This is a genomic window from Streptomyces sp. GESEQ-4, assembly GCF_017948455.1.
Taxonomy (GTDB): Bacteria; Actinomycetota; Actinomycetes; order Streptomycetales; family Streptomycetaceae; genus Streptomyces.
The window spans coordinates 1-57,671 of the sequence record NZ_JAFFSU010000021.1 but is presented as its reverse complement, the minus strand read 5'-3'; the positions used below and the strand labels follow the sequence as shown (position 1 = coordinate 57,671).

The 57,671-nt window shown below is 69.6% G+C and carries 43 protein-coding genes (1 of these 43 running past the window's edge); 14 read left to right on the top strand and 29 right to left on the bottom strand.

The genetic code is table 11. The features are described 5' to 3' along the window. Both KCH48_RS31580 and KCH48_RS31575 read right to left on the bottom strand, forming a co-directional pair. A protein-coding gene (locus tag KCH48_RS31580) for a sugar ABC transporter permease (RefSeq protein WP_210578893.1) crosses the window boundary here: on the bottom strand, window positions 1-629 show its 5' portion. It extends 415 nt beyond the left edge of the window; the window shows 629 of its 1,044 coding nt (coding positions 1-629); its start codon is at window positions 627-629; the stop codon falls past the left edge of the window. Window positions 630-656: 27 nt separating this feature from the next. Next, complete coding sequence (locus KCH48_RS31575) at window positions 657-2,348, bottom strand: extracellular solute-binding protein (RefSeq protein ID WP_210578891.1); 1,692 nt, start codon at window positions 2,346-2,348, stop codon at window positions 657-659. Window positions 2,349-2,636: 288 nt separating this feature from the next. Between KCH48_RS31575 and KCH48_RS31570 the strand changes: the two genes are divergently transcribed. After that, window positions 2,637-5,456: a glycoside hydrolase family 3 C-terminal domain-containing protein gene (locus KCH48_RS31570; protein ID WP_210578873.1), complete on the top strand. Its 2,820-nt coding sequence runs from the start codon at window positions 2,637-2,639 to the stop codon at window positions 5,454-5,456. 98 nt (window positions 5,457-5,554) lie between these two features. Here KCH48_RS31570 and KCH48_RS31565 read toward each other — a convergent pair whose 3' ends face one another. The 3 genes from KCH48_RS31565 to KCH48_RS31555 form a co-directional block, all read right to left on the bottom strand. Continuing rightward, a complete protein-coding gene (locus KCH48_RS31565) occupies window positions 5,555-7,000 on the bottom strand; it encodes an aldehyde dehydrogenase family protein (protein WP_210578853.1) in 1,446 nt (481 codons plus the stop codon). Window positions 7,001-7,363: 363 nt separating this feature from the next. Then, window positions 7,364-8,941, bottom strand: a complete 1,578-nt coding sequence (locus KCH48_RS31560) for a PucR family transcriptional regulator (RefSeq protein WP_210578850.1) — start codon at window positions 8,939-8,941, stop codon at window positions 7,364-7,366. A 118-nt stretch (window positions 8,942-9,059) separates the two neighbouring features. Next, the gene (locus KCH48_RS31555) at window positions 9,060-11,192 is read right to left on the bottom strand and encodes an ATP-binding protein (RefSeq protein WP_210578849.1); all 2,133 of its coding nucleotides are present in this window, start codon (window positions 11,190-11,192) and stop codon (window positions 9,060-9,062) included. A gap of 170 nt (window positions 11,193-11,362) precedes the next feature. On the opposite strand from KCH48_RS31555, the gene KCH48_RS31550 reads away from it, so the two are divergent. The 4 genes from KCH48_RS31550 (at window position 11,363) to KCH48_RS31535 (ending at window position 14,177) form a co-directional block, all read left to right on the top strand. After that, window positions 11,363-11,521, top strand: coding sequence for a hypothetical protein (locus KCH48_RS31550; protein WP_210578847.1), 159 nt, complete (start codon window positions 11,363-11,365; stop codon window positions 11,519-11,521). After that, window positions 11,491-11,694, top strand: coding sequence for a hypothetical protein (locus tag KCH48_RS31545; RefSeq protein ID WP_210578845.1), 204 nt, complete (start codon window positions 11,491-11,493; stop codon window positions 11,692-11,694). The genes KCH48_RS31550 and KCH48_RS31545 overlap by 31 nt, the downstream gene beginning before the upstream one ends. Window positions 11,695-11,802: 108 nt before the next feature. Continuing rightward, complete coding sequence (gene gabT, locus KCH48_RS31540; RefSeq protein ID WP_210578843.1) at window positions 11,803-13,137, top strand: 4-aminobutyrate--2-oxoglutarate transaminase; 1,335 nt, start codon at window positions 11,803-11,805, stop codon at window positions 13,135-13,137. 197 nt (window positions 13,138-13,334) lie between these two features. Next, complete coding sequence (locus tag KCH48_RS31535; RefSeq protein ID WP_374104733.1) at window positions 13,335-14,177, top strand: phosphatase PAP2 family protein; 843 nt, start codon at window positions 13,335-13,337, stop codon at window positions 14,175-14,177. On the opposite strand, the gene KCH48_RS31530 is transcribed toward KCH48_RS31535, so the two are convergent. From KCH48_RS31530 to KCH48_RS31490, 9 genes are all read right to left on the bottom strand, one after another. Next, a complete protein-coding gene (locus KCH48_RS31530; protein ID WP_210578838.1) occupies window positions 14,116-15,909 on the bottom strand; it encodes a chitinase in 1,794 nt (597 codons plus the stop codon). The genes KCH48_RS31535 and KCH48_RS31530 overlap by 62 nt on opposite strands. Before the next feature lie 187 nt (window positions 15,910-16,096). Then, window positions 16,097-16,540 carry a hypothetical protein gene (locus KCH48_RS31525; protein WP_210578836.1) on the bottom strand — a complete coding sequence of 148 codons (444 nt, stop codon included), beginning with the start codon at window positions 16,538-16,540 and terminating at the stop codon, window positions 16,097-16,099. 130 nt (window positions 16,541-16,670) lie between these two features. Next, on the bottom strand, window positions 16,671-18,074 hold the full coding sequence (locus tag KCH48_RS31520; protein ID WP_210578834.1) for an FAD-binding oxidoreductase: 1,404 nt from the start codon (window positions 18,072-18,074) through the stop codon (window positions 16,671-16,673). Continuing rightward, window positions 18,071-18,871: an ABC transporter permease gene (locus KCH48_RS31515; protein ID WP_210578831.1), complete on the bottom strand. Its 801-nt coding sequence runs from the start codon at window positions 18,869-18,871 to the stop codon at window positions 18,071-18,073. The genes KCH48_RS31520 and KCH48_RS31515 overlap by 4 nt, the downstream gene beginning before the upstream one ends. After that, on the bottom strand, window positions 18,872-19,801 hold the full coding sequence (locus KCH48_RS31510; protein WP_210578829.1) for an ABC transporter permease: 930 nt from the start codon (window positions 19,799-19,801) through the stop codon (window positions 18,872-18,874). Beyond that, the gene (locus tag KCH48_RS31505) at window positions 19,801-20,946 is read right to left on the bottom strand and encodes an ABC transporter ATP-binding protein (RefSeq protein ID WP_246886177.1); all 1,146 of its coding nucleotides are present in this window, start codon (window positions 20,944-20,946) and stop codon (window positions 19,801-19,803) included. Before KCH48_RS31505 ends, KCH48_RS31510 begins: the two co-directional genes overlap by 1 nt. 5 nt (window positions 20,947-20,951) lie before the next feature. Next, window positions 20,952-22,199, bottom strand: a complete 1,248-nt coding sequence (locus KCH48_RS31500) for a spermidine/putrescine ABC transporter substrate-binding protein (RefSeq protein ID WP_210578825.1) — start codon at window positions 22,197-22,199, stop codon at window positions 20,952-20,954. Window positions 22,200-22,251: 52 nt separating this feature from the next. Next, the gene (locus KCH48_RS31495; RefSeq protein ID WP_210578821.1) at window positions 22,252-23,781 is read right to left on the bottom strand and encodes a gamma-aminobutyraldehyde dehydrogenase; all 1,530 of its coding nucleotides are present in this window, start codon (window positions 23,779-23,781) and stop codon (window positions 22,252-22,254) included. Between the two features lie 235 nt (window positions 23,782-24,016). After that, window positions 24,017-25,012: a DUF4190 domain-containing protein gene (locus KCH48_RS31490; RefSeq protein WP_246886176.1), complete on the bottom strand. Its 996-nt coding sequence runs from the start codon at window positions 25,010-25,012 to the stop codon at window positions 24,017-24,019. 23 nt (window positions 25,013-25,035) lie between these two features. On the opposite strand from KCH48_RS31490, the gene KCH48_RS31485 reads away from it, so the two are divergent. Both KCH48_RS31485 and KCH48_RS31480 read left to right on the top strand, forming a co-directional pair. After that, window positions 25,036-26,223: an adenosine deaminase gene (locus tag KCH48_RS31485; RefSeq protein ID WP_374104732.1), complete on the top strand. Its 1,188-nt coding sequence runs from the start codon at window positions 25,036-25,038 to the stop codon at window positions 26,221-26,223. A gap of 20 nt (window positions 26,224-26,243) precedes the next feature. Continuing rightward, the gene (locus KCH48_RS31480) at window positions 26,244-26,987 is read left to right on the top strand and encodes a glycerophosphodiester phosphodiesterase (protein WP_210578818.1); all 744 of its coding nucleotides are present in this window, start codon (window positions 26,244-26,246) and stop codon (window positions 26,985-26,987) included. On the opposite strand, the gene KCH48_RS31475 is transcribed toward KCH48_RS31480, so the two are convergent. Further along, complete coding sequence (locus KCH48_RS31475; protein WP_210578816.1) at window positions 26,932-28,602, bottom strand: sigma-70 family RNA polymerase sigma factor; 1,671 nt, start codon at window positions 28,600-28,602, stop codon at window positions 26,932-26,934. The genes KCH48_RS31480 and KCH48_RS31475 overlap by 56 nt on opposite strands. Before the next feature lie 267 nt (window positions 28,603-28,869). Here KCH48_RS31475 and KCH48_RS31470 point away from each other — a divergent pair, with 267 nt between their 5' ends. The 4 genes from KCH48_RS31470 to KCH48_RS31455 all read left to right on the top strand — a co-directional run bounded on the left by KCH48_RS31470 (window position 28,870) and on the right by KCH48_RS31455 (window position 33,521). Then, window positions 28,870-30,054, top strand: coding sequence for a serine hydrolase (locus KCH48_RS31470; RefSeq protein WP_210578813.1), 1,185 nt, complete (start codon window positions 28,870-28,872; stop codon window positions 30,052-30,054). A gap of 36 nt (window positions 30,055-30,090) precedes the next feature. Next, window positions 30,091-32,106 carry an NADPH-dependent 2,4-dienoyl-CoA reductase gene (locus KCH48_RS31465; RefSeq protein WP_210578810.1) on the top strand — a complete coding sequence of 672 codons (2,016 nt, stop codon included), beginning with the start codon at window positions 30,091-30,093 and terminating at the stop codon, window positions 32,104-32,106. A 106-nt stretch (window positions 32,107-32,212) separates the two neighbouring features. Then, a complete protein-coding gene (locus tag KCH48_RS31460; protein ID WP_210578806.1) occupies window positions 32,213-32,758 on the top strand; it encodes a PadR family transcriptional regulator in 546 nt (181 codons plus the stop codon). A 103-nt stretch (window positions 32,759-32,861) separates the two neighbouring features. Further along, window positions 32,862-33,521 (top strand): response regulator transcription factor, encoded by a 660-nt coding sequence (locus KCH48_RS31455; protein WP_210578802.1) that lies wholly within the window; start codon window positions 32,862-32,864, stop codon window positions 33,519-33,521. A 69-nt stretch (window positions 33,522-33,590) separates the two neighbouring features. On the opposite strand, the gene KCH48_RS31450 is transcribed toward KCH48_RS31455, so the two are convergent. The 7 genes from KCH48_RS31450 to KCH48_RS43010 form a co-directional block, all read right to left on the bottom strand. Continuing rightward, window positions 33,591-34,631: a glycoside hydrolase family 5 protein gene (locus KCH48_RS31450; RefSeq protein ID WP_210578800.1), complete on the bottom strand. Its 1,041-nt coding sequence runs from the start codon at window positions 34,629-34,631 to the stop codon at window positions 33,591-33,593. A 201-nt stretch (window positions 34,632-34,832) separates the two neighbouring features. After that, window positions 34,833-36,143 carry a ricin-type beta-trefoil lectin domain protein gene (locus KCH48_RS31445; RefSeq protein ID WP_246886174.1) on the bottom strand — a complete coding sequence of 437 codons (1,311 nt, stop codon included), beginning with the start codon at window positions 36,141-36,143 and terminating at the stop codon, window positions 34,833-34,835. Continuing rightward, a complete protein-coding gene (locus tag KCH48_RS31440; RefSeq protein ID WP_210578797.1) occupies window positions 36,140-39,061 on the bottom strand; it encodes a glycoside hydrolase N-terminal domain-containing protein in 2,922 nt (973 codons plus the stop codon). The genes KCH48_RS31445 and KCH48_RS31440 overlap by 4 nt, the downstream gene beginning before the upstream one ends. 293 nt (window positions 39,062-39,354) lie before the next feature. Beyond that, window positions 39,355-40,833 carry a ricin-type beta-trefoil lectin domain protein gene (locus KCH48_RS31435; protein ID WP_210578794.1) on the bottom strand — a complete coding sequence of 493 codons (1,479 nt, stop codon included), beginning with the start codon at window positions 40,831-40,833 and terminating at the stop codon, window positions 39,355-39,357. A gap of 471 nt (window positions 40,834-41,304) precedes the next feature. Further along, a complete protein-coding gene (locus KCH48_RS31430) occupies window positions 41,305-42,144 on the bottom strand; it encodes a sigma-70 family RNA polymerase sigma factor (protein WP_307841003.1) in 840 nt (279 codons plus the stop codon). 53 nt (window positions 42,145-42,197) lie between these two features. Beyond that, window positions 42,198-42,428 carry a hypothetical protein gene (locus tag KCH48_RS31425; protein ID WP_210578790.1) on the bottom strand — a complete coding sequence of 77 codons (231 nt, stop codon included), beginning with the start codon at window positions 42,426-42,428 and terminating at the stop codon, window positions 42,198-42,200. 331 nt (window positions 42,429-42,759) lie between these two features. Further along, window positions 42,760-42,882, bottom strand: a complete 123-nt coding sequence (locus KCH48_RS43010; protein WP_282615207.1) for a hypothetical protein — start codon at window positions 42,880-42,882, stop codon at window positions 42,760-42,762. A 135-nt stretch (window positions 42,883-43,017) separates the two neighbouring features. On the opposite strand from KCH48_RS43010, the gene KCH48_RS31420 reads away from it, so the two are divergent. Next, the gene (locus tag KCH48_RS31420; protein WP_210578787.1) at window positions 43,018-43,788 is read left to right on the top strand and encodes a FadR/GntR family transcriptional regulator; all 771 of its coding nucleotides are present in this window, start codon (window positions 43,018-43,020) and stop codon (window positions 43,786-43,788) included. A gap of 9 nt (window positions 43,789-43,797) precedes the next feature. Here KCH48_RS31420 and KCH48_RS31415 read toward each other — a convergent pair whose 3' ends face one another. From KCH48_RS31415 to KCH48_RS31390, 6 genes are all read right to left on the bottom strand, one after another. Further along, entirely contained in the window at window positions 43,798-46,095 is a 2,298-nt protein-coding gene (locus tag KCH48_RS31415; protein WP_210579156.1) for a ricin-type beta-trefoil lectin domain protein, read from the bottom strand. 87 nt (window positions 46,096-46,182) lie between these two features. Continuing rightward, window positions 46,183-47,049: a sugar phosphate isomerase/epimerase gene (locus KCH48_RS31410; protein ID WP_210578781.1), complete on the bottom strand. Its 867-nt coding sequence runs from the start codon at window positions 47,047-47,049 to the stop codon at window positions 46,183-46,185. A 4-nt stretch (window positions 47,050-47,053) separates the two neighbouring features. Continuing rightward, window positions 47,054-48,238 carry a substrate-binding domain-containing protein gene (locus KCH48_RS31405; RefSeq protein WP_210578779.1) on the bottom strand — a complete coding sequence of 395 codons (1,185 nt, stop codon included), beginning with the start codon at window positions 48,236-48,238 and terminating at the stop codon, window positions 47,054-47,056. A gap of 27 nt (window positions 48,239-48,265) precedes the next feature. Then, window positions 48,266-49,237 carry an ABC transporter permease gene (locus KCH48_RS31400; RefSeq protein ID WP_210578774.1) on the bottom strand — a complete coding sequence of 324 codons (972 nt, stop codon included), beginning with the start codon at window positions 49,235-49,237 and terminating at the stop codon, window positions 48,266-48,268. A 1-nt stretch (window position 49,238) separates the two neighbouring features. Next, a complete protein-coding gene (locus tag KCH48_RS31395) occupies window positions 49,239-50,210 on the bottom strand; it encodes an ABC transporter permease (protein ID WP_210578770.1) in 972 nt (323 codons plus the stop codon). Further along, on the bottom strand, window positions 50,207-51,718 hold the full coding sequence (locus KCH48_RS31390; protein ID WP_210578766.1) for a sugar ABC transporter ATP-binding protein: 1,512 nt from the start codon (window positions 51,716-51,718) through the stop codon (window positions 50,207-50,209). The genes KCH48_RS31395 and KCH48_RS31390 overlap by 4 nt, the downstream gene beginning before the upstream one ends. Window positions 51,719-52,241: 523 nt before the next feature. On the opposite strand from KCH48_RS31390, the gene KCH48_RS31385 reads away from it, so the two are divergent. Then, window positions 52,242-55,796, top strand: a complete 3,555-nt coding sequence (locus KCH48_RS31385; RefSeq protein WP_210578764.1) for a ThuA domain-containing protein — start codon at window positions 52,242-52,244, stop codon at window positions 55,794-55,796. Window positions 55,797-55,866: 70 nt separating this feature from the next. Beyond that, window positions 55,867-57,348: an arabinofuranosidase catalytic domain-containing protein gene (locus tag KCH48_RS31380; protein WP_210578761.1), complete on the top strand. Its 1,482-nt coding sequence runs from the start codon at window positions 55,867-55,869 to the stop codon at window positions 57,346-57,348. 112 nt (window positions 57,349-57,460) lie between these two features. On the opposite strand, the gene KCH48_RS31375 is transcribed toward KCH48_RS31380, so the two are convergent. Further along, the coding region (locus KCH48_RS31375; RefSeq protein WP_210578758.1) for a ricin-type beta-trefoil lectin domain protein at window positions 57,461-57,671 on the bottom strand (211 nt) is incomplete at its 5' end.

Genomic DNA, 57,671 nt, shown 5'->3' with positions numbered 1-57,671 from the left:
GTGACCAGGAACTTGAAGGTCTCCGGGTCGGTCATGACGCTCAGGCCGTCGTAGCCGTGGTCGCGCAGCAGTGTCGACAGCAGCCCGGCGCCACCGAGCAGCTGCTGGAAGACGGCGATGACCAGCACCCAGGAGAAGAAGTGCGGCAGATAGAGAACGGCCTGCGCGATCGCCCGCACCCGGGGCCTGACCACGCTGTTGATGAGCAGCGCGAGCAGGACCGGGATCGGGAAGAACAGCACGAGCTGGAGGAAGAACAGCACCAGGGTGTTCTCGAGCGCCTGCCAGAAGGCGGAGTCCTCGAAGATCCGCTGGAAGTTCTCCACTCCCACCCAGGGGCTGTTCAGGATGGAGACGATGCCGTTCTCGCTGATGTAGGGGTCGTAGTCCTGGAAGGCGACCACGTTGCCGAGGATCGGCACGTAGTTGAAGAGCAGGACCAGGACGACCGCCGGCAGCGTCATCAGCAGCAGGACGCGATCGCGCCGGAACCTCAGTCGCAGGCTCAGCTTGTCCGGAGGGCGTTTCCCCGGTGAGCCGGTGGATCCGGTGGTGCCGCCGGACTCCACCGGGGTCTTCGCCGTCGTGTCGGCCTCGGCCCTGCTCCGAGGCACCGTGCTGTGGGACACGGCCGTTCTCCTTGCCTCGGTGCCCGGTCAGTTGGCCGCGGTGCCGTTCTCGTCGAGGATCTGCTGGTACCAGTCGCGCAGCCGGTCGCCGCCCTTGCTCTTCCAGTCGGAGACCCACTGCTGCAGGTCGCTGATCTTCTTGCGGCCGCGGACGACGTCGTCCTCCATCTGCTCCATGTCGTTGGTGAGGTTGGTGAAGCGGCCCGGCTCGGTGATCTGCATGCCCCAGAAGGAGGACTTCTTGGTGAAGGCGCCCATCCGCTGCTGCCACTCGACCTGGCCCTTGGCGACCTCGGGGAAGTCGGGGTGCGCGGTGGTCGCGGCGGGGCTCGCCACCATGACGTAGGCGTTCATCACGTCGATGTTGCCCTGGTCGGTCTTGGTGGGGACGCCGTCCTTGACGGTGTAGTGGGTGCCCTCCACGCCGTAGTTGGTCATCATGTACTCCTTGGTGCCGTACGGCGCCGCGGTGACGTTCGCGACGGCGAGCACGTCGCGGATGACCGACTCGGAGGCCTTCTTGTTGACGAAGGCGAAGATGCCGGCGGGCTGTTCGGCCCAGATGGTGGGGTTGCCGCCGTCGTGGCCCCAGACATCCATGGCCCAGACCTTGAACTCCGGGTTCTGGACGGCCTGTTCGGCGGTGCGGCTGTACCACTGCGAGATGTTGTTGGGGTAGATGAGGAACTCGCCCGCCGCGAACTTGGGCCCCGGGTCGGGAGCGTTCTTGCCCAACTTGGAGTCGGGGTGGACGACGCCCGCCTCGAAGAGTTTGCGGGACCACTCCAGCGCTTCCAGGTACTCCTCGGTCTCGATGCGGTAGACCAGCTTGCCGTCGACCAGGTTCCAGCCGAGCGGCTTCTCGCTGCCGGAGAGCACGCCGAAGGCCTGGAAGGCGGTCCACTTCATGTCCAGGCACGCCCAGCGCTTGGCCTTCGCGTTGGTGATGTCCTTGGCCAGGGCCATGAACTCGTCGCAGGAGCGCGGGATTTCGTAGCCCTCCTTGTCGAAGATGTCCTGGCGGTACAAGGGCGCGATGCCGGGGGCCCACGGTGCCGGCTGGGGCAGACCGAGCAGCTTGCCGCCGAAGATGGAACGCCGCCAGGCGTCCGTGGGGATCGCCGCGAGGTTCGGGTAGTCCTTGACCGCGTCACCGGAGAGGTAGGGGCCCAAGTCGGCGAACTTGCTGATGATGGCGCTGGGTATCTTGCCGCCCATGTTCCAGCCGGGAACCACCACGACGTCCGGGATGTCGCTGGAGGCGAGCACCGCGCCGAGCTTCTGGTCGTAGGTGTTGCCGTCCTGGTTCTGCCACTGGACGTCGACACCGATCAGGTCGTTCATCCCCCGGTAGTAGGGGTTGTTGCCCTTCGGCGGCGAGCCCCAGAACGGCGACATGATGGTGACCTTGGAGCCCTTGCCGAGCTTCTTGGACACCGAGGTCTTCAGGTCGGCGAGGTCCAGCTTGCTCGTGAAGCCGACCGCGGAGCCGTTCTTGGCGGGGATGTCGGGTGTCACCACGTTGTTGGTGACATACGCCGGCAGGATCTTCTTCGCGTCCTTGCCCGACGTGGTCCCCTCCCGCGACCCGCTCTCCGACCCGCCGCACGCGGCAAGCAGCGGCATCCCTCCACCCACCGCCACAGCGGCGACCGCCGTGTTGGCGAGGAAGGTTCTCCGGCTGGGGGCAGCGGAGGAGGAAGCGGCGTTCGGCGTCATTGCGTCAACCCTTCATGGCGCACCAGGACACCCGGCGGGGGCCGTCGGCTGCGGTGTCTTGAGTGGAACTGGCTGTAGTCGAAGCGCTTCGATGTTGCTGTGAGGTTAAGTGAACCCCCAGGGGTGCACAAGGGTCGCTTCCAAGATTCCTCCGACGCTTTATGACCGACCTTTTGTTATGCACCGCTTGAACTGACAGTGTCGATGTCTTGACACCCGGCCTAGCGTCGAACCAGCATCGAAGCGCTTCGAAAGAGCCGAGCCGATCCATCGCAAGGGGTTCCCCACGTGACCGCACACACGCCGCACACGCCGCCTTTTCGCGATCCGGGGCTGCCCGTCGCGAAGCGCATCGACGATCTGCTGTCGCGGCTGACCCGGGACGAGAAGACCGGATTCCTGCACCAGTTCGCCCCCGCCGTGGAACGGCTCGGCGTCGCGGCCTTCCGCACCGGTCAGGAGGCGCTGCACGGCGTGGCGTGGATGGGCCCCGCGACGGTGTTCCCGCAGGCTGTGGGCCTGGGCGCGACCTGGAACCCGGATCTCGTACGACGGGTCGGCGACGCCGTCTCCAAGGAGATCCGGGCGCTGCGCGTCCGCGACGACCGCGTGGGCCTGAACGTCTGGTCCCCGACCGTCAACCTCCTCCGCCACCCCCTGTGGGGCCGCAACGAGGAGGGCTACTCCGAGGACCCGAAGCTCACCTCCGCCATCGCCACCGCGTACACGCACGGCCTGCGCGGCGACCACCACACGTACTGGCGCACGGCCCCCGTCCTCAAGCACTGGCTCGCCCACAACAACGAGACGGACCGCGCCGTCGCCTCGTCCTCCGTCCGCCCGCGCGTCCTGCACGAGTACGACCTGCGCGCCTTCCGCGAAACGGTGGAGGCGGGCGCGGTCGCCGGGGTGATGCCGGCGTACAACCTGGTCAACGGCCGTCCGAACCACGTCTCGCCGTACCTGCGCGAGCAGCTGCGCACCTGGAGCGAGGACGAGCTGCTGGTCTGCTCGGACGCGGGCGCGCCCTCCAACCTGGTCGACCACGAGCACTACTTCGACACCCACGAGGAGGCGACCGCCGCCGCGCTCCTCGCCGGCGTCGACAGCTTCACCGACCACGGCACGGACAGCTCGCAGATCGTCGCGCGCGTCCAGGGCGCCCTGGAGCGGGGCCTGTTGACGGAGGCCGACCTCGACGCGGCGGTCCGCCGCCAGCTCTCGGTCCGGTTCCGGCTCGGCGAGTTCGACGCGTACGACGAGACCGGCGCCTTCGACACCCCGGAGCACCGCGCGCTCGCGCAGGAGGCGGCCGAGCAGGCGATCGTCCTGCTCAAGAACGACGGCCTGCTCCCCCTCGCCCCCGACACCCGCCTCGCCGTCGTCGGCCTGCTCGCCGACGAGTGCAAGCTCGACTGGTACAGCGGCACGCTGCTGCACCGCTCGACACCGCTGGAGGGCCTGTACGAGCGGTTCGGCGCCGAGCGGGTGGAGTTCGCGGAGGGGGTGGACCGCGTACGGCTGCGCACATCCGACGGCTCCTACCTGTACGTTCCCCCCGCGGACGGCGTCGACGAAGTCCGCGGCGCCGAGGGCGCGCTGGACCCCGCGCTGCTCGCCGGCCGTACGGACCTCCCGCCGCTCACCACCGACGCCACCGGCACCGAACTCGCCCTCGTCGACTGGGGCGAGGACGTCCTGACCCTGCGCGCCCCCGACGGCCGCTACCTCTCGGTCGCCGACGACGGCCGCGTACGCGCCTCCGCCGACCAGCCCGGAGGCTGGGTCGTCCAGGAGACGTTCCGGCTGGAACCGCATGAGAACGGACACCTCCTCAGGCACATCGGTACCGGTCGCCACGTCTCTGTCGCCGCCGACGGCGTGAAGGTTGCCGAGGAGAACCCTGAGATCTTCCGGCTGGAGATCGTGGAGCGTGGCGAGGACGCGGTGGCGCGGGTCGCCGCGCAGGCGGACGTGGTCCTGGTCGTCGCGGGCAACGACACGCACATCAACGGCCGCGAGACCGAGGACCGTACGACCCTGCGCCTGCCCGGCCACCAGGAGCGCCTGCTGCGCGCCGCCCGCACCGCGAACCCCGCCACGGTGCTGACGCTGGTCTCCGCCTACCCGTACGCGGTCGAGACGGCCGCCCTCCCCGCCGTCCTGTGGACCGCACACGGCGGCCAGGCGGCCGGCACCGCCCTGGCCCGGGTCCTCGCCGGCGACGTCTCCCCCGCGGGCCGCCTCCCGCAGACCTGGTACGCCGACGACGCCGACCTCCCCGACCTGCTCGACTACGACGTCATCGGCTCCCGCCAGACCTACCTCTACTTCGAGGGCACGCCCCTGTTCCCCTTCGGCCACGGCCTGTCGTACGCGTCCTTCACGTACGCCGATCTGTCGGTCCGGGTGGAGGGCGAGACGGCGCATGTCTCCTTCAGCGTCACCAACACCGGTGATGTGACCGCCGACGAGGTCGCCCAGCTCTACACCCGCGTCGTGGACCCGTCGGTCCCGCGCCCGCGCCGCGAGCTGGTGGCCCACCGCCGCATCACGCTCACCCCGGGTTCGACCGAGCAGCTGACCTTCGAACTCCCGCTGTCCGCCTTCGAGTTCTGGGACGTCGCGCACGGGAAGTGGCGGCGCGAGCCGGGCCCGTACGACGTATTCGTCGGCGCGTCCAGCGAGGACATCCGCCTGCGGACGACCCTTGTCCTCGACGGCGAGCCGGCCAGCCCCCGCCCGGTCGCCCGACGCGGCCTGGACGCGGCCGACTTCGACGAGCAGAGCGGATCGATGATCGTCGACCTGACGAAGGTGGCGGGCGACGCGGTGACGCCAGCGGGCAGCTCAGCGGCCGAACTCGTCTACCGTGCCTGCGACTTCGGGACGGGTGTCACGCAGGTGAGTGCGACGGTGGCGGGCGTGGGCGCGGTGGAGGTGTCGCTGGACGGCGGCCCCGCACTGGCGGTCCTGGAGGCTGTCGCTGGATCGGGCCCGTACGACTACACCACCCTCGGCGCCGATTTCCATGGCGCAGGCGTGCACGACGTGTACCTCAGACTGCGCGGCCCGGTGCGGCTCGCGCATGTCGGCTTCTCCGGTTGAGGGTCCGGAGCAGGCCGGCCACAGAGAAGGGGCCCGGCACCGGAAGGCATCGGTGCCGGACCCCTTCGGGAAGTCTATATGAAAATGGTTCCCATGAGCTAGAGGGCGAGGCCCGTGAGCACCAGCACCCGCTCGTAGGTGTAGTCGTCCATCGCGAACTTCACACCCTCACGGCCCACACCGGACTGCTTGGCTCCGCCGTACGGCATCTGGTCGGCGCGGTAGGACGGCACGTCGCCGATGACGACACCGCCGACCTCCAGGGCGCGGTGGGCCCGGAAGGCGGCCTGCAGGTCATGGGTGAAGACGCCCGCCTGGAGGCCGTACTTGGAGTCGTTGGCGGCGGCGAAGGCCTCGGCCTGCCCCTCGACCTTCTGCACGGTGAGGACCGGCCCGAAGACCTCCTCGCAGGAGATCGTCGTGTCGGCCGGTACGTCGGTGAGGACGGTCGGCGCGTACGAGGCGCCGTCGCGCTTGCCACCGGTGAGGAGCGTGGCACCGGCGTCGACGGCCTCCCGCACCCAGGCCTCCACGCGCTGGGCGGCGTCCTCGCTGACCAGCGGGCCGACGTCGGTCGCGTCGTCGCTCGGGTCGCCGGTGACCTGGGCCTCGACGGCGGCGACGATGCGCGGCAGCAGGCGGTCGTAGACGGACGCGTCGGCGATGACCCGCTGCACGGAGATGCAGGACTGGCCGCCCTGGTAGTTCGAGAAGGTGGCGATGCGGGTGGCCGCCCAGTCGAGGTCGGCGTCGGAGGCGTAGTCACCGAGCACCACGGCCGCACCGTTTCCGCCCAGTTCCAGCGTGCAGTGCTTGCGCGGCACCGAGTCCATGATCGCGTAACCGACCTTCTCTGAACCCGTGAAGGAGATCACCGGCAGCCGCTCGTCCTGGACGAGGGCGGGCATACGGTCGTTGGAGACCGGGAGGATCGACCAGGACCCCGCGGGCAGCTCCGTCTCGGCGAGCAGCTCGCCGATGACCAGGCCCGAGAGCGGGGTCGCCGGGGCCGGCTTCAGGATGATCGGCACGCCCGCCGCGATCGCCGGGGCGATCTTGTGGGCGCAGAGGTTCAGCGGGAAGTTGAAGGGCGCGATACCGAGGACGACCCCCTTGGGGAAGCGGCGGGTGAGGGCGAGCCGCCCCTGCCCGCCGAGGTCGGTGTCGAGACGCTGCGCCTCGCCGCCGTTGAACCGCCGGGCCTCCTCAGCGGCGAACCGGAACACCGACACCGCCCGGCCCACCTCGCCGCGGGCCCACTTGATCGGCTTGCCGTTCTCCGCGGAGATGAGCTGCGCGATCTCCTCGGTCCGCTCGACGAGACGCCGGCTGACGTGGTCGAGGGCTGCGGCGCGGACGTGCGCCGGCGTCGCGGCGAACTCGTCCCGCACGGCGTACGCGGCGGCGACGGCCTCCTCGACCTGCGCGTCACTCGGCACGGCGACCTTGCCTACGGTCCGGCCGTCCCACGGCGAGGTGACATCGAAGCCGGCCTCGCCGGTGACCTGGCGGCCGGCGAGCCAGAAGGCGTGGGTGGAAGTCATGTCCCGGCCCTTCCGCGTTGGGGGTGTGCGATGGCTTTCGGGTCCACGGTAGGGGTGGGAGGGGGAGGGAACGTTTGTCCGGGGCGGAGTGGTGGGGGGTGGGGGTGCGCCGATTTGGCGGGGTGGTGGGTTTTCGCCCCCGCCGCCCCTACCCGTCCCATCCTCCAGGGGCTCCGCCCCTTCGACCCCGTTTCGGGGGCCAGCCCCCGAACCCCCGCTCCTCAAACGCCGGAGGGGCTGATTTTTCAGCCCGTCCGGCGTTTGAGGACAAGGCCCGTTCAGGGCCGAAGCGGGGGTCTGGGGGCGGCAGCCCCCAGGGATGGGACGGGTAGGGGCGGCGGGGGCGAACAAACCCGGCGGTCACTACTCCGCCGACGTCGCCTTCAGCGCCAGCCAAAGCTCCATCCGCGCATCCGGATCATCCAGCGACCGCCCGATGATCTCCTCCACCCGCCGCATCCGATACCGCAGCGTATGCCGATGAACCCCCAGGTCAGCAGCGGCCGCATCCCATTGCCCATGCCGAGACAGCCACGCCCGCAACGAGGCGACCAGATCCCCGCGCCCCTTCGCGTCATGCTCGTACAACGGCCGCAGCAACCCGTCCGCAAACGCCTTCACCGCGTCGTCCGCCAGCAACGGCACCACAGACCCCGCCGCCAACTGCTCATGCTCGACGGCCACCCGCCCCCGCCGCCGAGCCACGGACAACGCCTGCTCGGCCTGCTTGTAGCCGGCCGCGGCGGCGATCGGCCCGACGGGAGCCGACAGACCCACGACCAGTTCGTCCTCGTCGGACAACGACTGCTCCGCCCCAGCGCCCCGCGCCGCCTCCAACGCCGCCGCGAACTCCCCGCACGCGGCCACCGCGGCCCCGCTGTCCGCGGCGAGCGCCACCAGCCGCTCCCCCTCCGGCACCACCAGGACGGCCTCACCCGCCCGCGCGCCCGCCGACTCCATGACCTCGGCGAGCCCGGCCAGCGCCTCCCCGTCCGCGGCGGCGGGCTCGGCGACGATCACGCGGAAGGGCGCGTCGAGGAGCCCGCCGTACAGATCCCCGGCCACCGCACGAGCATGGTCCGGCTCCCCGGCGAGCAGCATCCGCAGCACCGCCGCCCCGAGCCGCTGCTCGGCGGCGTGCAGGGGCCGGGACCGTTCCGTCGTCAGCGTCAGCAGGGCGATGGCCGAATGGACGGCGTACCGCTCGGCCGTCCCGAGCGCCGCCGCCGTACCCACCGCGAGCGCCGCCCGTGGCCGCCGGCCCGTGCCCAGGGAGTGCAGCTCGACCCGGTCCTCGTTCTCCGGCCCGCCCACGACCGAGGAGGCCGGCGCGGGCCGCTCCCGCAGGCGTTCCACGTCCGCCGTCAGCCGGGCGGCCCGGCGGCTCGCCCACTCCGGCGCGGTGGCGACGACGGCGCCCGAGGCGTCGTAGAGCGCGGCCCACCCGTCGACCTGCGAGGCGAGCGAGCCGAGCAGCCCCTGGGGCCCGTCCGTCAACGCCTGCTTGGTCAGCTCGCGTTGTGCCGCGAACCCCGCCGTCACCGCCCGGTACTGGTCGGCCGCGATCGCCGCCGAGACAGCCTTGCTGATGGCGAGAAACGGTGTGCGGCGCGGCACCTCCAGCAGCGGCAGGCCCTCTTGCTCCGCCGCGTCGACGAGGGCCTTGGGGGTCTCCTCGTAGTTGACCCCGACAGCGAAGCCGAGCCCGACGACGCCCGCCCCCACCAGTCGCTTCACATACCGCCGCATCGCCTCCGGATCCTCCGCGTCCAGCTTCAACGCGGTGACCAGCAGCAGCTCCCCGCCCTCCATGTACGGCACGGGATCGGCCAGCTCACTGACATGCGCCCAGCGGACGGGCACGTCCAGCCGGTCCTCGCCGGCGCGCACGGTGAGCTTGAGCGCGGAGTGGTGGACGAGGGAGGCGAGCGTGGGGGGCATGGAGCCTTCAGGTCGGTGAGGGTTACGTGATCATTGTGATCCTTTGGCCGCCACGTATGAACGGCCTATGCCGATTCTGCCTCACCGTACGGTCCGCGCACTCCCCGTTATCCGGCTGTCAGTCCCGCAGATCCACCAGCAGCGGCGGCGCGTGCTCCCCCTGCACGGTCGTCAACGACAACACCGCATGCCCCGGCGGCACACCGTGCGCCAACTCGGACGCGGACCAACGCTCCCGCTCGACCTGCCGTACGGTCACCGCCCGCGCGGTCGGCGCCTTGCCGGTGATCACACGCCGCAGCATGTGCACGGCCTTCCCGGCCGGGGTCTCCGCGATGATCTGCCGGTCGGTGACGTCCCGCGCCTCGGTCCACTCCTTGCCCCACACCTCGGCGAAGTCCTGCCCGTCCCACGGCGTCAGCCCGGACAGCGCCATCCGGCATCCGGCGGCCCCGAGCAGCGGACCGCGCAGCGGCCTCGGTACGTCGTCGAGGGTGCGCAGGGTCAGGACGACGCCGGCATGCGCCGACCGCAGCCGCTGAATCCCCCGTACGGCTTCGGGCGTGACGACACCCGAGGCGTCGTCCAGGATCAGACAGGCGAACAGCGAACGGTCCTCCCGCACCGCCACACTCGCCGTGAACTGCGCGAGCACCAGCCGCGCCAGCATCCGCGAGGCCTCCGCGTGACCGCGCTCGGGCAGATCGATCCGCACCCGTACCGGATGGTCGAGGGCCTTCAGCGAGAACGGCCGCGACTGGCCCGACGTGTCGAAGAACCCCGCGAACGCCGGCCGGTCCAGCAACGCCACCCGGTCCGCGAGGACCCCGGCCACATCACCCGGCTGCCCCATCTGCCGCGCCCGCGCGTCCAGTTCACGCAGCAGCGACTCCCGGCCGGAGTCCTGGAGGCCCGTACGCAGCGCATCGAGCGGACCGGGTGCCCCGTCGAGCAGCTGCCGCAGCTCCGGCACGGAGGGGAAGCGCCCATGGACCGCCCGGAACGGTCCGAGCAACTGCGCGAGCACCGTCGTGGACCGGCGGCTGTCACTGCCCGGATGCGGATCGGCCATATCCCCCACGAGCGCCTCGGCCAGCACGGCCGCGGCCTCATCGGGGTCCGTGGTCCCGCCGTACAGGTCCAGGTCGTACACGGATTCCGGATTCCCGATCCGTACGACGACGTCATACGCGTCGGCCGGGCCGAGCCCCGCGCCCGCCCCGCCGACCACGACGACGGCGGCCCGCCCGGCGAGTGCGTGCAGGCACAGCGACTCGGCGATCGGCCGGACGACACTCCCGGTCTTGCCGGAACCCGCCGGCCCCACGGCCAGCAGCGACGTGCCGAGCAGCTCGGGACCGAGGCCGAGGCCGGCCCCTCGGTAGGCATACGGGTTACGGGCGTCGTCGGCCGTCGTACCGAGCCGAACCTGCCCGGTGAGCAGGTCGTGCCGGGCCACCCGGGTCGGCAGATCACGCGCCCCGGAGGGATGCAGACAGGCCGCGGCGCCGTCCTTCAGCACGGCACCGGTGAAGGTGGCGAGACTGTGCCGACCGCTGCGCACGCCCTGCCAGGCACGGGCGATCCGGGCGTGGTCGACGTCCCGCATGAGCCCGTCCCGCGCGTCACTCGCGAGCCGCTCGGCGGCCTCCACGGCACCGGCGCCCCGGAGCTGATTCCACTGGGCGGGGTCGTCCGCGAGGGCGGGGGCCGCCTCCTGGGGCTGTCGACGCCGCAGGTGGGGAGCGACGAAGCGGCGCCACACCTCACCCCAGCGGCCGAGCCTGCCGACTCCGACCATGATGATCAAGGCGACGATCAGCTCGTAGCCCCGGTAGACGAAGGCACTGCCGACCTCGCCGAGTTCACTCTCCGTTCCGCGCCAGGAGTCGGGGGTGAGCAGGAACAACGGAACCCACCACCAGGTGCCGAGGTAGCCGTTCTGCAGCAACGACCAGATCAACCAGCCGACCAGGAACGCGATCAGCGCCCCGCTGATCAACTGCCGCGCCGGAATGACCTCCGGCTCCTCCGCCGGCCGCGGCCGATGTCCGAACCGCCACACTCCGGGCGCCGCCTCCGGGCGGGGTGCCCGCAGCCACGCCAGGAACGCCGAGCCGTCCGGCCGTGGCGGCACGCCCGGTGCCTCCGCGGGCCGCGGCGGCACCGCGGGCACGGCCGGCGGTCCCGCCGGACGCGGCACAGGATTCGCATGCGTACCCCGCGCGTCCTGCGTCCCGTCGCTGTCCATCGCGCTTGCCCCCTGAGCAGCCGTTCCGTCCACCGTCCGCGAGTCAATCTAACGCCCCGGCAAGGGGAGTTCACCGCTGGCGCCGTGCGGCACGCGGAGCGGACCAAGATTGGACGAAACGGGGATGTGCGGGTGACCGATCAAGCGGCCGTCGGCGAGGGGCACTTCGCGTGGGACGACCGCGCGACGCGACGGGGCTGAACGTCGTGTTCCTCCTCCTCACCGGCTTCCGCGTCCCGGTGCGCCCCGCCGTGGTGTCGGCGGCCTCGGCCGTGTACCGATGTGGTGGCACGGCCGTATGCGCCCCACCGCCGGCAGGCAGCAGCTGATCCGGGTCGACGGACGTGTCCTGACGCCGAGCCCGTTCCGGGTGTACGTCGACTCGACCGCCACCGGACTGTGGATGGCGGGCGATCCGCAGCCGCGCCGCGTCGTCTCCGTCCCCGGCGGTGCCCGTCCGCTCGGCGTCGCCATGTCCACCGCGGACAACCGGAACCCCTGACAACGCCCACATGGAGCATGCCCGCCCCCCGCTCCCGGTCCTAGCCTGCGAGAAAGGACCAGAAAAGAAGAGAACGCCAAAGCGTCCGCACCACCCCAGGAGCCCCTCATGACCGCAATCCCGCAGGAGCGCCGCGTCGTCACCGCCATCCCCGGTCCGAAGTCGAGGGAGCTGCAGGCCCGCCGTGTCGCCGCGGTCGCGCAGGGCGTGGGCTCCGTGCTGCCGGTGTTCACCGCGCGGGCAGGCGGCGGAATCATCGAGGACGTCGACGGGAACCGGCTGATCGACTTCGGGTCGGGCATCGCCGTGACGTCCGTCGGCGCGTCCGCCGAGGCCGTCGTACGCCGGGCGTCCGCGCAGCTCGCCGACTTCACCCACACCTGTTTCATGGTCACGCCGTACGAGGGGTACGTCGAGGTCGCGGAGGCGCTGGCGGAGCTGACGCCGGGCGACCACGACAAAAAGTCTGCGCTGTTCAACAGCGGCGCCGAGGCCGTCGAGAACGCCGTCAAGATCGCCCGTGCGTACACCAAGCGGCAGGCCGTCGTCGTCTTCGACCACGGCTACCACGGGCGTACGAACCTCACGATGGCGCTGACCGCCAAGAACATGCCGTACAAGCACGGCTTCGGGCCGTTCGCGCCCGAGGTGTACCGCGTGCCGGTGGCCTACGGCTACCGCTGGCCGACCGGGCCTGAGAACGCGGGCCCCGAGGCCGCCGCGCAGGCCATCGACCAGATGTCCAAGCAGGTCGGCGCGGAGAACATCGCCGCGATCATCATCGAGCCGGTGCTCGGCGAGGGCGGCTTCATCGAGCCGGCGAAGGGCTTCCTGCCGGCCGTGCGGAAGTTCGCCGCCGACCACGGGATCGTCTTCGTCGCCGACGAGATCCAGTCCGGCTTCTGCCGCACCGGCCAGTGGTTCGCCTGCGAGGACGAGGGCATCGTTCCGGACCTGATCACGACGGCGAAGGGCATCGCCGGCGGCCTCCCGCTCGCCGCGGTGACCGGTCGAGCCGAGATCATGGACGCCGCGCACGCCGGTGGCCTGGGCGGCACCTACGGCGGCAACCCGGTCGCCTGCGCCGGTGCGCTCGGCTCGATCGAGACCATGAAGGAGCTCGACCTCAACGCGAAGGCGAAGGCGATCGAGGCGACGATGAAGGCCCGGCTGTCCGCGATGGCCGAGAAGTTCGACATCGTCGGCGACGTCCGCGGCCGTGGCGCGATGATCGCCATCGAGCTGGTGAAGGACCGCACCACCAAGGAGCCGAACCCGGAGGCCACCGCCGCGCTCGCCAAGGCCTGCCACCAGGACGGGCTGCTGGTCCTGACCTGTGGCACTTACGGCAACGTGCTCCGCTTCCTGCCCCCGCTCGTCATCGGCGAGGACCTCCTGAACGAGGGCCTCGACATCATCGAGCAGGCCTTCGCCTCCATCTGAGCCGCCGCACACACCTCATGAACCCCACCCGCCCCAGCCTTGTCGTCCAGCGGGATTCCAGGGCCGGGACGGCGGCCGTCAGAGCGTGTGAAGAACGTGTGCGAGGTGGATGACGGGACGCGATTCCGCCTGTCGTACGCCCACCCCCTGCCGTAGGTTCTACCCAGATGAGAGATACACCCCGCTCACAGGGGACTGTGGGCGGCTACAGGCCGGGGCCTCCCCAGCTTCGACCTGGTCGTGCCCTCGCGCACACAACCGGAGCCTCCGGCTCTGGATCTCCTCACCGATCGGACAGTCGCCCGCCCCAAACCCCCCGGGGCGGCCGACCATCCGATCTGATCGGCCGCCCCGGAACCACCCCCCCTGTTCCGGGGCGGCCGGCCTCCTTCCTCCTTCTCGGCCTTCCGGCCCTTCTCTTCGCGCTGATCACCTGGCAGGTCGTCGTCGACGGCCCGCTGCTGCGCCTCGACGCGCGCGTCAGCCGGGCCCTCGTGCACCCGGACCGGATCTCCGAACTCCTCGCCGACCTGGGCGGCGTCCCGGTCGCGGTGCCGGTTCTCGCGGTCGCCCTCGGGTACGCAGCCTGGCGTTCCCGCCGCAGTGGTACAGACCGCTGGTGGCTGCCGGTCACCGCGGCGGCCGTCCTGATGGCGCTCGTCCCGGCCGTGGTCGTCCCGCTGAAGGTACTGACCGACCGCCCCGGCACCCCGGCTGTGCCGCCCGCCACCGGCTACTACCCCTCCGGCCACACGGCCACGGCCGCCATCGCCTACGGCTGTGCCACCTTGCTCCTCCTCCCCTGGCTCCGCACGGCCCTGGCCCGCCGCGCCCTCGTCCTCCTCTGCGTCGCGCTCAACGCAGGCGTCGGCTTCGGCCTGGTCCGCCGCGGCTACCACTGGCCACTGGACGTGGTGGCCAGCTGGTGCCTCGGTGCGGTGCTGCTGACGGCGTTCGTGCTGTGCGTGCGCCTGGGCGTCAGCCGAAGTAGCCGTCGAACGTCCGCTGGAACTCCCAGTTCGCATAGCGGTCCCAGTTGATGGACCACGTCATCAGGCCGCGCAGGGCGGGCCAGGTGCCGTGGGTGGCGTACGAGCCGCAGTTGCTCTTCTTCGTCAGGCAGTCGAGGGTTTTCACGACCTCGGCGGGGGCCACGTAGCCGTTGCCCGCGTTGACGGAGGCCGGCATGCCGATGGCGACCTGGTCGGGGCGCAGGGGCGGGAAGACGTTGCTCGCGTTGCCCGCGACCGGAAAGCCGGTGAGCAGCATGTCGGTCATCGCGATGTGGAAGTCGGCGCCGCCCATGGAGTGGTACTGGTTGTCGAGGCCCATGATCGGGCCCGAGTTGTAGTCCTGGACGTGGAGCAGGGTGAGGTCGTCGCGCAGGGCGTGGATCACCGGGAGGTAGGCGCCCGCCCTCGGGTCCTGTCCGCCCCACTGGCCCGTGCCGTAGTACTGGTAGCCGAGCTGGACGAAGAAGGTCTCCGGGGCCATCGTCAGCACGAAGTCGTCGCCGTACTTGGCCTTGAGGGTCTTCACGGCCGAGATCAGGTTCACGATCACCGGCGTCCTGGGGTTCTTGAAGTCCGTGTCGTCGGCGTTGAGGGAGAGCGAGTGGCCCTCGAAGTCGATGTCGAGGCCGTCGAGGCCGTACTCGTCGATGATCTTCGAGACGGAGGACACGAAGGTGTCGCGGGCCGCGGTGGTCGTCAGCTGCACCTGGCCGTTCTGGCCGCCGATCGAGATCAGCACCTTCTTGCCGGCCGCCTGCTTGGCCTTGATCGCGGCCTTGAAGTCGGCGTCGCTCTCCACGTTCGGGCACTCGGCGGCCGGACAGCGGTCGAAGCGGATGTCGCCGGAGGTGACCGAGGTCGGCTCGCCGAAGGCCAGGTCGATGATGTCCCAGCTGTCGGGGACGTCTGCCAGGCGCGTGTAGCCGGAGCCGTTGGCGAAGCTGGCGTGGAGGTAGCCGACGAGGGCGTGCGGTGGGAGTTCCACGGGATCGCCGGTGCCCGCGGTCGTCGTCGCGGTCACCGTGGACGTCTTCGCGGACTCGCCGGCGTCGTTCACCGCGGCGACCTGGAAGCCGTACGCCGTGGACGGAGACAGCCCGGTCACGTTGGCCGAAGTGCCGGTCACCGTACGGACCTTCACCCCGTCGCGGTAGAGGGCGTAGCCGGAGGCGCCGGCGACCGGGGACCAGGACAGCGCCACGCTGGTGGAGGTGACGGTGCCGAGCGTCAGTCCCGTGGGCGCGGCGGGCGGCTGGCCCGCGTCCACGCCCGGCCCGGTGAGCGATATGTCGTCGGCGTGGTAGGCACCGGTGCCGTACCAGCCGTGCGTGTAGATCGTGACCTTGGTCGTGGCGGCGCCGGTGCGGAAGGTCGTGGTGAGCTTCTGCCAGTCGGGGGCGGACTGGGTCCAGGTGGAGACGTCGGTGGTGCCGGTGCCGGTCGCGCCCAGGTAGACGTAGGAGCCGCGGACGTAACCGGAGAGCGTGTACTGCGAGTCGGGCTTCACGGTCACCGTCTGCGCACACCGGGCGTTGTCGCTGCCGGCCGGGGTTGCCTGGAGCGCGGAACCACCGGTGCGTACGGGCGAGTTGACCGTCGTACCCGAGGCGCAGGTCCAGCCGTCGAGGTCGGATTCGAATCCTCCGTTGCGGGCCAGGTCCGCGTCGGCCGCACGGGCGGCCGACGAGAGCGCGGTGATCCCGGGCACGGCCAGGACGGTGGCCGTCAGGGCGGCGACGAAGGGTCTGGTGCGATCCACAAGGGCCTCCGGACATGGGGGAATTGGAGGGTGGAGCGCCCACAATTTGGTCCAGACCAATCACCTTGTCAAGACTTCCAGCAACGATCTGACAGCCGACCCCGACAACGCCCTGAAGGGGCGCGGGGAACTGCGCGACCAGCCACGACGACGCTGCAGCCGACACACAACCCATCCCGCCACCCCCTTAGTCGCCCGCCAAGCCAGCCGCAGCCTCATGCATAGCCAGTTCCAGCAGCCCCGCATCCGTGAGCGTGCCGGACCCGTCCGGTGGGACCAGCCACCGAACTCCCCCGCTCGCACGTCCCGGATACGGCACGACGATCCACGTCCCCGCCCCCGCCGTGCGGATCCCCGTGCCGAGCCAGCGCGCGGCCGTGCCCGGCGGCACGAAGAACCCCATCCGCGCGTCACCGAAGTCGGCCAGCACGGGCCCCAGTTGGTCGATGATGCGGGTCAGCACGTCGAGGGTGGGGTAGCCGAGCGCACCCGGCAGGATCAGGACATCCCAGGCTTTGCCGGCCGGGAGCAGCGCGACCCCAAGGGGGTTGCGCTCCCACTCCCAGCGGCAGGCCTCGGGGTCCGGTGCGACGGACGCTAGCCACTCGACCGCCGTCTTCGCGCCTGTCATGAGAAGACCTCCTCGTCTCTCGTCGACGCAGAGCGCGTCACGAAGGAGAGGGAGGTCTCCCGGCGGCATTACGCGAGTTCGCACAACTCGTCGGAGTGAACTGAAGCAGAGGCTCGCGTCAGCGTCACCGTCAGCTGTCGAAGCCGAGCCCCAACCGGTCCATCGTCCTCAGCCACAGGTTGCGCCGCCCGCCGTGCGCGTCCGCGCGGGCCAGCGACCACTTCGTCAGCGCGATCCCGGTCCAGGCGAAGGGCTCCGGCGGAAAAGGCAGCGGCTTCTTGCGCACCATCTCGAGCTCCGTGCGTTCCGTGCGCTCCCCCGCCAGCAGGTCCAGCATCACGTCGGCGCCGAAGCGGGTCGCGCCGACGCCCAGGCCCGTGAACCCGGCCGCGTACGCCACCTTCCCCTGGTGCGCGGTGCCGAAGAACGCCGAGAAGCGCGAGCAGGTGTCGATCGCGCCGCCCCACGCGTGCGTGAAGCGCAGCCCCTCCAGCTGCGGGAAGCAGGTGAAGAAGTGCCCGGCGAGCTTGGCGTACGTCTCCGGGCGGTCGTCGTACTCGGCGCGCACCCGGCCGCCGTACGGGTAGACCGCGTCGTAACCGCCCCACAGGACGCGGTTGTCGGCGGACAGCCGGAAGTAGTGGAACTGGTTCGCCGAGTCCCCGAGACCCTGGCGGTTCTTCCAGCCGATGGAGGCGAGTTGATCGGCCGTCAGCGGCTCGGTCATCAGCGCGTAGTCGTAGACCGGGACGGTGTACGCCCGGACCCGCTTGACCAGGCTGGGGAAGATGTTGGTGCCGAGCGCGACGCGGCGGGCGCGGAGGGAGCCGTAGGGGGTGCGTACGGCCATACCGGCGCCGTACGGCTTCAAGGTGAGCGCGGGCGTGTGCTCGTAGACGCGGACGCCGAGTTCGAGGCACGCGCGCTTGAGGCCCCAGACGAGCTTGGCGGGGTGGAGCATGGCGATGCCGCGGCGGTCGAAGAGGCCCGCCTGGAATGTCGGTGAGTCGACTTGTTCCCGTACCGCTTCGGCGTCCAGGAACTCCACGCCGTCGGCCAGACCCCGGCGCTCCATCTCCTCGTACCAGTCGCGGAGTTCCCACGCCTGGTACGTCTCGGTGGCGACGTCGATCTCGCCGGTGCGCTCGAAGTCGCAGTCGATGGAGTAGCGGGCGACCGCCGCCTCGATCTCGTCGAGGTTGCGGGCGCCCAGCCGCTCCAGCTTGTGGATCTCGTCCGGCCAGCGGGCGATCCCGTTGGCCAGGCCGTGCGTGATCGAGGCGGCGCAGAAGCCGCCGTTGCGGCCCGAGGCGGCCCAGCCCACCTCGCGGCCCTCCACCAGCACCACGTCCCGCGCCGGGTCGCGCTCCTTGGCGATCAGCGCGGTCCACAGTCCGCTGTAGCCACCGCCGACGACCAGCAGATCGCAGGTCTCTGCGCCGGTGAGGGCGGGCTCGGGGTGCGGCTTTCCCGGGTCGTCCAGCCAGTACGAGACCGGCTGGACTTCAGAGAGTGACTTTGTCCAACGGGTCATGCCTTTTGCCTGTTCCGGCGATTGCTGATGACCATAGAGGCCAGCACCAGCAGTACGGCGACCAGGAACATGGCCGTACCGATGACATTGATCTGGACGGGTGTGCCGCGCTGTGCCGAGCCCCAGACGAACATGGGGAAGGTGACGGTCGAGCCCGCGTTGAAATTGGTGATGATGAAATCGTCGAAGGAGAGCGCGAAGGCGAGCAGCGCGCCCGCGGCGATTCCCGGAGCAGCGATCGGCAGGGTGACCCGGAGGAATGTCTGGAGCGGTCCGGCGTACAGGTCCTGCGCCGCCTGCTCCAGCTTCGGGTCCATCGACATGACGCGCGCCTTGACGGCCGTGACGACGAAGCTGAGGCAGAACATGATGTGGGCGATGAGGATCGTCCAGAATCCCAACTGTGCACCCATGTTGAGGAACAGGGTGAGCAGCGAGGCCGCCATGACGACCTCGGGCATCGCCATCGGCAGGAAGATCAGCGAGTTGACGGCACCCCGCGCGCGGAACCGGTAGCGGACCAGCGCGAAGGCGATCATCGTGCCGAGGATCGTGGCGCCGAGCGTCGCCCAGAACGCGATCTGGAGGCTGACCGACAGCGAGCCGCACATGTCGGCGACACCGCACGGGTCCTTCCAGGCGTCCGTCGAGAATTCCTGCCACTCGTAGTTGAAGCGCCCCTTCGGGTTGTTGAAGGAGAACACCGTGACGACGACGTTCGGCAGCAGGAGATAGCCGAGGGTCAGCAGTCCCGCGATGACGACGAAATGGCGCTTGAGCCAGTTGACGAAGGCCATTTAAACCAGATCCTCCGTTCCGGACCTGCGGATGTAGAGGGTGACCATGATGAGGATCGCGGCCATCAGGATGAAGGAGAGGGCCGCGGCCGTCGGATAGTCGAGAATCCGCAGGAACTGGGTCTGGATGACATTGCCGACCATGCGGGTGTCGGTCGAGCCGAGCAGATCGGCGTTGACGTAGTCACCGGCCGCCGGGATGAACGTCAGCAGTGTGCCGGAGACGACACCCGGCATCGACAGCGGAAAGGTGACCTTCCGGAAGGTCGTGACCGGCTTGGCGTACAGATCGCCCGCCGCCTCGTGCAGCCGTCCGTCGATGCGCTCCAGCGAGGAGTACAGCGGCAGGATCATGAACGGCAGGAAGTTGTACGTCAGACCGCACACGACCGCCAGCGGAGTCGCCAGCACCCGGTCGCCGGAGGTCCAGCCGAGCCAGCTGGTGACGTCCAGGACGTGCAGCGTGTTGAGGGCGCCGACGACCGGGCCGCCGTCCGCGAGGATCGTCTTCCAGGCGAGCGTACGGATCAGGAAGCTGGTGAAGAACGGCGCGATCACCAGGATCATGATCAGGTTCCGCCAGCGGCCCGCGCGGAACGCGATCAGGTACGCCAGCGGATAGCCGAGGACCAGACACAGGATGGTCGCCGCGCCCGCGTACAGCACCGAGCGCAGGAACTGCGGCCAGTACTCGGACAGCGCGTCCCAGTACGTCGCGAAGTGCCAGGTGACCTTGTAGCCCTCCTCCAGGGAGCCCGTCTGCACGGACGTGGAGGCCTGGTAGATCATCGGCATCGCGAAGAAGACCAGCAGCCAGAGGATGCCGGGCAGCAGCAGCCAGTACGGCGTCCAGCGGCCCCGCTTGCGCGGCGGCTTCTTCTCCGGCGCGCCCGGCGCGAGAGGCGGTGGCGCCTCGGTGAGGGTCGCCATCAGACCGCCGCCTCTTCTTCGATCCCCGCGTCGATGTCCTGAGCCGCGTCGAGGCCGAAGGTGTGCGCCGGGCTCCAGTGCAGAACGACGTCGGCGCCGGGGACGAGCCGGGCGTCACGGTCGATGTTCTGGGCGTAGACCTCGAACTCGGGGCAGACCGGGCTGTCGATGACGTACTGCGTGGAGACCCCGATGAACGACGTGGCCGCGATCTTGCCGCTGATGCGGTTGCGGGCCTCGGGGATCTCGCCCGCGTCGTCGACGTGGGTGAGGGTGATCTTCTCCGGGCGTACGCCGACCAGCACCTTGCCGCCGGTCGTCGTGGGCGCGGAGCAGCGCACCTCGGGCAGGACGAGCTTGCCGCCGCCGGCCCGGACGACGATCTCGCCGCCGGTCTTGTTGTCGACCTCGGCCTCGATCAGGTTGGACGTGCCGAGGAAGTTGGCGACGAACGTCGTCTTGGGGTTCTCGTAGAGGTCGGCGGGCGATCCCAGCTGCTCCACTCGGCCCGCGTTCATCACGGCGACCCGGTCGGCCATCGTCATGGCCTCCTCCTGGTCGTGCGTGACGTGCACGAAGGTGATGCCGACCTCGGTCTGGATGCGCTTGAGCTCCAGCTGCATCTGACGGCGCAGTTTGAGGTCGAGGGCGCCGAGGGGCTCGTCGAGGAGGAGCACCTTGGGGGTGTTGATCAGCGCCCGGGCCACGGCGACACGCTGCTGCTGGCCGCCGGAGAGCTGATGCGGCTTCTTGCGTGCCTGCTCGCTGAGCTGCACCAGGTCGAGCATGTCCCCGACCTGCTTCTTCACCGACTTGATGCCGCGTCGGCGCAGGCCGAAGGCGACGTTCTCGAAGATGTCGAGGTGCGGGAAGAGGGCGTACGACTGGAAGACCGTGTTCACCGGCCGCTTGTACGGCGGCAGGTGCGTGACCTCCTGGTCGCCGAGGTGGACGCTGCCGCTCGTCGGCTCCTCAAGTCCCGCGATCATGCGCAGAGTTGTGGTCTTGCCGCAGCCGGAGGCGCCGAGCAGGGCGAAGAAGGAGCCCTGCGGCACGGTCAGGTCGAGCGGGTGTACGGCGGTGAAGGAGCCGTAGGTCTTGCTGATCCCGGAGAGGCGGACGTCACCGCTGCTGTCGTTCGTCATGGTCGTCACGCCCCTGTCAGCTTCGCGAACTTCTCTTCATAGGCCGTCTCTTCCTTCGAACTCAGCGAGCGGAAGGCATGGGACTTCGCGGCCATTTCCTTGTCCGGGATGATCAGCGGGTTCTCCGCCGCGCCCTCGTCGATCTTCGCGAGGTAGGGCTTCACTCCGTCCACGGGACAGACGTAGTTGATGTAGGCGGCCAGTCGGGCGGCCGGCTCCGGCTCGTAGTAGTAGTCCATGAGCCGCTCGGCGTTCGTCTTGTGGCGTGCCTTGTTGGGGATCAGCATGTTGTCGGTCGACGTCATGTAGCCGCTGTCCGGGATGACGAAGTCGACGTCCGGGCTGTCCGCCTTGAGCTGTACGACGTCACCGGCCCACGCGATACAGGCCGCGAAGTCGCCGCTGGTGATGTCGGACGTGTAGTCGTTGCCGGTGAAGCGGCGGATCTGGCCCTTGTCGACGGCCTTCTGGAGCCGGGCGATCGCCGCGTCGTAGTCGTCGTCCGTGAACTTCGCCGGGTCCTTGCCCATGTCCAACAGCGTCATGCCGATGCTGTCGCGCATCTCGGTGAGGAAGCCGATGCGGCCCTTGAGCTTGGGGTTGTCGAGCATGTCGGAGACCGACTTCACCTCGATGCCGTCGAGCGCCTTCTTGTTGTACGCGATGACGGTCGAGATGCCCTGCCAGGGGTACGAGTAGGCGCGTCCGGGATCCCAGTCGGGGCTGCGGAACTGGGACGACAGATTGGCGTACGCGTGGGGCAGGTTGGACGGGTCCAGTTTCTGGACCCACCCCAGGCGGATGAGGCGCCCGGCCAGCCAGTCGGTGAGGACGATGATGTCGCGGCCGGTGGCCTGGCCCGCGGCGAGCTGCGGCTTGATCTTGCCGAAGAACTCGTTGTTGTCGTTGATGTCCTCGGTGTATTTGACCTTGATACCGGTCCGCTTGGTGAACGCCTCGAGGGTGGGGTGGTGCTTCTCGCTCTCGTCGATGTCGATGTACTCGGTCCAGTTGGAGAAGCTGATCTCCTTCTCCTTGGCCGAGTAGTCCTCCGCGGAGGTGCCGCCCTCCGACTTGCCGGCCGCGGGGATCCCGCAGGCGCTCAGCGCCCCGAGGCCGCCGACCGCGAGCGCGCCGCCCGCGGAGGCGCGCAGCAGCGAACGACGGGTGAGGGCGGCCCTGCCGCTCCGGAGGCTGCGCCGCATGGCGGCCAGCTGGACCGGAGTCAGCGGTTCGGGCTCGTACTGCTCCATGCGCTTGGTGCCCTTTCGGAGGATGGGCGGCCGCGGTCGGGCGGCCTGTCTGCTATCGGTCCCCGAAGATCGTGCGGTGCCAGTCCTTTCTGGGCACCGCCGTGTTGTCGAACATGACGTGCTTGATCTGGGTGTACTCCTCGAAGGAGTAGGTTGACATGTCCTTACCGAAGCCGGACGCCTTGTAGCCGCCGTGCGGCATCTCGCTGATGATCGGAATGTGGTCGTTGACCCACACGCACCCGGCCTTGATCTCGCGGGTCGCGCGGTTCGCCCGGTAGACGTCCCTGCTCCACGCGGAGGCGGCCAGGCCGTACGGGGTGTCGTTGGCCAGCCGGATGCCGTCGTCGTCGCTGTCGAAGGGGAGGACGACGAGGACCGGGCCGAAGATCTCGGACTGGACGATCTCACTGTCCTGGGCCGCGTCGGCGATGAGGGTGGGCCGGTAGTACGCGCCGTTCTTGAGCTCGTCCTGCGGTGCCTCACCGCCGGTGACCACGCGCGCGTAGGCACGCGCCCGGTCGACGAAACCGGCGACGCGGTCACGCTGGACGTGCGAGATGAGAGGCCCGAGGTCGGTGGTGCTCCGGAAGGGGTCGCCGAGGCGGACGGTGTCCATGAGGGCGGCGGTCCGCTCCACGAATTCGTCATAGAGGGGCCGTTGCACGTACGCGCGCGTGGCGGCCGTGCAGTCCTGGCCGGAGTTGATGAGGGCGCCCGCGACGGCGCCGTTGACGGCCGCCTCCAGATCGGCGTCGTCGAAGACGACGAAGGGGGCCTTGCCGCCCAGCTCCAGGTGGATGCGCTTGACGGTGGCGGTGGCGATCTCGGCAACGCGCTTGCCGACGGCGGTGGAGCCGGTGAAGGAGGTCATGGCGACGTCGGGATGCCCGACGAGATGCTCGCCGGCTTCCTTTCCGGTCCCCGTGATGATGTTGATGACACCGTCCGGGATACCGGCCTCGGTGGCGGCCTCGGCGAAGAGGAGAGAGGTCAGCGGGGTGATCTCGGCGGGCTTCAGGACGATGGTGTTGCCCGCGGCGATCGCCGGGAGGACCTTCCAGGCGGCCATCTGGAGGGGGTAGTTCCAGGGCGCGATGGAGCCGACCACGCCGATGGGTTCACGGCGGATGTACGAAGTGTGGTCGCCGGAGTACTCCCCCGCCGACTGCCCCTGGAGATGCCGGGCCGCCCCCGCGAAGAACGCGATGTTGTCGATGGTCCCCGGCACGTCGAACTCGCGCGTCAGCTTCAGCGGCTTGCCGCACTGCAGGGACTCGGCGCGGGCGAATTCCTCGGCGCGGTCGGCGAGCACGGCGGCGAAGCGGTGCATCGCGTCCGAACGCTCGCCCGGCGTGGTCCCGGCCCAGCCCGGGAAGGCGGCGCGTGCGGCAGCGACAGCCGCGTCGACGTCGTCCGTCCCGGCCAGCTCGTACGTGTAGACGTCCTCGCCGGTCGCAGGGTCGACGACCGTGTGCGTACGACCTGAGGTGCCCTTTGTCAGACGGCCCGCGATGAACTGCGCACCGGCCGCGAGGCGTTCCTGCGCGGGGAATCGGTCTGAGGTTCCCGGGTAGTGCATGTCGTCGCTCTCCTCCGCCGTCGCCCCTGGTGATAAGGGTGGGTGGCGTAGCTCCAGCTCGATTTGAGTGCCGATCCTGACAGAGCCATAGGCGTCCAACAAGTGATTCCGTTGTTGCCTTTTGGTTACGCGACGGAATCTGTCGACCAGGTGTCGAGTCGGCATGAGGAAGGGGCGACGGATTGTCAGTGGATTCTGGGAGGAGCTCAGGGAGCGGACGTCGGAGCGAGTGGTGTCAGAGGGAGAACACCAGGACGATCATGCCGATGCCCAGGGCGATGCCGACCGCGCCGCAGATGATGCCGGCCAGGGCGTGGCCGGCGTTCGTGGCCTCGCCCTTGCGGGCCTTGCCGCGGCCGAGTACGCCGAAGATCACGGCGAGGATGCCGAGGACGATGGCCAGCGGCCACAGGCAGAAGACGACGGCCGCGCAGATGCCGAGCACGAGGCTTGCCGTGCCCATCCCGTTGGCCGGCGCGGGATGCATACCGGGCCAGCCGTAGTGGCCCGCGCCGGGCGGGGCCGGGTATCCGGGACCGGTGGGGTAGCCGGGACCAGCCTGGTAGCCGGGACCGGGCTGGTAGACCGCGTCGGCCGGGGTCGGGTAGCCCTGACCGGACGGGTAGCCGTAGCCCGCCGGGTAGCTGGGGCCTGCCGGGTAGCTGGGGCCTGCCGGGTAGCCGTATGCGACCTGGCCGGGGCCGTCGGGGGCTACGGGTGGCGGGGGGACGGACTCGCCGTGGGCGGGCCGTGCAGGTGGGGCGAAGGGGTTGGGTGAGCCGTCGGCTGGGGGTGCGAAAGGGTTTGCCCAGGGCTGGGGTGTCTGGGTCTGCACGGGGTCCGGCGCCACCGGGTTCGCCCACGCCCGGTTGGCGTCCGCCGGGGCAGGGGGTGTGCCCATCGCGGGGACCGACGTCACTGTCGGCTGATCGTGGACGGAGGGGGCGGGGCCGGTGTCGTCCGCGGGCGGAGACCAGGGGTTCGGCTCGGGACGGGCGTCGGCAGGGCCGCTCGCCGAGTCCGCGCGTCCCTCCGTCGACTCCCCACGTCCACGCCCACTCGCCGGGGCCGCCTTCTCCAGGTCGACCTCGGACTCCGCACCCTCGGCCAGCGGCACCTCCGCCGCGTCGGCCACTGCCGCGTCCGGTGCTGCCGCCGCGTCGCCTGGCGGCGTCGGCCAGACTGCTGCGGCGTTCTCACGCGCTTCCGGCGTCTGCGCGTCGTCGGACATGCGCGGGGTCCCCTCTGTCGTGCGTGCCGTCATGCTACGGCCCGTGCCACGACGGCAGGGGCCCGGCCTACGATGATCCCCGAGTCATCGATCAGCCGATCACCCGCGTCCCGCCGGACACCGGCCGGGGACGCCGTTCCCGGGGAGGAACCTTGACCCAGTACGTCGCCGCAGGCGCCCCGCGCGACCTGCACGCCTTCATCGCCGGACTGCCCAAGGCCGAACTGCATGTGCATCACGTCGGCTCCGCCTCCCCCCGGATCGTCTCCGAACTGGCCGCCCGCCACCCCGACTCCAAGGTGCCCACCGACCCCGAGGCCCTGGTCGACTACTTCACCTTCACGGACTTCGCCCACTTCATCGAGGTGTATCTGTCCGTCGTCGACCTGATCCGCACGCCGGAGGACGTACGTCTGCTGACGTACGAGGTGGCCCGTGACATGGCCCGACAGCAGGTGCGCTACGCGGAGCTGACCATCACGCCGTACTCCTCGACCCGGCGCAACATCGACGAGGGCGCCTTCATGGACGCCATCGAGGACGCCCGCAAGGCCGCGGAGGCCGACTTCGGGACCGTACTGCGCTGGTGCTTCGACATCCCCGGCGAGGCGGGACTCGAAGCGGCCGAGGAGACGACGCGGCTGGCCATCGACGACCGGCTGCGCCCCGAGGGGCTGGTGTCGTTCGGGCTCGGCGGGCCCGAGATCGGCGTGCCGAGGCCGCAGTTCAAGCCGTTCTTCGACCGCGCGCTGGCCGCCGGGCTGCGGTCGGTGCCGCACGCCGGTGAGACGACCGGTCCGGAGACGGTGTGGGACGCCCTCACCGAGCTGCGTGCCGAGCGCATCGGGCACGGCACCAGTTCCGCCAAGGACCCGAAGCTGCTCGCGCACCTCGCCGAGCATCGCATCGCGCTGGAGGTGTGCCCGACCTCCAACATCGCCACCCGCGCGGTCCGCACCCTCGACGAGCACCCCATCAAGGAGTTCATGCGGTCCGGCGTCCTGGTCACCATCAACTCCGACGACCCGCCGATGTTCGGCACCGACCTCAACAACGAGTACGCGGTCGCCGCCAGGCTCCTCGAACTCGACGAGCGCGGTCTCGCCGACCTCGCGAAGAACGCGGTCGAGGTGTCCTTCCTCGACGAGCCCGGCAAGGCGCGCATCAAGGACGAGATCGACACCTACACCTCGGCCTGGTTCGCGCCGTGACCGCCGCCACCATGAGGCCCATGCAGAACGTGACCGCCGTGGCCCACCGCGGCGACCCCTACCGGCTCCGCGAGAACACGCTCGGCTCGCTGCGTTCCGCGCTCAGACAGGGCGCGGACGCGGTCGAGATCGACGTACGGCTCACCCGGGACGGCGTGCCCGTGCTGCTGCACGACGGCACGCTCAAGCGGCTGTGGGAGCACGACCGGCCGCTGAGTTCGCTGTCGGCGGCCGAGGTGCACGGGCTCACGGACGGCGGGGTGCCGACGCTGGCTCAGGCCCTCGCCGCCACCGACGGCCACCGGGTCATGCTCGATCTGCCCGGCGGGCCGAGTGCGAAGGCGGTGCGCCGGATCGTGGGGGTTGTACGGGAGTCGGGGGCGGCCGACCGCGTGTACTACTGCGCCGACGCCGGCGCCATGCTCAACGTGCGCGCCGCCGACCCGGCCGCCGAGATCGCGCTGACCTGGACGACGCTGGCGCCGACGCGGCCCGCCCTGCTGGACGCGGTGCGGCCGCGGTGGCTCAACTACCGCTTCGCGCTGGTCGACCGCGACCTCGCCGCCCGCCTCCACGCGGACGGCTATCTGGTCTCCGTCTGGACGCCCGACACCCGCCGCTCCATGCGCCGACTCGTCGACATCGGCGTGGACTCGATCACGACGAACCGCATCGACGCGCTGTGCACCCTGCGCGGACCCCGGGGCACTACAGGCGCGAACGCTGCGCCACCGTCGCCGGATCGGCGGGGGTCGCTCGCGTGACGTACTGGGGTACGGGAGCGGTGTCCTTGCCGTTGTCGCGGACCAGGCCGTAGCGGATGGCGCCCTGGTCGGGGCCCTTTCGGATGTCCTCGGTCACGCTGTCCCAGCTGGAGAGAAAGACGGTCAGGCCGTACGAGGCGCCGCGCTCGTTGACGTTGAGGGTGACGGTTCCGTCGACGTAGAAGAACTCGTTCTGCCACATCTGCTGGGTGCCGTCCGGAAGGTCCGTGTAGCCGATGTCCGGGCCGCCCATGCCGGTGACGTAGCCGCGGTCGGAGCCGTTCCCGATGACGTCGTCCATACGACGGCCGCCACCGGAGGCGACGTGGAAGAGCTTGCCCTTCAGACCGGTCCAGGTCGGCATGGTCAGCCCGCCGGGCCGGTCGTGCGGGGCGATCTGCCAGCGCACCAGGACGTAGCCCTGGCCGCTGAGCGTCACGCTCTCCCCGCGGTGCTGCATGACGGCCCTCGCGCCGCCGGTGCTGGTGATGCCGGACTCGGGGCGGCGCGGGAGGGCGGCGGGCCGGGTGTTCGGGTCCGGTGCCTGGTCGACGGCGTCCACGACGGTGCCGTACAGGTCGGGCTGCCGCGTCGGGGACGGTGAGGGGGACGCCGTGGGCGAGGCGGGCGCGGAGGGGGCCGGTGGGCGGGCGGTGCTCGCCGCGGTCGGGGCCGCCGCGCGCGGGGGCGGGTCGGCCGGGGGCTGGGTGACGACGTACGCACCACCCGCCACGATGCTCGCGCCGGCCGTCATCGCGACGGCGGGCTTGGTCAGCGCGCCCAGCACCTTCGCGGACCAGCCGACGGAGGTGGCGGCCACGGCCGTCTTGCCGCCGAAGGCCAGCGACAGGGTGAAGCCGACCGGGAGCGGCACCAGCGCGATCCCGACGAGGAGCCGCTCGGCCGGTACGACGGCCTGGCGGGCGTCGCCGCAGTAGCCGCAGCCGCGGATGTGCCGGGCCAGCCGCTTGCGCCAGACGGAGTCGGGGCGGCCGTTCCAGCGGGCCGTCACCTCGCGCAGTTCGGGGCAGGCGCCGTCGAGGGCGCGCACGATGCCGCGCGCGTTCTCCACGCGTTCCTTCAGCCGCTGGACGCGGACGGCGGCATGCTGGCGGCTGATGCCGGCGGCGGAGGCCAGCTCACGCCGGGTGAGTTCACCGGCGACCTCCAGCCACCACAGCGACAGCAGCTGCCGGTCCTCGTCGTCGAGCCAGCGCACCGCCTCCGCGACCTCGCGCCGCTGGCCCTCCAACTGGAGCCGCAGGACGGTGAGTTCGGCGAAGTCGGTGGCCTCGTGCGCGGCGGACTCGTCCAGCCGGTCGGGCTGCTTGCGGCGTGCCCGGTCCCGGATCTGCCGCATGGCGATCGCGACCAGCCAGGACCGGAAGCTGTCGGGGTCGCGCAGCGAGCCGAGGTTGTCGACGGCCCGCAGCATCGTCTCCTGGACGACGTCGTCGACATCGGCATGACCGTTCAGGGCGCGGCCGACGATGTTGTAGACCAGCGGCAGCCAGCCCGCGACCAGCTCGTCCAGCGCCTGCCGGTCGCCGGCCTGCGCCGCCGCGATGGTGGATCGCCACTGCCGCCCTTCCACAATCGTCCTCTCCTGTGTCATTCCGTGTCCGTACGCACCTTCTCAGCCGTGACTGTGCGGCTCGCCATGAGGAAGATCACAGATACGGAGACGGGGTGAAGGCGGCCTCGATAACAGTTTTTCGGCGCCGGTGCCGGTCCCGTAGGGGCGATCCCTGGGAACTCCGGTGCCGAGGGCGGGAGTTGCTCGGGGTTCCACCAGGGTGGGTGCCCTTCTCGATGACGATCCGGAGATCGTCGTACGCGCAGAGGATCATCACAAACATCCCGCCTCCCCCAGGAGCAGCCCATGCGCACCTCTGTCCTCGCCGCCTGTGTCGCCGTCGCCCTGACCGCGGGCCCGCTGGCGGCCCCCGCGTTAGCCGCGCCCCCGTCGGCCTCCGCCCGCGCCACGGCGGGCCCGGACGCGAAGGCCCTGTGCGCCGCGATCGCCGGGCTTCCGGACGAGGACGCGACGGCCGCCCTGGTCCGGGTCGGCGGCACAGGCGGCAGCTGGCACGGCAGCTCGGGCGTGCGGGACCTGGTCAGCGGACGGGCGGCGGATCCGGATGCCCGCTTCCGGGCCGGTTCGACGACGAAGGTGGTGACGGCGGCCGTCGTCCTGCAGCTCGCGGCGGAACGCGCGGTCGACCTCAACCGGCCGGTGCAGCACTACCTCCCCGGCCTGTTGAGCAAGCGCTTCGAGCCGATCACGGTACGGCAGCTGCTGAACCACACCAGCGGCATCCAATTCGGCGACGCCCTCGGCGAGACCCTGGAGGAGGTGTACGAGCACCGCTTCGACACGCTGCCGCCGCGGCAGGTGGTGGCCTCGGCGGTGGCGAAGGGACCGGAGTTCCGCCCCGGGACGCAGCAGCACTACCTCAACATCAACTACACGGTGCTCGGGATGCTGATCGAGAAGGTGACCGGACACTCGTACGCCACCGAGGCCACCCGCCGCGTGCTGCGCCCCGCGGGAATGTGGGACACGTACTTCCCCGGCACCGATCCGCGCATCCTCGGCCCGCACAACCGCGGCTACCAGAGGATGAAGCAGCCGGACGGGACGACCCGGCTGGTCGACGTCACCGAGTGGAACCAGGCGGACCGCTGGGCGGCCGGCGACATGATCTCCACGACCGCCGACCTGGAGCGGTTGATCGACAAGCTCTTCCGGGGGCGGATCGTGCCCCAGCCGCAGCTGCGGGAGATGTTCACGGTGCCGCGCGTCAAGGACGCGACCATGAAGGACGCGACGATGAGCGCGGGGCTCCAGCGGTTCGTGTACGAGGGGACGGTCTACTGGATCAAGTCGGGCGCCCGGTACGGCTACAGCACGGCGATCGGCGCGACCCGTGACCTGAGCCGGACGGTCGTCTACTCGCTCAACGACACGAACGCCAAGGACGAGGCGTTCAACCCGGTCGCGGAGCGGATCGTAGGGGCGGCCCTCAAGCGGGGCGTGAGTGGGCGAGACCACTTGTGCAACTAGTTGCATAATCGCGGGGATGTCCTCTACAACAGTCGAATGAGCCGTTACCCGCATCTGCTGACCCCCCTCGACCTGGGCTTCACCACCCTCCCCAACCGCGTGCTCATGGGCTCCATGCACGTCGGCCTGGAGGAGGCGGAGCGCGGGTTCGAGCGGATGGCCGCCTTCTACGCCGCCCGCGCCCGGGGCGGCGTAGGACTGATCGTCACCGGGGGCATCGCACCCAACGACGAGGGCCGGCCGTACGAGGGCGGCGCGAAGCTGACCACCGACGCCGAGGCGGAGCAGCACACGGTCATCTCCGAGGCCGTGCACCGCGAGGGCGGGCGGATCGCGATGCAGATCCTGCACTTCGGCCGGTACGCCTACCACCAGGACCTCGTCGCCCCGAGCCCGCTCCAGGCGCCCATCAGCCCCTTCCCGCCGCGCGAGCTGAGCGACGAGGACGTGGAGCGGACGATCGACGACTACGCGCGCGCCGCTCGTCTCGCCCGGCAGGCCGGGTACGACGGGGTCGAGATCATGGGCTCCGAGGGCTATCTGATCAACGAGTTCATCGCGGCGCAGACCAACCACCGCACCGACCGGTGGGGCGGCTCGTACGAGAACCGGATGCGCTTCCCCGTCGAGATCGTGCGGCGGGTGCGGGAGGCGGTCGGCGAGGACTTCATCGTCATCTACCGGCTGTCGATGCTGGACCTGGTGCCGGGCGGCTCGACGCATGACGAGGTGGTCACGCTCGCGAAGGCGGTCGAGGCGGCCGGCGCGACGATCATCAACACCGGCATCGGCTGGCACGAGGCCCGTATCCCCACGATCGCCACGTCCGTGCCGCGGGGCGCGTACACCTGGGTCACCAAGCGGCTCATGGGCGAGGTCTCGGTACCTCTCGTCACCACCAACCGCATCAACACCCCGGAGCTTGCGGAGGAGTTGCTCGCGGACGGCTGCGCCGACATGGTGTCGATGGCCCGGCCGATGCTCGCCGACCCGGAGTTCGTGAACAAGGCGGCCGAGGGCCGACCCGAGGCGATCAACACCTGCATCGGCTGCAACCAGGCCTGCCTCGACCACACCTTCAGCGGGCAGATCACCTCCTGCCTGGTCAACCCGCGCGCCTGCCACGAGACCGAGCTGGTGCTCTCCCCGACCCGGCTGCGCAAACGGGTCGCGGTCGTCGGCGCGGGGCCGGCGGGGCTGGCATGTGCGGTTTCGGCGGCCGAGCGCGGCCACGAGGTGACGCTGTACGACGCCGCGAGCGAGGTCGGCGGCCAGCTCAACGTGGCCCGCAAGGTCCCCGGCAAGCAGGAGTTCGACGAGACGCTGCGCTACTTCCGCCACCAACTCGGCGCCCACGGTGTCGACGTACGCCTGAACACCCGGGTCTGTGCGGACGCTCTGTCCGGCTACGACGAGGTCGTCGTCGCCACCGGCGTCACCCCCCGCACCCCGGACATCCCCGGCGTCGACCACCCGAGCGTCGTGGGCTATCTCGACGTCCTGCGCGACGGCGCCCCCGTCGGCGACCGCGTCGCGGTCCTCGGCGCGGGCGGCATCGGCTTCGACGTCGCGGAGTACCTCACGGACGGCGGCGACAAGGCGAGCGAGGACCCGGCGACGTACTTCCGTCACTGGGGAGTCGACATGACGTATGAGCAGCCCGGCGGACTCACCGCCCCCGAGCGCCCCGCCCCGCCCCGCACGGTCCATCTGCTCCAGCGCAAGACGTCCAAGGTCGGCGCGGGGCTCGGCAAGACCACGGGCTGGATCCACCGCGCCGAGCTCAAGCACCGGGGCGTCCGCATGGTCCCGGGCGTGCGGTACGACCGGATCGACGACGCCGGGCTGCATGTGACGGTCGGGGACACCAGCACGGTGCTGGAGGTCGACACGATTGTGCTGTGCGCGGGGCAGGAGCCGAGGAGGGAGCTGTACGAGGAGTTGGTGGCCGCGGGCCGGAACGTGCACCTCATCGGGGGCGCCGATGTCGCCGCCGAGTTGGATGCCAAGCGGGCGATCAAGCAGGGTACTGAGGTCGCGGCGTCGCTTTAGCTCCGCTGGGGCGCCCGGTTTTTTGTCTGCGGGTGCGTTGTGGCTGGTCGCGCAGTTCCCCGCGCCCCTTCAGGGGCGCTGCAGTGCCGTCTCTAGGATGTGCGGCATGTCCCTGCCGCACGCGATCCTCACCGCTCTGTTGGAGAAGCCGTCCTCTGGGCTGGAGTTGACGCGGCGGTTTGATCGGTCGATCGGGTACTTCTGGTCGGCGACGCATCAGCAGATCTATCGCGAGCTGGGGAAACTCGAGGCCGAGGGGTCCATCCGGGCCCTGCCCGCCGCGCAGCCGACCCGGGGGCAGAAGAAGAGCTACGAGGTGCTGCCCGCCGGCCGCGCCGAACTGGCCCGCTGGACGGCCGCCGGCCAGGACCCCAAGCCGCACCGGGACGCCCTGCTGCTGCGGCTGCGCGCGGCGGCCGTGGTCGGCACGGAGGGCCTTGAAGCTGATCTGCGCCGCCATCTGGAGCTGCACCGGCGGCAGTTGGCCGAGTACGTGGAGATCGAGCGGCGCGATTTCCCGCCCGGCAAGGACAGCCCCGAGGACCGGCTGCGGCATCTGGTGCTGCGGGCGGGCATCGATCTGGAGAGCTTCTGGACGGGGTGGCTGACGCACGCGCTGGAGGAAGTCGCCGGGCTGCCGGATCACGGCTGAGCGCTGTGGGCGAAGTCATAGACATGTACCTACTCCACCCTTACACGAGCTGGAGTAGCTTGATGAACGAAACAGTTTCGTTCCGTCAGGGAGAAGGCCAGCCATGGTCTCCGTACTCGTGGTCACCGACCAGTCTCTGCAGCGTCTCGCCCTGCGTATGCTCCTCGCCGCCGAGCCCGATCTGAGCGTCGTCGGGGAAGCGGCGAGTGGAGCCGAGGCGGTCCGCCTGAGCGCCGAACTCCGTCCCGATGTCGTCCTGGTGGACGGCAGACTCGCCCCGGCGGACGGCATCGCGACCGTCCGGCGCCTCGCGGAGGCACCGCACACGCCGCGCACCCTGGTGCTCACCCCCGCCGGTGACGAGGGGTACGCCTACACCGCCCTGCACGCCGGTGCGGACGGCTTCGTCCTCGAGGACGCCGCCCTCGACGAACTCGTCTCCGCCATCCGCGTCGTGGCCACCGGAGACGCCGTCATCACTCCCGGCCTGACCCGCGCCCTGATCGACGCCGTCCGGCAACAGGGCACCGTCCACCCGCTGCACCGCGTCTCCACGGTCGACGCCCTCACCGCACGCGAACGCGACATCCTCCTCGCCGTCGCCTCCGGCCGGTCCAACGCCGAGATCGCGAAGTGGCTCTCCATCGCCCCGACCACCGTCAAGAGCCACGTCAGCCACATCCTCGCCAAGATCGGCGCCCGGGCCAGGGTCCAAGCGGTGGCCTTCGCGTATGAGTCGGGACTGGTACGGCCGGCCGCCTGACACGTGGCTCTCTCCGCCCACCGACGGTGACCGGAGAGAGCCCGGCGAAGCCCACCTATCGCAGCGTTGTCACTTCTTCCAGGCCCAGTGCAGCCGGTCGAGACCGCTCTGGTTGTTCAGCTTCAGGCTGAGCTTGGTGCCCGTGCCCTGGAGGGTGGTGAGGGAGTAGGTGTCACCGTTGCGCAGGCCGGGCCAGTAGACCGAGCCCAGGCCCATCTCCCGGATGATGTCGGTCGCGGCCTGGATGTACGCGACCTCGTTGGAGCCGTTGACCGGGCCGTTGTAGTCCAGGCCGGTCGTCATGGAAGCGCCGAACTCGTCGAGGATCGTGCGCGAGGCGCAGTCGCCGATGCGCTCCTTGAAGTCCGCTTTCCACTGGTCGACGCTGGTCCAGTCGGTGTGCCAGAAGCCGTAGTTGTGCAGGGCGATCCGGGTGCCCTTGAGGCGCGGGTCGGCGCAGACCGGCTTGACGTCCTCGCTGTACTTGTACCCGCCGATCAGCATCCGGTCGCGGGGTACCGTGCGGTAGGTGGTCACCCACTTCGCCGCGATGTCGGTCCACTCCTGGGCGGTGTAGCCGAACGGCTCGTTCATAGGCTCGAAGTACACCTTGGAGTTGCGGGCGTAGGCGGAGGTGATCCGCGCCCACATCCGGTCCCAGGAGGCCTGGTCGTCGATCTTGCCGTCCTTGGTGTTGTCGGCCTCCCAGTAGCCCAGGATGACCTTGAATCCCTTGGCGGTGGCGGCGTCGATCGCGCCCCGGTACGACTTCCAGAAGGGGCCGTTCACGGAGGTCGGATTGACCGGCAGGCGGACCGTGTTGGCGCCGAGCTTGGAGAACCCGCCGATGATCGCCCGGGACTTGGCGTAGGTCGTGGCGTAGCTGTCGGAGGTGGACAGGCCCGAGGGTACGACCGCGTCGTCGGCGTAATTGTCGCGCGGGTCGGCCCAGTTGACCCCTTGGAACGCGCTGACAGGCGGCGGCGAGGCGTGGGTGGAGGCGGCTGCGGGAGCGGCGGACGCGGGGGAGGCAAGGGCCCCGCCGAATGCCGTGACGCCGGCCAGCAACGCCCCCAGGCAAGCTGTCCCGCGACGGTTCTTTCGTGACACGACGTCCCTTTCTGGGCAGTTACGTCCGCGACACCCTGCAAGCAGGTCGGCGGCTCTGTGGCTCCCGCAAAGTAGAAGAGACTTCGAACAAGGGTCAACACTTCTGCACATCAAATTTCATCAAGAACGCAGGATGACGCCCCACAACCGGACTGGAGACGAAGGCGGCCGCGACTACTGCGGCCGCCTTCACACTTCTGCTTACGCTCGGGCCCAGCGTTGGTTGACGCCGGTGTGGCAGCTCCACACGATCACCGCAGCGCCGTTGGCGGTGCTGCCGCCGTTGACGTCCAGGCAGAGTCCGGTCTGGACGTTGCTGACGGTTCCGTCGGTGTTCACATTCCATTGCTGGTTCGCGCCGCCGGTGCAGTCCCAGATCCGTGCTCGGGCGCCGGAGGCGGCGTTGCTCGGCACGTCCAGGCATCTGCCCATCACCCGCAGGGTCTGTCCGGTCTGAGTGAACTGCTGGTTGGTGCCGGTGTGGCAGTCCCAGATGATCATCGGGGCGTCGTTGGACGAGCTGGCACCGCTGACGTCCAGGCATCGGTCGGCGGACTGGCTGCGCAGCCGGAATGTGGTCGGGGTCGGGTTCGGGTCAGCACCCGTGAAGAAGCTCCAGACCTCTTCCTTGACCCAACTCCTGGCGCCGCTCTCACAGCCGGCGCACCCGTCCACGGGGCCTTGCTGGTGGCCTCCGTCGAACGCGGCCCAGACGACCGGATACCCCTCTCGGCAGCCCGAGTAGGCGGTGGTGATGTGGGTGCGGCTGCCCGGCGCGGGCTCCGGCGGGTTCTGGGGAGTACAGCCGTTGTTCCTGACGAACCTGTCCCGCATCCCGCGACCGGCGCCGATGTTGTCGTTGATGCCGTGGATTCCCATGTACGCGAAGGGCTGGGTGCCCCCGCTGCACCCGCTGATCCCCCCGGGCGCGGCTATCGCGGCGACCGCACGGAAAACGTCCGGCCTGGCACAGGCGAGTGCGTAGCTCATGGCTCCGCCGTAGCTGAACCCGAGGGCGAAGCGCTGCGTGGTGTCGACACAGAGGTCGTTGTCGATACGCCTGATCATGTCGTCGACGAAGGTCACGTCCTCGCCACCGGAGTTGCCCCAGCCGTTGTTGAGGCCCTGCGGAGCAACGAAGATCGCGCTGTTGTTCGCCAGTCGCCGGAGTCCGTAGTGGGCATAGACATCGCCGTCGCTTCCGCCGCCGGCGACTTGCCCGGCGGTGCCGCCCAACCAGTGGAATCCGAAGACCAATCGATGTTGGCGGGTGTTGTCGTAGTTTTCAGGGATGCTCAGGATGAAGGAGCGATTCTTACCGCCGCTTTGAATCGTGTGCGTACCGTTCGTCAGTGTGGGGGTACGTCCGCATCCGGCAGTCCCCGCACGTGTGCCCCCGGCGGTGGGCGACGTGCTGGCCGCAGCGCTGACTTCTGCCACGCCGGCCATGGCGAGAGCGAGCAATGCCGCTACCACGGCTCGCCAGGAAAACAATCTATGGATCGACATCATGCGGCTCCCTCGCTGCTCGGTGACTTGGCTCTGTCTGGTTGGTCGGGTCGCGGTTCGCTCTGGGGCTGGATGCGGTGGAGTTGGAATCGCTGGTTGGTGCTACCGGTGGCCGCCCACTGGGAGATGCGGGCTCCGTCGGCGGTGGAGGCCTCCCACACGTCCAGGGCGAGGCCGCTCTGCCGGTTGACCAGACTGATCACGCCACCGCCGTGGTCGACTGTCCGCCACTGCTGGCCGACGGCGTTGGTGTCCGGCTGCTGGGTGATGTCGGCGCCGCTGCTGCTACTGGCGGCGTGCAGGACCAGACCACTGTGCCCAAGCCGGATCTTGTAGTGCCCGCCGTCGGAGGGCAGGAACTCGAAGTGCTGGTTGGGACCGGAGGTGATCTGCCACTGGATCAGCCGTGCACCGGCGGCCGTGGACGCACCGTTGATGTCGGCGGCCTTGCCGCTGTGCTGGGCCACCAGCCGGTAGGCCACGCCGGCCTCCACCGGACCCGACCTGAGTGCGGACGCGCGGTAGGTGGTGCCGGCCTGGCCGGCGAACTCGATGAGATCGGCCTCGAGCCGCTTCGGCTGGACCGGCTCGCCGCTCGAATCGTCCTGCAGCGTGAAGTCGCCGGTGAAGATCCGACTGCGCACCCGGACGGCACCGGTTCGGTCGGGTGTGACGACGAACTCGATCCGGCCGCTGCTCCACTCAGCGCCGACGGTGTATCCGCCGCGGCCGCGCAGTCCGCTCACGCGCCCGGTGGGCCAGGCAGCCGGCAGCGCCGGCAGGACGTGCAGTTCGCCGTTGTGGCTCTGCAGCAGCATCTCCGCGATGCCCGAGGTGGCGCCGAAGTTGCCGTCGATCTGGAAGGGTGGGTGCAGGTCGAACATGTTGGGCGCGAGCCGGTCCGTCCGCACCAGGTCCCGGACCAGCTTGTGGGCCCGGGCGCCGTCCTCCATCCGCGCCCAGAAGTTGATCTTCCAGGCGAGCGACCATCCCGTCCCGTCGTCACCGCGCAGCTCCAGCGTCCGCCGTGCGGCCTCGTGCAACTGGGGTGTCCCGCGCCTGGTGATCTGGTTGCTCGGATGCAGACCGTACAGGTGGGAGACGTGCCGGTGAGTCCGCTCGGTCTCCACCCAGTCGGCCAGCCACTCCTGGACATTGCCCCTGGAGCCGACCCGCGTCGGTGCCAGCCGGTCCCGGGCCGCCAGCGCCTGAGCGCGGAAGGTGGCGTCCACGCCGAGGACTTCGCCGGCGCGGGCGACGCTGTTGAAGAGGTCGCGCAGGATCTGGTTGTCCATGGTGGGCCCGGCGCAGACGGTGGCGTTCGCGTGGTGAGGGAGCTCCGGAGAGTTCGACGGGTTGGTGACCAGGTGTCCGAGCGTCGGGTGGGCGACCAGGGTGTCGAGGAAGAACTGGGCGGCACCCTTCAGTGCCGGATAGTTCGAGCGGAGGAAGTCGTTGTCACCGGTGAACAGGTAGTGGTCCCAGATCAGGGTGGCCAGCCACGCGCCACCGGTCTGCCACATCCCCCACTGCGCTCCGTCGACGACCGAGGCGCCCCGCCACGCGTCGGTGTTGTGATGCGTCACCCAGCCGTCGGCGCCGTACTGCGCCTGGGCCACCCGGGCGCCGGTCACGGTCAGGTCGTTGATCATGTCGAAGACCGGGAGGAAGCATTCGGACAGGTTCGTCGTGTCGGCGGGCCAGTAGTTCATCGGCAGGTTGGCGTTGATGGTGAACTTCGAGTCCCAGGACGGAGCCATCTGGTCGTTCCAGATGCCCTGCAGGTTCGCCGGCTGGGTGCCCGGCCGCGAGGACGATATGAGCAGATACCGGCCGAACTGGAATAACAGGGCGGAGAACTGCGGGTCGTTCACTTGCGCGTGCTGTGCGATCCGTACGTCGGTCGGCTGGTCGGCCGCCGCCGTACGTCCCAGATCGACCGACACCCGGTTGAACAGCGCCTGATAGTCGGCGAGATGCCGGCTGCGTAGTTCGTCGATGCCGATGTTGCGGGCGGCGTTGAGGCGGCTTCGCGCGATCCCCTGGTAGTCGCCGTCGACGTTCCGGAAGTTGACGTAGCTGGAGCCGATCGACACCAGCAGCGTCACGCTGGTGGCGCCGGAGACCCGCAGCGTGCCGCCCGAGCTGCTGACCGTGCCGCCCGTCACGGCGGCATTGGCCAGGGCGAGGAACCGGACCCGCCCGGCGATGCCCTCCATGGTGGCGGAGATGCCGTCGAGGGCGATCGTGGCCCCGTCCGGGCTGGACACCGTAGTCCGTTGTGGACTGTCGAAGGTGGCGTTGAAGGTGATGGAGTTGGCCCGGTCGGCCGTCAGCCGGACCACGATCACCTGGTCAGGTGCGCTGGCGAACACCTCACGCTGGTACCGCACGCCGTTCAGCGCGTAGGTCGTGATGGCCGTGGCGGTGGTGAGGTCGAGCGTCCGGTTGTACTGCGACGCACCGGTAGCGCTGCCGAAGGAGAGCAGCAGGTTTCCGACCGGCTGGTAGGCCAGCTGTCCGGCCGGGCTGCCCAGCATCGCCTGATTGATCAGGTCCTGCGCCGGCCCCCACTGATCCGCGAAGACCCGCCGCCGGATCTCCGCGATGTTGGCCGCGCCGCGGGGGTTGGCGGAGTCGTACGGACCGCCGGCCCAGACGGTGTCCTCGTTGAGCTGCAGCCGTTCGGTGTCGACGTTGCCGAACACCATCGCGCCGAGGCGTCCGTTGCCGATCGGCAGTGCCCGCAGCCAGTCCGCGCCGGCCGGCTTGTCGTACCACAGGGCGAGGTCGCCCGCGGCCAGAACCTCCGGCGGCGCGGCCGAGCCGCTCCTGGCAATGGCCGTCCACCCACCCGGCACGATCCCTGCTCCAGCCACCGCCCCGGCGGCGAGAAACCGTCTGCGTGTCACCTCGGACATGTCGTTATCCCTTCACGGACTGGAGCAGGTCACTGACTTTGGTGCGCCGGCTTGCGAACGAACGCCGGCGTCTCGGGCGCTCGGATCAGCCGGGGCGTCCGGTGGCTCGGCTCTGCCGCACCGACGCCCGGCGGCGGCGAACAGGTCTGCGCTCTCCGACGGTCACGCCGCGACCCGCTGATCGACCCCGGTGGGCCACCGGGGAGGCGGCGAGCGAGTGCCGGGCAGGTCAAAGGCGACCGCGCCGAACGACCCGTCGATCTGCACGCCATCGGCTCGGCCGCGGCCGGCGGTCACGGTCCACCGTGTCCGCCGAGTCGGGCGTCGCGTCGCGCGCCAGTGTTCTGGATCTGCCATCTCTGGTTGTCGCCGCCCCAGCACGCCCACAGCTGCACCTTGAAGGTGGCGGTGTTCACGTCGAGGCAGAGGCCGGAGTGAACGCTGCGGATGGTGCCGTCAGCGCCCACCGTCCAACGCTGGTTGTCGCCGCCGTTACACGCCCACGTGCCGACCACGGTGCCGTTCGTCGTCCCGCTGCTGTACGCGTCCAGGCACTTCTGGCCCCCGAGTGCGGTGATCTGTCCGGCCGTCAAGGTCCACTGCTGGCCAACCGTGTTGGCGCAGGTGTCTGCCTGGACCTGGATGTTCGCCGTGGTCCCGCCGGGGATGTCCAGACAGCGCCCGGTGCTGACGTTGCGCAGCACGCTGGTCGGGGCCGGGACGTCGCCGTCCAGGCCCCAGCCGTATCTGAGGCGCTCGCTGCCGCTGGCGCTGGGGGTGCTGAGCGTGAGGTTGGTACCGGTGCCGTGCAGTTTCTGCATGGCGTACCAGTCGTCGCTCTGGCCGGCGCGTATCTTCCCGCCCAGCCCGGGCCAGTAGATGGAGCCGATCCGCAGTTCCCGGAGCACCGTGGTGGTGGCCCGGAAGTAGCGCACGAAGTTGTCGGTGCTGCCGGCGTCGTGGTAGTTGAGCCCGGTATCCATCGGCGCGCCGAACTCGTCGACGACAGTGCGGTCGGCGCAGGAGCCGATCGCGTTCCGCAGATACGCCACCCACTGGTCGTAGGTCTTCGCGCCGCTGAAGAACGTGTAATGGTGCAGCGACAGGAACGTCCCGTCGAGGCGGCGGTCGGCGCACATCGATGTGATGTCGGTGTTCAGGCCGGCGCCGCTGACGAAGATGCGGTTCCGCGGAATCGACGGGCGGCTGCTGATCCAGTTGCTCACCACGTTCGCCCACTCGCCGGCGCTGTGTCCCCCCGGTTCGTTCATCGGCTCGAAGTAGACGAGGCTGTTGGTGCCGTAGCGGGCAAGCACGGTGTTCCACATGGTGTCGAAGGCGCTCGGATTGACGATGCGACCGCCACTGGCGGCCACCCCGTCCTCCCAGTAGGAGAGGACGACCTTGAATCCCTTCGCGGTGGCTGCGTCTATCGCGCCCGTGTACGCGCTCCACCAACTCGTCCCGACTGTGTAGGTGTTGATCGGGAGTCGAACGGTGTTGGCGCCGAGGTTGTTCTCGAAGCCGGTGTAGACGGCGTTGGCTTTCGCCACGACCGTCTGGTAGCTGTCGGAGCCGCTCAATCCGTGCAGGACCAGCGGTCCACCGTGGAAGTTGTCACCGAGCCGGGCCCAGTTGACGCCGCGGAACTGGGCGGTGTCGGCGGCGGCCGGCGAGGCGCTCTGGGGCTCGACGACCGCGAGCGCGCTGAGAGCGGTCAGGACGCAGGCGAGCGCCCGGGCGAGGTAGCGCCGGCGATGGGTGTGCGGCATGGTCGTGCCTTCCCGGTTTGCGGTGTGGTCACGTCTGCGCTGTGCAGGATCTGTCGACGTCGGCCGCCTGCCGGCAGCCGGCCGAGCCGGCCCGGAGCTTGCCCTCTCCGCGCCGGCCCCCTCCCAGATCGCTCGCGCAGCGAGCATGTCAGCGTCATGCCGCTGCCGTTGGCGCCTGGAAAGCCTCGCTCCCGGCTTCGCCCGGATCAGTTTCCCCGCGGCCTGTTGAACTCGCGGTTGAGAACCGACATCACCGACCGCTTTCACAGGTCACGAATGAGGCACGTTATGCGTCGACGACCAGAAGATTGTCAGATTGCCATGGTCCAATCAAGAGGGAGTCGTCGATATATGTGGGCCTTGGCCGTCGTGCAACTAACCGAAGAAGCGGGACTATTGGCGGCCACCTCTCATAACCTTTTCAGGCGGCGAATTAGAGTGGCGGACGCGTGTAAATCACGGCATTTTTTGTTATCGGCGGCCGGCTTGAACAGTCGCAGTCGCCGTAGTGCCGAAAAGCACGGTGCCGTCACCGAACGCGAAGACTTTCGGGGCGGGGAGCAGCGCCAGGGCGACGATCAGCCGCTCAAGGGGCACCAGTTCGTCGGCGGTCCGGCCGCAGTCCGCACAGGATCGGGTGTGCCGGGTGATGCGCTTACGCCACAGCGTGCTCGGTACGCCGTCCCAGCCCCCCAGCGCGGCGGTCAGCTGTGGGCACCGGGGGCTGGCTTCCAGCGCGGCGACGAGTGACCGGCTCAGCTCCAGCTGGTTGCGCATCCGCTGGACGCGCACACCCGCGTGAGCGACGCTCGTCCCCAGCGCCGCCGCGAGCTCCGCCCTCGTCAGCCGGCCCGCGGTCTCCAGCCACCACAGCGACAGCAGCGCCCGGGCGTCCGGGTCGAGCCATCGACTGGCGCGTACGGTCTTTCGGCGATGACCGGACAGCTCGACGCGGATCAGGGCCAGGTTCTCGGCGTCGGCGTCCGGCGGGTCGGCCATCTCGTCGAGGGGGGCCGTCCGTTCGGCGTCCGCCTGCCGCCGGTGCAGATGGGTGCTGATCTGTCGTGTGGCGATCGTGGCCAGCCAAGGCCGGAAGCACTCCGGGGCGCGCAGCGTGCGCAGCTCAGGAAGTGCCCGCAGCATCGTCTCCTGCACCACGTCGTCGACGTCCGCAGGCTCACCCAGTGCCCTGCGCACGATCGCGTATACCAGCGGCAGGTACGTCGCGGCCAGGTCGTCGAGCGCCCGTGGATCGCCGGCCTGTGCGGCGACGACCAGGCTCGTCTCATCGGCTCGGCCGGCTCGCCTCACGAGCCCATACACGGCGCCTCGGGCGAGGCCGGCTGGTAATGCTAGGCCGCCCATCATCGCCCCAGCCGTCCGCCATCAGCGGGAAGAGCGATGCCGTTGACACAGTCCGACGCCGGGGAGGCGTGGAACACCGTGGCCCCGGCGAAATCGTCGGCGCGTCTCCTGCGACCGGCCTGAATCCGGCCAAGGAGCGCCTGGTCGCGCTGGGGGTCCGCGCGTAACGCCTCGGCGACCCGGCTCTCGATCTCGAGGGTGCGGGCCCCTTGGTGGACAACCGCTTTCATCGATCCTCCATCCCTATGGTGTCGAACGTGCCTTCCGCGGCGGAGCGGCATGGTCCAGGGGTGACCGCGAACAGCCGCCAGCCGGCTTGCTCCGGCCGTATGTGCGGTCCGTCGGGTGCGTGTGCCGAGGTCCTCCCCACTGGCGACCGCCGTCCGTACGCCACGGCTGACAGCGGCCAGGCCACCGGCATGCCCGGCTTTGAAGGTGTGCCGTGGCATGCGGTCGTAGAGGGCAGTCACCGCGCGCGGGTCCTGGCCGTCGACGGCGGCGAAAATCGCCTCGGCTTCCACGTCAGGGCCGCTGTCACCAGAACCAATGGGTGACATGGCCTCAGCCCGCCTGGTCGGACGCCGCCGGCTGCCCCATCAGGTCTACCGTCTTGGAACCACCGGACGCCGAATCCGGGTCGGAGACGCTTCCGCAGCTCGCCGCCCACAGTGTCCGCTGCTTCATTGCTGCCCCACTCCTGTTGAGGTTGAGGAGGAACGCAACTCGTATGACATAGGTAACTCGTATGACGTATGACGTCAACCGGATGCCCTATAGTTGGCGAGCATCCGTGGTAGGGCACGGATCCGGGGGGGTGTCATGACGGCAGTACCGCAGTCATCGGCAGAGGCCTCGCAGGCCCCCGCCTGGAGTCGGCGCCCGGCGAATCTTGCCGCCGCGGTCACGGCTGAGCTGGTGGAGCGGATCGTCCGTGGAGTCCATCCGTCCGGTTCGCCGCTACCCCCCGAGCCCGTGCTCTGCGAGACCTTCTCGGTCAGCCGCACCGTGGTCCGCGAGGCGGTGAAGGTTCTTCAGGAGAAGGGGCTGGTGCAGGTCCGCCAAGGCACCGGCACGATGGTTACCCCGCCGGCGATGTGGAACATGCTCGACGAGCTGGTCCTCGGCGCCACCATCGCCGGAGACGAGAGCCTGGCCATCCTCGATCACCTCGTCGCGACCCGCCGCGTGCTGGAGTCCGATATGGCCAACGTGGCCGCCCGCCTGGCGAACGCCGAGGTGATCGACCAGTTACGCAGTCTGGTGGAGCGGATGGATGAGCTCGTCGACGACCCCGCTTCGTACCACGAAGAGGACCGGGCGTTCCACGACACCGTCATGCAGGCGTCGGGGAACCGCATCAGCCGCGCCGTGGTCCGTTCGCTGGAGCGCCAGGTCATCAACTCCGCCCGTTACATGGGCCGAACCGGCCGCGCCTTCTGCGTCACGTCCAACCAGGGCCATCGGCGCATCTACGAGCGGATCGCCGCGCACGACCCCAAGGGTGCGGCGGAGGCGATGTTCACCCACATCACCGAGGCGTGGGTGGTGCGCCGCAGCGGGCCGGGCGAGCCGACCGCGCTGCGGCGTTAGTTGATTCCGCTATCGCAGTGCCCACTGCTGGTTGGTGCCGCCGTGGCAGGACCAGAGGGTGGTCCTGGTGCCGTTGGCGGTGCCGCCGGCGTTGGCGTCGAGGCATAGTCCGGACTGGACGCCGGTGATGGTGCCGTTGGGGTTGACGTTCCACTGCTGGTTGTTCTGGCCGTTGCAGTCCCAGATGATGACCGGGGTGCCGTTGGTGGTGCCGCCTCCGCTGGCGTCGAGGCACTTGTTGCCGTGGACGGTCAGTTGTTTGCCGGCGGTGTAGGTCCAGTTCTGGCCGGCCGCGCCGGTGCAGTCCCAGAGTTGGGTCTGGGTGCCGTTGGTGGTGCTGGAGCCGGGGACGGTCAGGCAGCGGCCGGACTGCGCGCCCACGATCTGCTGAGCCGTTGGTGGGGTGGTGTCCTGCGGTCCGGCGGACGCCATCACGTCCTGGGCACCGGAAGGCCAGTTGCCATTGGTGACCGTGACATTGCCCGAGACCACGTTGCCGCGGTCCCCGTTGGTCACGTTCGTGCTGCCGTTGGTCGACCAGTTGTTGGTGACGGTCCAGTTCCCCATGTTCTCGCCACCCCAGTAGTTGGCCGTCGCCCACGTACCGGTGTTCGAGAAGACATTGTTGGTGGCCGTGTAGTACTTCGAGCCCTCGTCGAAATACAGCCCGAAGTGTCCGTTGGTCCGCAGGCAGTGGTTCCGGCTGATCAGCGCGCTCGGGTTCCATCCGAGCGTGTAGATGCAGCCACCGTCGTTCATCTGCTGCATGACATCGTGGATGTAGTTGCCGATGAGCCGGTTGTTGGACGCGGTGGTCGGCGTCGTGTAGCGCGGCTGGTAGTTGTACAGGCCGCGGTTGGCATAGTGGTTGCTGCCGCCCGCGTCGTTGGCGCCCCAGCCGTACCCGATCGACATGCCGGAGTACGGCATGTTGTAGACCTCGTTCTGGGCGACGGTGCTGTTGGTGACGTACGTGGTCAGGACAGAGACGATGCCTCGGTGGTCCGCCCCGAGGTCGTGGATGCGGTTGTTGCTGATCGTGATGTCCCTGTTGACCATGCGCTGGTCGCTGGGGTGGTGGGCGTCGGCGCGCACGCCGCCCACGACGATGCCACCGGCTGAGCTCCGGGCGATCTCCGACCGGGTCACCGTGATGTTGCCGGCGCCCAGGCCGACGCCGCTGGCGTGCGCGTTGGCGTCGTTGCCGATACCGATGGCCGTCTGGCCCAGGTTGACGAACCGGGAGTCGCTGAAGGTGATGGTGTTGGCGGCGGAGACCTGGACGGCGGCCGGCATCTGCAGCCAGTGTGGCCGGGCGGCCTCGAACTGCGTGCAGCCGTTGTGGCAGGAGTCGAAGCCCGGCCAGCTCCAGTTGCCGGCGATGTACGCGCCGGTCTGCTGGTCTGCGTAACCCTGGTTGCTGCTGGGGCCCAGCCAGCTCGTACCGGTGAAGGTGATCCCGCTGAACGTGATGTGGTGCGCCGGCTCGCTGTACGTGCCCCCGAGGTTCACCAGCGACTGCAGCGTCGGCAGTTCCACGCCGACGGTGCTCATGTTCTGCCCGGCCAGGGGGATGTAGTACAAGGCTCCGGCCGTGGGGTTGAGGTACCACTCGCCAGGCGAGTCCAGGAATTCGTACGCGTTGGACAGGTAGAACGGACCGGCCCGGTGTGGCCGCATGAGGGTGTCGTAGCCGAAGTTGTTGTTGTTCCACGCCGGCTGCTGCATCGTGATGAAGTTCCCGCTGATGCTCTGCACCGGCGAGTACCGGTCGGTGAAGGAGTTGACGCTCTCCACCTCGATCCGGCTCTGGTTGGCCAGGTTGTTCAGATAGCTCAGCGCACCGCCCGAGAACCTCATTCCGGCGCTGGTGGCCGTGAAATCGGCCCTGTTCACCTGCGTGCGTGCCCGGGTGGCGACGGCGCCGTCGACATAGAGCTGCCGGGCATCGAGACCGGCGGGCACGTCGGCCCGCCAGATGTTCCTGGCCGCGTCGGCAACCGACCAACCGGTGACTGCCCGGGCACCGGTGATCACCGGACGCGCCGACGGGGCGGCCTGCCACACGACCGTGTGACCGCCTGAGCCGGAGTCCTCCGCCGTCAGCCGCAAGGGTTGGGCCAGCCGGTACACACCGTCGGCCAACTGCACCACGATGTCGTCCGACATGGAGTCGTTGAGCGATCGCACCGCCGTCTGCGCGGCTGTCAGTGAGCACGGCTGCGCGCTGGAACAGTCGGTGCCGGTGCCGGACGGCGAGACGTACACAGTGAGGGGAGCCGCGGATGCCGGCGCGGGGGACGCCATCACAGCGGTCGCGGTCAAACCGACTGTGGCGGCTCCGGCCAGAAGTCGCCTTCGTATCCAACTGAGAGTGGTGAACACGTTTTCTCCTTATGGCGGTTCCAGTCCGCGGAGGACGGTGCGGAGGTAGGACAGCCCGTCACGGGCGAGGGTGTCCTGGGACGGGGCAAGCGGCCGCCAGATCGAGGCCGCGGTAGCGATGGCCTCGTTCTGCGCGGTGAACGACTCGATGCACACCGCGCCGCCGTAGCCGGTCGTGGCCAGGCCGGCGAGGAAGCGTGGCCAGTCGAAGTGGTCGGCGCCCGGGGCGCCGCGGTCGGTGCCGCTGACCTGGACGTGCTTGATGTGCGGACCAGCCGTGACGAGCGCCTCGTAGGGGTCGGCCTCCTCGATGTTCATGTGATAGGTGTCGATCATGAGACCGACGTTCGCGGGCAGGCCGTCGATCAGCTCCACCGCCTGCTCGACCGTGTTGACGACGCTCGTCTCATAGCGGTTGAGGGCCTCCACGCCGATGCTCACGCCCCGCTCCCCCGCGTAGTCGGCCACGGGCCGCAGGGCGCGGCGGACGTCCGCGTAGCAGGCCGCGCGCTCCACCGGTGACATGCGCCAGGTCCGCCCCACCGCGGCGTAGACCGGGCCGCCGACGCAGGGCGCGCCGACGGCCACCGCACTGTCCACACACGTTTTCAGGTACGCCACAGTGGAGGCGACGGCCTCCGGCGGGGCGTTCACGAGGTCACGTCCGGGCGAGGTGACCGCACAGACGCCGACCGCGCGCAGGCCGTACGCCGCCAGCAGGTCGCGGGTGCGGGCCGGGTCCCAGTCGCCGGGTTGCTCGATCGGCAGCTCGACCGCGTCGAAACCGAACGCGGCGATCCGCGGCACCAGCTCGGCCATGGCCTCGTCGTCGACCGGCGAGGCCCAGACCCACGGGTTGACACCGATGGGGTACACCGGACTACTTCCAGCGCCGCGGGTAACCGGGCAGGTCGGTGCAGCCGCACATCGCGTAGTGCAGCGGCGGCATGGTGGGGTCGACGTACTCGTCCAGGTTGTCCTGGGTGATGGTCGGCTGTGGCAGCTTCCACGGGTTCGGCACCTGCTCGCCGTCGAGGATCTTCAGCGCGGCGATGATCGGGGTGCGCCACTGGTAGGTCGGGTAGGTGGGGGCGATCGCCGTGAGCTTCTTGTCCTTCCACAGCTTCAGGAAGTCGAGCTGGTCCTCGCCGTTGATCGGCGGCACGGGCTTGCCGGCGTCCTCGAACGCCTCGACCGCCGCGCCCGCGACCGCCCCGGCGTCCATCCAGACGCCGTCGATCGTGCCGTACCGCTGGATGTAGTCGTTGACGATCTTCTTCGTCCTGGCCGGGTCGCCGTCGGTGAACTCGACGCCGACGACGTCGACGCCCGCCTTGTCGAAGGCGACCTTCGCCGCGGACCAACGGGTCTCCAGCACGTCGACGCCGGGCAGGATGCGCAGCGCGAGCACCTTGCCACCGCGCTTCATCTTCTGGGTGACGAACTCCGCCGCGACGTGGCCGAATCCGTAGCCGCCGATCGGGTTGATGAACGTCACCGGGCAGGTCGTGTCGACGCCGCGGTCGAAGACGATGACCGGCAGGCCCTTCTGGCAGGCGGCTTTCACGGCCGGGGTGAGCGTCGCGGTGGTGTTCGGCGAGACGATGAGTGCGTGGCAGCCCTTGCCGAGCAGGTCGTTGATGTCGGCGATCTGCTTCTGGTCCTTGCCTTCGGCATCGACGTGGACGAACTCGGAGATCCGGCCGCGGTGCGTGTCGACCTCGGCCTGCATGGTCTTGAAACCGACCTGGCGCCAGGGGTTGTTCAGCCCCGCGTTGGAGAAGCAGATCTTGTGCGGTCCGGGCTTCTTGTACTTCGCGGTCTCCACCATCGCCGGGTTGAGCGCCTGCTCCCAGGGCTTGCCGGCGGGGCCGGTGGGCGCGGCGTCCAGGAGCGCGAGCTGCTTGTCGTAGTCGGCCTGCACGAAGAACTTCGACTGCTCCCCCGTGCCCGACCCAGTGCCCGCGGAGGGCGAACCCGATGCGCCGGTGGTGGGCTCGTCGGTGGAGCAGCCGGCCAGCACCAGTAAGGCGCTTACGGCCAGCACCGTCGTGGAATGCCTCACTGAATCCCCTTTATCTGGACGGGAAATTTATCTGGACGGGAAACGGAAGGACGCCGCCGCCACGGCGAACAGAATGATCGCGCCCTGGACGGTCGGTTTGAGGGCGCCGGAGACGCCGTAGAAGTTCATGACCGTGAAGAGCGTCTCGAGGGTCAGCGCGCCCAGCATCGCGCCGACGACCGAACCGCGGCCCCCGCCCAGAGCGACACCGCCGAGGACCGCCGCGGTGATCGCGCCGAACTCGAGGCCGGCACCGGCCTGGAACGACACTCCGCTGTACCCGCCGATGAGGATCGCCGCGAGGGTGGCGGCGAGTCCGCTGAGGACGAACGCCATGGTCTTGGCGCGCCACACGCGCACGCCGCTCAGCTCGGCGGTCCGCGGGTTGCCGCCGACGGCGACCAGGGTGCGGCCGAAGTCCGAACGCGTCAGCACCAGCGCCAGAGCGGCCGCCACCACCAGGATGACCAGGGCGTACGGTATCCGGCCCAGCGCGGGCACGTCCTCGAACGCCGACCGACCGAGCCGGCGGAACTCCTCGGAGAGGCCGCCCTTCGGGGCACCGTCGGACCACAGGTACACGGCACCGACGAGGATGAGGAACATCCCGAGGGTCGTGATGAACGACGGCACCCGCAGCCGCGTGGTGACGAGGCCGTTGACGAGACCGACGGCGATGCCGAACGCGAGCAGGAGCACGACGACAGGCCAGCCGGCCGACGGATCGCCGTCGATCAGCCGGGCGGCGATGACCACCTGCGCGGTGACCAGAGAGCCGACGGACAGGTCCAACTCGCCGGAGACGATCACGAAGTACTGGCCGGCGGCGAGCAGGATGACCGGCGCGGAACGACCGAGGAACGACATCAGCGACGGCGGCGAGAGAAAGTCCGGTTGACGGGCGGTCAGCAGAACCAGCAACACCGCCAGGATCACGATGATCGGTGCGAGACCGCCGGAGCGGAACTTGATGAGCCGCAGTGGGCGCGCGATCCGCATGCTATGACGCCTTTCGCATCGCCCGGCGGGCGTAGACGGCGACCGCCGCGATGATGATCACGCCACGGATCACCTGCTTGAAGAACACGTCGACCTCGAGCTGGTTGAAGATGGCGTCGATGCTCGCGAGCAGCAGCACGCCGCCGACCGTGCCGGCAACGCCGCCGCGCCCGCCGGCCAGGGCGGTGCCGCCGAGCACCACCGCGGCGATCGACTCCAGGTCGTACAGTCCCTCGGTGCCCACCCTTGGTGCGCCGGCGCCGAGCCGGCTGGCGAGGTAGATCCCGGCGAGGCCGGCGCAGAGGGCGCACAGCACATGAGCGGTGACGAGGACCCGGCTGTTGCGTACGCCGGAGAGCCGGGCGACCTCCGGGTCACCGCCCACGGCGATCAGGTGGTGGCCGAATCGGGTGCGCGCCAGCACGAACCAGGCCGCGGCGGCGACGGCGAGCAGCAGCAGGAACGACAGCGGCACCGGGCCGATGCGCTGGTACCCCAGGCCCTGCACCAGGGCGGGTGCGGTCTTGCCGGCCGGGCCGTCGTATCCGTTGTCGAGGTATCCCTTCAGCAGCAGTCCGACACCGACGGTCGCGATGAAGGGGTTGATCCGCGCTGTGGTGACGAGCAGGCCGTTGACGAGGCCGATCGCGCTGCTGACGGCGAGCGTCAGGCCGATCGCCGGCAGCAGCGCACCGTCGTCACCGGCCATGGTCTCGGCGGCGACGAGGGTGCTCAGGCTGACCACGTACGCCACGGACAGGTCCAGCGAGCCCCCGATGATGACCAGCGTCTGGCCGACCGCGACGAGGCCCAGGCCGGCGGCGACGTGCAGCAGGCTCACCGTCGTCGGCAGGCTGAACAGCCGGCCGCCGTCGGCCGTGACGATGAGCCAACCGATCGTCAGGGTGAGGACCAGGGCGACGAACACGCCGGGCGGGGTCCGCCGGGCCGTCAGGGACAGCGCGCCGCTCATCCGGCCGCCTCCGGCACGGTGCCGACCGCCAGGGCGACGACATCCTCCTCCGTCGCGCCGGCGGGTAGCTCGCCGGCGATCCGGCCGTCGCGCATGACGATGATCCGGTCGCTCATGCCGAGCAGCTCGGGCAGCTCGGACGAGACCATCAGCACGGCGGCGCCGTCGCGGGCCAGCCGGCGGACGAGATCGTGGATCGCCGACTTGGCGCCCACGTCGATGCCCCGGGTCGGCTCGTCGAAGAGCAGGATCCTCGGGGCGAGCGCGAGCCACCTGGCCAGCACGACCTTCTGCTGGTTGCCCCCGGACAGGAAACGGATCTCCTGGTCCTCCCCTGCGGCGCGAAGCTCAACGGCCGCGAGCAGCTCCCGGATTCGCGCGGTCCGGGCACCGCGGCCGACCCGGCCCGGGCGGACGGCGCGGCCGGCCAACAGCGCGTTGTCGAGCACCGACTGCTCGGCGACGATCCCCTCGCCCTTGCGGTCCTCGGAGACGTAGGCGATACCGGCCCGCATCGCGGCGCGGGGCGAGCGCAGCCGGACCGGCGCTCCGTCGACGGTCACCTGGCCGGTGCTGAACGGTGCGGCGCCGAACAGCGCGCGGGCCAGCGCCGACCGGCCGGAGCCCTGCAGGCCGCCGACGCCGAGCACCTCGCCGGCGCGCAGCCGCAGGTCGATGCCGCGCAGCTTCCGGTTGCCTCCGCCCCGGACAGTCAGCCGCACCGGGCCCAGCTCCTGCGGCTTCGCCGGGTCGGGGTAGTAGCTCGACAGCTCGCGGCCGACCATGTGGCGCACCAGCTGATCGGCGCTGGTGTCCGCGGTGTCCAAGGTGGCCACCGCCCGGCCGTCCTTGAGCACGGTGATCCGGCTGGACAGGTCGAAGACCTCCTTGAGGCGGTGCGAGACGTACAGCACGCCTATCCCCTGCTCCTGCAGCCGCCGTACGAGCGCGTAGAGCTGGTCGACCTCGTGGTCGGCGAGAGCCGCGGTGGGCTCGTCCATGATGAGCAGCCGCGCGTCGAGGGAGAGCGCCTTGACGATCTCGACCACCTGTTGTTGCGCCACGCCGAGTCGTCCCACGCGCGTTTCGGGCGGTATCGAGCCCTCCCCGATCGAGGCGAGGAGCCCCGCGGTGTGGCTGAGCATCGCCCTGCGGTCGACGAGCCCGCGGCGCAGGGGCTCGCGGCCCAGACAGACGTTCTCCGCGACGGTGCGCTCGGGCAGCAGGGTCAGCTCCTGGTAGACGATGCCGATACCGGCCTGTTGGGCCTCACGCGGGCTGCGGAACGTCCGCGGTGCGCCGGCGAACTCAACCGTTCCCTCGTCCGGCTGGTGGACGCCGGACACCACCTTCATGAGCGTGGACTTGCCGGCGCCGTTCTCGCCGACGACCGCGTGCACCTCGCCCGGCCGGACCTGGAGGTCGACGCCATCGAGCACCCGCACGCCGAGGAACGACTTGCCGATGCCTCGCAGAGCGAGCAGCGGCGACGGCGGCAGGCCAGACATCGTGGGACCCTCTACATTTCGCGTCGTCAGCAGGATTTGAGTCACCGATAGCTGAATCGTCGAAGAGCATCGAAATTTCGCCGGATTCGATGGCGACATCGCGGCCTGAGGGTAAATGCCTCGATGAGCCATGGCAATACCACCGGACATCACAGCAGGGCGATCAGTCGACAGCGATTGATATGCAAAAATCTGTTATCAAATCGGCCCGTCCACAGTCGCGCGCCGAACCGCGGCGGCTGATACGCAAAATGTGTTATGGAATCTCCCCGACGACAGTCGCGCACCGAACCGCGATGATTGATGCGCAAAATGTGTTATGGAAACGGCTGCACTCGAACCATATTGACTGTTGCGATACGCCGCTGCATGCTGGCCGGCAGACCACGGGAGACGGTCGCATCTGGTGTGACGCCCCCTCTCTTCCATGGGGATTGACTGCCCGTCACGGCGGACGGAATGACGAGCTGCCGGCGCGTGCCCGTGGTCATGCCATCGTTCCTCCGCCGAAATAGGAGACGGCATGCGTCGCGTCATATTTATCTTCGGGGTGATCGCGAGCGTGCTCCTGTCGCTCGTCGTGGCCCAACCGGCGTCAGCGGCGCCGACCTTCCGAGCCCTTGTCTTCACGGAGACGGCCGGCTACCGACACGATTCGATCCCGGCCGGCCTCGCGATGTTCCGGGAGCAGGCGGCGGCCAACAACTTCGAGTTGGTCCACAGCGAGGACTCGAGCGTTTTCACCCCGGCAAACCTCGCCACCTTCGACGTGCTCATCATGTTCCAGACCTCGGGAATGGTGTGGAACACGGCGGCCCAACGTCAGGCGGTGGAGGGCTACCTCGCCAGCGGCAAGGGCATCGTCGCGATCCACAACGCCACAGACATGGGCATCGAGAACGAGTACCCGTGGTGGGACCAGACCATCAACGGCAGCGCACACATGCCGGAGCACTCCCCTGGCGTGCTGCCCGGCACCGCCATCGTCGCGGACAAGAAGCACCCGTCGACGGCCGGCCTGCCGGACCGATGGAACCGCAGCGAGGAGTGGTACAACTTCGACCGCAACCCCCGCGGCGACGTCCATGTCCTGGTCACCGCGGACGAGCGCACGTACAACCCGGGCCCCCGCGCCATGGGGCCGGACCACCCCATCTCCTGGTGCCGCAACACCGGCGGCGGCCGCGTGTGGGCCACCGCCATGGGGCACACCAGCGCGGCCTACAGCGAGACCCATTTCCGCAACCACGTCCTCGGGGGCGTCAAGTGGGCGGCCGGCAACGAGCCCGGCGACTGCGGCGGCACCGTGTGGAGCAACTTCGAAAAGCGCACCCTCGACGACAACACCGCGGACCCGATGGCTCTCGCGGTCGCCCCGGACGGGCGGGTGCTCTATGTCCAGCGGGGCGGTCAGCTGAAGATCTTCAAACCGACCACGAACAGCACCGTGACAGCCGGCACGCTCAGCGTCTACACCGGCGGCGAGGACGGCCTCACCGGACTGGCGCTCGACCCCGACTTCGCCAGCAACGGCTACGTGTACCTGTATCACTCCCCGGCCGGAGTCCCGAACGACATCAACCGGGTCTCCCGGTTCACGCTCACCGGCGACACCCTGAACATGTCGAGCCAGGTGACGATCATCGACATCCCCGCGACCCGGGACCGCACGTTCGCCGAACCCGGGCACACGGGCGGGTACATCGAGTTCGGCCCCGACGGGAACCTCTACATCGGCACCGGGGACGACGTCCCACCGAACCTCGACTCCAACTGGCAGGGCTACGCCCCGCTGGACTGGCGGCAGGGCAAGGCCAACCTCGACGCCGCCCGCACCGCCGGCAACACCAACGACCTGCGTGGCAAGCTCCTGCGCATCCGGCCGTCGGCCGACGGCGGCTACACCGTCCCGGCCGGCAACCTCTACCCACAGGGCACCGCGCAGACCCGGCCCGAGATCTACGCGATGGGCTTCCGCAACCCGTTCCGCTTCTCGATCGACCCGGAGAACGGGTGGGTCTACCTCGCCGACTACGGCCCGGACCGGAACCCGCCCGCGACCAATCGCGGCCCCGAAGGACTCGTCGAACTCAATGTCATCAAGGCCCCGGGCAACTACGGCTGGCCGTTCTGCCACGGCGACAACCAGGCCTACGCGCCCTACAACCCGAGCACCGGCGTCGTCGGCGCCAAGTTCAACTGCAACGCGCCGGTCAACAACTCGCCGAACAACACCGGCCTGACCAGCCTCAAGCCGATCGTCGCGCCGAACATGTGGTACGGCTACGGCGTCTCACCGAACTTCCCCGAACTCGGCTCCGGCGGCTCGGGGCCGATGGGCGGACCGGTCTACCGCTACGACGCCGCGAACCCGTCCGAGACAAAGTTCCCGCCCTACTACGACGGGGTCCACTTCTTCTACGAGTGGTCGCGCCACACCGTCAAGGAGGTCCACTTCGACTCCGCGACCGCGGTCACCCGGACCAACTCCTTCTTGCCCGCCGCCAAGTTCCTCAAGCCGATGGACATGGAGTTCGGGCCCGACGGTTCGTTGTACCTGCTCGAATGGGGCACCAACTTCGGCGGTGGCAACAACGACTCGGGTCTTTACCGCATCGACTACAAAAACCAGGGCGGGCGGGCGCCGACAGCCAAGGCCACCGGAACGCCCACCAACGGTAACGCGCCGTTGACCGTGCAGTTCAGCAGTGCGGGGTCCACGGACCCGGATCCCGGGAACACGCTCAGCTACCACTGGACGTTCGGCGACGGCACGACGTCCACGGCGGCCAACCCGTCACACACCTACACCGCCAACGGCAACTACACCGCCCAGCTCAAGGTCACCGACAACACCGGCAAGACAGGCTTCGCCAACGTGCCGATCACCGTGGGCAACACCGCACCGAAGCTCACCGTCACGATTCCGCCCGACGGCGGCATGCTGAACTTCGGCGACCGCGTCTCGTACCAGGTGTCTGTCTCGGACCCCGGCGGCGCGCCCATCGACTGCACCAAGGTGTTCGTCAACCCCGCCCTCGGCCACGACGACCACCAGCATGACACCACGGACTACCCGGGGTGCTCGGGCACCATCGACACGACGCTGCTCGGCGGGCACCCTGACGGCGCCAACCTGTACTACGTCCTCAACGCCCGTTACACCGACGACGGCGGCCCCGGCGGTGCGGCCCCGCTCACCGGCTACGCTCACGCGACCCTCCAACCCAAGCACAAACAGGCCGAGTTCTACACGGACCAGTCGGGTGTGCAGGTCGTCGAGCAGGCCGGCGCGGAGAGCGGCAAGCGGGTCGGCAACATCTCCGACAACGACTGGATCGCGTTCGACCCGATGAGCCTGTCGGGCATCACGAACGTGAGCTACCGCCTGTCGTCGCCGAGCGGAGGCGGATCGATCGAACTGCGCGCCGACTCCCCGACCGGCACACTCCTGGCCACGACACCGGTGCCCAGCACCGGCGGCTGGAACAACTACCAGTCCACGCCGGCGGTGAACACTGCCGATCTCGCCGGCTCGCACCGGCTCTACCTGGTGTTCAAGGGCACCTCGAACAACTGGTTCGACCTCGACTCGCTCACCTTCGGCGGCAGCGGGGTCGGCGAACCGGGCAGCGGCGGTGGCGGCGTGGCCGGTCGGACCTGGACGGTCGCAGCGCAGCACAGCGGCAAATTCGTGGACGTCAACGGCGCCTCGACCGCTGACGGCGCCCAGATCGTCCAGTGGTCGGCCACCGGCGGCAACAACCAGAAGTGGCAGGCCGTCGACGCCGGTGGCGGCGCCGTCCACCTGAAGGCGGTGCACAGCGACAAGTGCCTCGCCGTCACGGGCGGGTCCACCGCCCAGGGCGCGTTCCTGCAGCAGTCCACCTGCGACAACGGCAACCCGCAGAAGTTCCTCGTCACACCGACCACCACGGTGGGCGTGTACACGGTGAAAAGCCTCCCCAGTGGACTGTGCGTCGACGTCAACGGCGGCTCGACGGCCGACGGTGCACGACTCCTGCAATGGAGCTGCCACAGCGGCACCAACCAACAGTGGCGGTTCACCGCCGTATAGCCCGTCCGAACGGGATGCCCGGCGCGGTTGCGCGCCGGGCATTCTCCCTATGAACAGGTGAGGAACCGCCATGGTGTTTCGGATACCTCGGCCCCGCCGGTACGGACGGCTGTCCGCGCTGGGCACAGCCCTGGTGCTTGTTGCCGTCGGCGCCACCGCGGTGGCGGCACCGATCGAGCCCGGGCAGAGCGCCCCCATCGTGGGCGCGCAGTCCGGCCGCTGCCTGACCGTCCCCGGCTCCAGCACCACCAACGGCACCCAGACCCAACTCTGGGACTGCACCGGCGCAGTCGGCCAGACCTGGACCTACACCGCCGCCAAACAACTGACCGTCCACGGCAACAAGTGCCTCGACGCCAGCGGACGCGGCACCACCAACGGCACCCCGGTCATCATCTGGGACTGCAACGGCCAGAACAACCAACAGTGGAACGTCAACCCCAACGGCACCATCACCGGCGTCCAGTCCGGACTATGCCTCGACGCCAACGCCGGCGGCACCGCCAACGGCACCAGGACCACCCTCTGGTCCTGCCACAGCGGCACCAACCAGCAGTGGGACTCACCGGCCCCGCCGGTGCCGGGCGGCGCGGGCACGTGTGACATCTACGCCTCGGGCGGCACCCCCTGCATCGCCGCCCACAGCACCGTACGAGCGCTCTACGGCACCTACAACGGCAACCTCTACCAGGTCCGGCGCTCGTCCGACAGCACGACCCGGAACATCGGCGTCCGGAGCGCGGGGGGCGCCGCGGACGCGACGACGCAGGACTCGTTCTGCGCGGGGACCACCTGTGTCATCACCGTCGTCTACGACCAGTCCGGCCGCGGGAACGACCTGTGGTACCAGGGATCGAGTGTGGTTCCCGGCTCCAACCAGAGCCGCCCGGCGATCGCGACGTCGGAGTCGCTGGCGGTCGGCGGCAGCAAGGCCTACTCGCTCTACATCAACCCCGGCAACAGCTACTGGCGGGACGGCCACCTGACCGGCGTGCCGACCGGCAGCGCCCCCGAAGGCATGTACATGGTGACCAGCGGCACCCATGTCAACGGCGGCTGCTGCTTCGACTACGGCAACAGTGAGACGACCCGAGCGGCCGACGCGGCCGGAGCGATGGACGCGATCAATTTCAGCACCCAGTGCTGGTTCGGCGGGTGCACCGGCACCGGCCCATGGGTCCAGGCCGACCTCGAATGGGGGCTCTACTCCGGTGGCAGTCAGACCTGGAACTCGAACCAGCGGGCCTTCACCAGCAAGTTCGTGACGGCGATGTTGAAGAACAACGGGACGAGCCGTTTCGCGCTCAAGGGTGGCAACGGCCAGACCGGAAGCCTGACCACGCTCTGGGACGGCGCGCTTCCGCCCGGCTACAGCCCCATGAAGAAGCAGGGCGCCATCATCCTCGGCAGCGGTGGTGACTGCTGCAAGCCCGGCGGCGGCGCGAACCTCAGCGCCGGCACCTTCTACGAGGGCGCGATGGTGTCCGGATACCCGTCCGACGCAACCGAGAACGCGGTACAGGCCAACATCGTCGCCGCCGGCTACCGCTGAGCCGCCGCCCGCACCGAAACGCGGCACAGCCTGACGTCAGCTACACCCGGCCCGGCAACCCGGAAGGGCCACCGCACAGTGGGCGGTGGCCCTTCCAGCGTGGCGCGTCAGCTCAGGGCAGGGTCCATTTCTGGTTGGCTCCGCCGTGGCAGGTCCACAGGTGCACGAGGGTGCCGTCCGACGAACCCGCGCCCGACACGTCCAGGCACTTGCCCGACTGAGGGTTCCGCAACGACCCGTCCGGGTGCGCCTGCCAGTTCTGGTTGGCACCACCGTTGCAGGACCACAACTGGACCCTCGCCCCGTCCGCCGAGCTGTTACCA

What these genes read in the sequence shown, in the direction of transcription:
- KCH48_RS31560 (WP_210578850.1), bottom strand. Translation starts at nt 8,941, where the DNA reads ATGCCCCCCACGCTCGCCTCCCTCGTCCACCACTCCGCGCTCAAGCTC.
- KCH48_RS31510 (WP_210578829.1), bottom strand. Translation starts at nt 19,801, where the DNA reads ATGGCGACCCTCACCGAGGCGCCACCGCCTCTCGCGCCGGGCGCGCCG.
- KCH48_RS31575 (WP_210578891.1), bottom strand. Translation starts at nt 2,348, where the DNA reads ATGACGCCGAACGCCGCTTCCTCCTCCGCTGCCCCCAGCCGGAGAACC.
- KCH48_RS31565 (WP_210578853.1), bottom strand. Translation starts at nt 7,000, where the DNA reads ATGACTTCCACCCACGCCTTCTGGCTCGCCGGCCGCCAGGTCACCGGC.
- KCH48_RS31445 (WP_246886174.1), bottom strand. Translation starts at nt 36,143, where the DNA reads ATGATGTCGATCCATAGATTGTTTTCCTGGCGAGCCGTGGTAGCGGCA.
- KCH48_RS31455 (WP_210578802.1), top strand. Translation starts at nt 32,862, where the DNA reads ATGGTCTCCGTACTCGTGGTCACCGACCAGTCTCTGCAGCGTCTCGCC.
- KCH48_RS31500 (WP_210578825.1), bottom strand. Translation starts at nt 22,199, where the DNA reads ATGGAGCAGTACGAGCCCGAACCGCTGACTCCGGTCCAGCTGGCCGCC.
- KCH48_RS31400 (WP_210578774.1), bottom strand. Translation starts at nt 49,237, where the DNA reads ATGCGGATCGCGCGCCCACTGCGGCTCATCAAGTTCCGCTCCGGCGGT.
- KCH48_RS31520 (WP_210578834.1), bottom strand. Translation starts at nt 18,074, where the DNA reads ATGACCCGTTGGACAAAGTCACTCTCTGAAGTCCAGCCGGTCTCGTAC.
- KCH48_RS31390 (WP_210578766.1), bottom strand. Translation starts at nt 51,718, where the DNA reads ATGTCTGGCCTGCCGCCGTCGCCGCTGCTCGCTCTGCGAGGCATCGGC.
- KCH48_RS31425 (WP_210578790.1), bottom strand. Translation starts at nt 42,428, where the DNA reads ATGAAAGCGGTTGTCCACCAAGGGGCCCGCACCCTCGAGATCGAGAGC.
- KCH48_RS31395 (WP_210578770.1), bottom strand. Translation starts at nt 50,210, where the DNA reads ATGAGCGGCGCGCTGTCCCTGACGGCCCGGCGGACCCCGCCCGGCGTG.
- KCH48_RS31470 (WP_210578813.1), top strand. Translation starts at nt 28,870, where the DNA reads ATGCGCACCTCTGTCCTCGCCGCCTGTGTCGCCGTCGCCCTGACCGCG.
- KCH48_RS31465 (WP_210578810.1), top strand. Translation starts at nt 30,091, where the DNA reads ATGAGCCGTTACCCGCATCTGCTGACCCCCCTCGACCTGGGCTTCACC.
- KCH48_RS31495 (WP_210578821.1), bottom strand. Translation starts at nt 23,781, where the DNA reads ATGCACTACCCGGGAACCTCAGACCGATTCCCCGCGCAGGAACGCCTC.
- KCH48_RS31440 (WP_210578797.1), bottom strand. Translation starts at nt 39,061, where the DNA reads ATGTCCGAGGTGACACGCAGACGGTTTCTCGCCGCCGGGGCGGTGGCT.
- gabT (WP_210578843.1), top strand. Translation starts at nt 11,803, where the DNA reads ATGACCGCAATCCCGCAGGAGCGCCGCGTCGTCACCGCCATCCCCGGT.
- KCH48_RS31460 (WP_210578806.1), top strand. Translation starts at nt 32,213, where the DNA reads ATGTCCCTGCCGCACGCGATCCTCACCGCTCTGTTGGAGAAGCCGTCC.
- KCH48_RS31435 (WP_210578794.1), bottom strand. Translation starts at nt 40,833, where the DNA reads ATGCCGCACACCCATCGCCGGCGCTACCTCGCCCGGGCGCTCGCCTGC.
- KCH48_RS31415 (WP_210579156.1), bottom strand. Translation starts at nt 46,095, where the DNA reads ATGGCGTCCCCCGCGCCGGCATCCGCGGCTCCCCTCACTGTGTACGTC.
- KCH48_RS31545 (WP_210578845.1), top strand. Translation starts at nt 11,491, where the DNA reads ATGCGCCCCACCGCCGGCAGGCAGCAGCTGATCCGGGTCGACGGACGT.
- KCH48_RS31490 (WP_246886176.1), bottom strand. Translation starts at nt 25,012, where the DNA reads ATGTCCGACGACGCGCAGACGCCGGAAGCGCGTGAGAACGCCGCAGCA.
- KCH48_RS43010 (WP_282615207.1), bottom strand. Translation starts at nt 42,882, where the DNA reads ATGAAGCAGCGGACACTGTGGGCGGCGAGCTGCGGAAGCGTCTCCGAC.
- KCH48_RS31420 (WP_210578787.1), top strand. Translation starts at nt 43,018, where the DNA reads ATGACGGCAGTACCGCAGTCATCGGCAGAGGCCTCGCAGGCCCCCGCC.
- KCH48_RS31505 (WP_246886177.1), bottom strand. Translation starts at nt 20,946, where the DNA reads ATGACGAACGACAGCAGCGGTGACGTCCGCCTCTCCGGGATCAGCAAG.
- KCH48_RS31525 (WP_210578836.1), bottom strand. Translation starts at nt 16,540, where the DNA reads ATGACAGGCGCGAAGACGGCGGTCGAGTGGCTAGCGTCCGTCGCACCG.
- KCH48_RS31475 (WP_210578816.1), bottom strand. Translation starts at nt 28,602, where the DNA reads ATGACACAGGAGAGGACGATTGTGGAAGGGCGGCAGTGGCGATCCACC.
- KCH48_RS31555 (WP_210578849.1), bottom strand. Translation starts at nt 11,192, where the DNA reads ATGGACAGCGACGGGACGCAGGACGCGCGGGGTACGCATGCGAATCCT.
- KCH48_RS31380 (WP_210578761.1), top strand. Translation starts at nt 55,867, where the DNA reads ATGGTGTTTCGGATACCTCGGCCCCGCCGGTACGGACGGCTGTCCGCG.
- KCH48_RS31480 (WP_210578818.1), top strand. Translation starts at nt 26,244, where the DNA reads ATGCAGAACGTGACCGCCGTGGCCCACCGCGGCGACCCCTACCGGCTC.
- KCH48_RS31515 (WP_210578831.1), bottom strand. Translation starts at nt 18,871, where the DNA reads ATGGCCTTCGTCAACTGGCTCAAGCGCCATTTCGTCGTCATCGCGGGA.
- KCH48_RS31385 (WP_210578764.1), top strand. Translation starts at nt 52,242, where the DNA reads ATGCGTCGCGTCATATTTATCTTCGGGGTGATCGCGAGCGTGCTCCTG.